At 69.4% G+C, this 57,671-nt stretch carries 47 protein-coding genes and 3 pseudogenes (2 of these 50 running past the window's edge); 22 read left to right on the top strand and 28 right to left on the bottom strand.

Annotation, left to right across the window (positions count from 1 at the left end):
• Positions 1-1,369: the 5' portion of a competence protein CoiA family protein gene (locus ACODT5_RS45415; RefSeq protein WP_422524726.1), read on the bottom strand. It extends 839 nt beyond the left edge of the window; 1,369 of the gene's 2,208 nt are visible here — the first part of the coding sequence; its start codon is at positions 1,367-1,369; the stop codon falls past the left edge of the window.
• 173 nt (positions 1,370-1,542) lie between these two features.
• A complete protein-coding gene (locus ACODT5_RS45410) occupies positions 1,543-2,730 on the bottom strand; it encodes a PD-(D/E)XK nuclease family protein (protein WP_422525253.1) in 1,188 nt (395 codons plus the stop codon).
• 681 nt (positions 2,731-3,411) lie between these two features.
• Here ACODT5_RS45410 and ACODT5_RS45405 point away from each other — a divergent pair.
• The gene (locus tag ACODT5_RS45405; protein WP_422524725.1) at positions 3,412-6,330 is read left to right on the top strand and encodes a DEAD/DEAH box helicase; all 2,919 of its coding nucleotides are present in this window, start codon (positions 3,412-3,414) and stop codon (positions 6,328-6,330) included.
• On the top strand, positions 6,327-7,568 hold the full coding sequence (locus ACODT5_RS45400) for an SWIM zinc finger family protein (protein ID WP_422524724.1): 1,242 nt from the start codon (positions 6,327-6,329) through the stop codon (positions 7,566-7,568). The genes ACODT5_RS45405 and ACODT5_RS45400 overlap by 4 nt, the downstream gene beginning before the upstream one ends.
• A 207-nt stretch (positions 7,569-7,775) precedes the next feature.
• On the opposite strand, the gene ACODT5_RS45395 is transcribed toward ACODT5_RS45400, so the two are convergent.
• Positions 7,776-9,209, bottom strand: coding sequence for an ATP-binding protein (locus tag ACODT5_RS45395; RefSeq protein WP_422524723.1), 1,434 nt, complete (start codon positions 9,207-9,209; stop codon positions 7,776-7,778).
• Between the two features lie 451 nt (positions 9,210-9,660).
• Positions 9,661-11,148 carry a tyrosine-type recombinase/integrase gene (locus ACODT5_RS45390; protein WP_422524722.1) on the bottom strand — a complete coding sequence of 496 codons (1,488 nt, stop codon included), beginning with the start codon at positions 11,146-11,148 and terminating at the stop codon, positions 9,661-9,663.
• Between the two features lie 256 nt (positions 11,149-11,404).
• Here ACODT5_RS45390 and ACODT5_RS45385 point away from each other — a divergent pair, with 256 nt between their 5' ends.
• Entirely contained in the window at positions 11,405-12,229 is an 825-nt protein-coding gene (locus ACODT5_RS45385; protein ID WP_422524721.1) for a hypothetical protein, read from the top strand.
• A 173-nt stretch (positions 12,230-12,402) separates the two neighbouring features.
• Here the strand turns inward: ACODT5_RS45385 and ACODT5_RS45380 are convergent, their stop codons facing one another.
• Both ACODT5_RS45380 and ACODT5_RS45375 read right to left on the bottom strand, forming a co-directional pair.
• Positions 12,403-12,573: a hypothetical protein gene (locus ACODT5_RS45380; RefSeq protein ID WP_422524720.1), complete on the bottom strand. Its 171-nt coding sequence runs from the start codon at positions 12,571-12,573 to the stop codon at positions 12,403-12,405.
• Positions 12,574-12,576: 3 nt separating this feature from the next.
• Positions 12,577-18,669, bottom strand: coding sequence for a DNRLRE domain-containing protein (locus ACODT5_RS45375; RefSeq protein WP_422524719.1), 6,093 nt, complete (start codon positions 18,667-18,669; stop codon positions 12,577-12,579).
• A gap of 400 nt (positions 18,670-19,069) precedes the next feature.
• Between ACODT5_RS45375 and ACODT5_RS45370 the strand changes: the two are divergent.
• From ACODT5_RS45370 to ACODT5_RS45350, 5 genes and pseudogenes are all read left to right on the top strand, one after another.
• A pseudogene (locus ACODT5_RS45370) lies at positions 19,070-20,311 on the top strand (IS110 family RNA-guided transposase).
• 726 nt (positions 20,312-21,037) lie between these two features.
• Positions 21,038-21,160 carry a proprotein convertase P-domain-containing protein gene (locus ACODT5_RS45365; RefSeq protein ID WP_422524718.1) on the top strand — a complete coding sequence of 41 codons (123 nt, stop codon included), beginning with the start codon at positions 21,038-21,040 and terminating at the stop codon, positions 21,158-21,160.
• 84 nt (positions 21,161-21,244) lie between these two features.
• Positions 21,245-21,748: a hypothetical protein gene (locus ACODT5_RS45360; RefSeq protein ID WP_422524717.1), complete on the top strand. Its 504-nt coding sequence runs from the start codon at positions 21,245-21,247 to the stop codon at positions 21,746-21,748.
• 22 nt (positions 21,749-21,770) lie between these two features.
• A complete protein-coding gene (locus ACODT5_RS45355; protein ID WP_422524716.1) occupies positions 21,771-22,766 on the top strand; it encodes a hypothetical protein in 996 nt (331 codons plus the stop codon).
• Positions 22,767-22,768: 2 nt separating this feature from the next.
• Entirely contained in the window at positions 22,769-23,281 is a 513-nt protein-coding gene (locus ACODT5_RS45350) for a hypothetical protein (RefSeq protein WP_422524715.1), read from the top strand.
• A gap of 139 nt (positions 23,282-23,420) precedes the next feature.
• Here ACODT5_RS45350 and ACODT5_RS45345 read toward each other — a convergent pair whose 3' ends face one another.
• Positions 23,421-23,648, bottom strand: coding sequence for a hypothetical protein (locus ACODT5_RS45345; protein ID WP_422524714.1), 228 nt, complete (start codon positions 23,646-23,648; stop codon positions 23,421-23,423).
• Between the two features lie 454 nt (positions 23,649-24,102).
• On the opposite strand from ACODT5_RS45345, the gene ACODT5_RS45340 reads away from it, so the two are divergent.
• The 3 genes from ACODT5_RS45340 to ACODT5_RS45330 all read left to right on the top strand — a co-directional run bounded on the left by ACODT5_RS45340 (position 24,103) and on the right by ACODT5_RS45330 (position 25,941).
• Complete coding sequence (locus ACODT5_RS45340; protein WP_422524713.1) at positions 24,103-24,552, top strand: hypothetical protein; 450 nt, start codon at positions 24,103-24,105, stop codon at positions 24,550-24,552.
• A 429-nt stretch (positions 24,553-24,981) separates the two neighbouring features.
• Complete coding sequence (locus tag ACODT5_RS45335) at positions 24,982-25,131, top strand: hypothetical protein (RefSeq protein WP_422524712.1); 150 nt, start codon at positions 24,982-24,984, stop codon at positions 25,129-25,131.
• Positions 25,132-25,437: 306 nt separating this feature from the next.
• The gene (locus ACODT5_RS45330) at positions 25,438-25,941 is read left to right on the top strand and encodes a hypothetical protein (RefSeq protein ID WP_422524711.1); all 504 of its coding nucleotides are present in this window, start codon (positions 25,438-25,440) and stop codon (positions 25,939-25,941) included.
• 22 nt (positions 25,942-25,963) lie between these two features.
• Here ACODT5_RS45330 and ACODT5_RS45325 read toward each other — a convergent pair whose 3' ends face one another.
• Together ACODT5_RS45325 and ACODT5_RS45320 are read right to left on the bottom strand one after the other, a co-directional pair.
• Positions 25,964-26,557, bottom strand: a complete 594-nt coding sequence (locus ACODT5_RS45325) for a Uma2 family endonuclease (RefSeq protein ID WP_422524710.1) — start codon at positions 26,555-26,557, stop codon at positions 25,964-25,966.
• A gap of 48 nt (positions 26,558-26,605) precedes the next feature.
• Positions 26,606-27,220: an ATP-binding protein gene (locus ACODT5_RS45320; RefSeq protein WP_422524709.1), complete on the bottom strand. Its 615-nt coding sequence runs from the start codon at positions 27,218-27,220 to the stop codon at positions 26,606-26,608.
• 173 nt (positions 27,221-27,393) lie between these two features.
• Between ACODT5_RS45320 and ACODT5_RS45315 the strand changes: the two genes are divergently transcribed.
• Together ACODT5_RS45315 and ACODT5_RS45310 are read left to right on the top strand one after the other, a co-directional pair.
• A complete protein-coding gene (locus tag ACODT5_RS45315) occupies positions 27,394-28,266 on the top strand; it encodes a helix-turn-helix domain-containing protein (protein ID WP_422524708.1) in 873 nt (290 codons plus the stop codon).
• Complete coding sequence (locus ACODT5_RS45310; RefSeq protein WP_422524707.1) at positions 28,263-28,469, top strand: DUF397 domain-containing protein; 207 nt, start codon at positions 28,263-28,265, stop codon at positions 28,467-28,469. Before ACODT5_RS45315 ends, ACODT5_RS45310 begins: the two co-directional genes overlap by 4 nt.
• A 4-nt stretch (positions 28,470-28,473) precedes the next feature.
• Here the strand turns inward: ACODT5_RS45310 and ACODT5_RS45305 are convergent, their stop codons facing one another.
• Complete coding sequence (locus ACODT5_RS45305) at positions 28,474-30,672, bottom strand: hypothetical protein (protein WP_422524706.1); 2,199 nt, start codon at positions 30,670-30,672, stop codon at positions 28,474-28,476.
• Positions 30,673-30,939: 267 nt separating this feature from the next.
• Here ACODT5_RS45305 and ACODT5_RS45300 point away from each other — a divergent pair, with 267 nt between their 5' ends.
• Together ACODT5_RS45300 and ACODT5_RS45295 are read left to right on the top strand one after the other, a co-directional pair.
• Positions 30,940-31,923 carry an XdhC family protein gene (locus tag ACODT5_RS45300; protein ID WP_422524705.1) on the top strand — a complete coding sequence of 328 codons (984 nt, stop codon included), beginning with the start codon at positions 30,940-30,942 and terminating at the stop codon, positions 31,921-31,923.
• Positions 31,924-31,982: 59 nt separating this feature from the next.
• Entirely contained in the window at positions 31,983-32,381 is a 399-nt protein-coding gene (locus tag ACODT5_RS45295) for a DUF6479 family protein (protein ID WP_422524704.1), read from the top strand.
• A 79-nt stretch (positions 32,382-32,460) separates the two neighbouring features.
• On the opposite strand, the gene ACODT5_RS45290 is transcribed toward ACODT5_RS45295, so the two are convergent.
• The 9 genes from ACODT5_RS45290 to ligD form a co-directional block, all read right to left on the bottom strand.
• Complete coding sequence (locus tag ACODT5_RS45290) at positions 32,461-33,321, bottom strand: ATP-dependent DNA ligase (RefSeq protein ID WP_422524703.1); 861 nt, start codon at positions 33,319-33,321, stop codon at positions 32,461-32,463.
• Between the two features lie 44 nt (positions 33,322-33,365).
• Positions 33,366-34,046, bottom strand: a complete 681-nt coding sequence (locus ACODT5_RS45285) for a HEPN domain-containing protein (RefSeq protein ID WP_422524702.1) — start codon at positions 34,044-34,046, stop codon at positions 33,366-33,368.
• A 28-nt stretch (positions 34,047-34,074) separates the two neighbouring features.
• Entirely contained in the window at positions 34,075-34,725 is a 651-nt protein-coding gene (locus ACODT5_RS45280; RefSeq protein WP_422524701.1) for an SMI1/KNR4 family protein, read from the bottom strand.
• A 75-nt stretch (positions 34,726-34,800) separates the two neighbouring features.
• Positions 34,801-35,703 (bottom strand): ATP-dependent DNA ligase, encoded by a 903-nt coding sequence (locus tag ACODT5_RS45275; protein ID WP_422524700.1) that lies wholly within the window; start codon positions 35,701-35,703, stop codon positions 34,801-34,803.
• A 99-nt stretch (positions 35,704-35,802) separates the two neighbouring features.
• On the bottom strand, positions 35,803-36,171 hold the full coding sequence (locus ACODT5_RS45270) for a hypothetical protein (protein WP_422524699.1): 369 nt from the start codon (positions 36,169-36,171) through the stop codon (positions 35,803-35,805).
• A gap of 38 nt (positions 36,172-36,209) precedes the next feature.
• The gene (locus tag ACODT5_RS45265) at positions 36,210-38,291 is read right to left on the bottom strand and encodes a hypothetical protein (RefSeq protein WP_422524698.1); all 2,082 of its coding nucleotides are present in this window, start codon (positions 38,289-38,291) and stop codon (positions 36,210-36,212) included.
• The gene (locus ACODT5_RS45260; RefSeq protein ID WP_422524697.1) at positions 38,288-40,033 is read right to left on the bottom strand and encodes a hypothetical protein; all 1,746 of its coding nucleotides are present in this window, start codon (positions 40,031-40,033) and stop codon (positions 38,288-38,290) included. The genes ACODT5_RS45265 and ACODT5_RS45260 overlap by 4 nt, the downstream gene beginning before the upstream one ends.
• A 136-nt stretch (positions 40,034-40,169) precedes the next feature.
• Complete coding sequence (locus ACODT5_RS45255) at positions 40,170-41,630, bottom strand: tyrosine-type recombinase/integrase (RefSeq protein WP_422524696.1); 1,461 nt, start codon at positions 41,628-41,630, stop codon at positions 40,170-40,172.
• A 204-nt stretch (positions 41,631-41,834) separates the two neighbouring features.
• Positions 41,835-42,719 (bottom strand): non-homologous end-joining DNA ligase, encoded by an 885-nt coding sequence (gene ligD, locus ACODT5_RS45250; protein ID WP_422524695.1) that lies wholly within the window; start codon positions 42,717-42,719, stop codon positions 41,835-41,837.
• A 31-nt stretch (positions 42,720-42,750) separates the two neighbouring features.
• On the opposite strand from ligD, the pseudogene ACODT5_RS45245 reads away from it, so the two are divergent.
• A pseudogene (locus ACODT5_RS45245) lies at positions 42,751-42,876 on the top strand (non-homologous end joining protein Ku); the annotation flags it as partial.
• A gap of 106 nt (positions 42,877-42,982) precedes the next feature.
• Here ACODT5_RS45245 and ku (ACODT5_RS45240) read toward each other — a convergent pair.
• Positions 42,983-44,011, bottom strand: a complete 1,029-nt coding sequence (gene ku, locus ACODT5_RS45240; protein ID WP_422524694.1) for a non-homologous end joining protein Ku — start codon at positions 44,009-44,011, stop codon at positions 42,983-42,985.
• A 129-nt stretch (positions 44,012-44,140) separates the two neighbouring features.
• Between ku (ACODT5_RS45240) and ACODT5_RS45235 the strand changes: the two genes are divergently transcribed.
• A complete protein-coding gene (locus ACODT5_RS45235; protein WP_422525252.1) occupies positions 44,141-44,473 on the top strand; it encodes a hypothetical protein in 333 nt (110 codons plus the stop codon).
• 38 nt (positions 44,474-44,511) lie between these two features.
• Here the strand turns inward: ACODT5_RS45235 and ACODT5_RS45230 are convergent, their stop codons facing one another.
• The 3 genes from ACODT5_RS45230 to ACODT5_RS45220 form a co-directional block, all read right to left on the bottom strand.
• Positions 44,512-45,018, bottom strand: coding sequence for a DUF6262 family protein (locus ACODT5_RS45230; RefSeq protein ID WP_422525251.1), 507 nt, complete (start codon positions 45,016-45,018; stop codon positions 44,512-44,514).
• A 5-nt stretch (positions 45,019-45,023) separates the two neighbouring features.
• Positions 45,024-47,126: a tyrosine-type recombinase/integrase gene (locus ACODT5_RS45225; protein ID WP_422524693.1), complete on the bottom strand. Its 2,103-nt coding sequence runs from the start codon at positions 47,124-47,126 to the stop codon at positions 45,024-45,026.
• 380 nt (positions 47,127-47,506) lie between these two features.
• The gene (locus tag ACODT5_RS45220; protein WP_422524692.1) at positions 47,507-48,673 is read right to left on the bottom strand and encodes a tyrosine-type recombinase/integrase; all 1,167 of its coding nucleotides are present in this window, start codon (positions 48,671-48,673) and stop codon (positions 47,507-47,509) included.
• Between the two features lie 128 nt (positions 48,674-48,801).
• On the opposite strand from ACODT5_RS45220, the pseudogene ku (ACODT5_RS45215) reads away from it, so the two are divergent.
• Positions 48,802-49,782, top strand: a pseudogene (gene ku, locus ACODT5_RS45215) (non-homologous end joining protein Ku); the annotation flags it as partial.
• A gap of 232 nt (positions 49,783-50,014) precedes the next feature.
• On the opposite strand, the gene ACODT5_RS45210 reads toward ku (ACODT5_RS45215), so the two are convergent.
• On the bottom strand, positions 50,015-50,806 hold the full coding sequence (locus tag ACODT5_RS45210) for a nuclease-related domain-containing protein (protein ID WP_422524691.1): 792 nt from the start codon (positions 50,804-50,806) through the stop codon (positions 50,015-50,017).
• A 222-nt stretch (positions 50,807-51,028) separates the two neighbouring features.
• On the opposite strand from ACODT5_RS45210, the gene ACODT5_RS45205 reads away from it, so the two are divergent.
• The 3 genes from ACODT5_RS45205 (at position 51,029) to ACODT5_RS45195 (ending at position 53,797) form a co-directional block, all read left to right on the top strand.
• A complete protein-coding gene (locus tag ACODT5_RS45205; RefSeq protein ID WP_422524690.1) occupies positions 51,029-51,652 on the top strand; it encodes a hypothetical protein in 624 nt (207 codons plus the stop codon).
• Between the two features lie 118 nt (positions 51,653-51,770).
• Positions 51,771-52,547 (top strand): hypothetical protein, encoded by a 777-nt coding sequence (locus ACODT5_RS45200; protein ID WP_422524689.1) that lies wholly within the window; start codon positions 51,771-51,773, stop codon positions 52,545-52,547.
• Positions 52,544-53,797: a histidine kinase dimerization/phospho-acceptor domain-containing protein gene (locus ACODT5_RS45195; RefSeq protein WP_422525250.1), complete on the top strand. Its 1,254-nt coding sequence runs from the start codon at positions 52,544-52,546 to the stop codon at positions 53,795-53,797. Before ACODT5_RS45200 ends, ACODT5_RS45195 begins: the two co-directional genes overlap by 4 nt.
• An 89-nt stretch (positions 53,798-53,886) precedes the next feature.
• Here the strand turns inward: ACODT5_RS45195 and ACODT5_RS45190 are convergent, their stop codons facing one another.
• Genes ACODT5_RS45190 through ACODT5_RS45180 form a run of 3 tightly spaced genes read right to left on the bottom strand, consistent with a single transcriptional unit; the run spans position 53,887 to position 55,908 of the window.
• Positions 53,887-54,162 carry a hypothetical protein gene (locus tag ACODT5_RS45190; protein ID WP_422524688.1) on the bottom strand — a complete coding sequence of 92 codons (276 nt, stop codon included), beginning with the start codon at positions 54,160-54,162 and terminating at the stop codon, positions 53,887-53,889.
• 30 nt (positions 54,163-54,192) lie between these two features.
• Positions 54,193-54,933 (bottom strand): TetR/AcrR family transcriptional regulator, encoded by a 741-nt coding sequence (locus ACODT5_RS45185; RefSeq protein WP_422524687.1) that lies wholly within the window; start codon positions 54,931-54,933, stop codon positions 54,193-54,195.
• Positions 54,934-54,978: 45 nt separating this feature from the next.
• A complete protein-coding gene (locus tag ACODT5_RS45180; protein WP_385369288.1) occupies positions 54,979-55,908 on the bottom strand; it encodes an AurF N-oxygenase family protein in 930 nt (309 codons plus the stop codon).
• A 191-nt stretch (positions 55,909-56,099) separates the two neighbouring features.
• Between ACODT5_RS45180 and ACODT5_RS45175 the strand changes: the two genes are divergently transcribed.
• Entirely contained in the window at positions 56,100-57,212 is a 1,113-nt protein-coding gene (locus tag ACODT5_RS45175; RefSeq protein ID WP_422524686.1) for a ferritin-like domain-containing protein, read from the top strand.
• 190 nt (positions 57,213-57,402) lie between these two features.
• Here the strand turns inward: ACODT5_RS45175 and ACODT5_RS45170 are convergent, their stop codons facing one another.
• Positions 57,403-57,671: the final stretch of a penicillin-binding transpeptidase domain-containing protein gene (locus tag ACODT5_RS45170; protein ID WP_422524685.1), read on the bottom strand. It continues 1,192 nt past the right edge of the window; the window shows 269 of its 1,461 coding nt (coding positions 1,193-1,461); its start codon lies off the right edge, out of view — the gene reads right to left on this strand; it ends in the stop codon at positions 57,403-57,405.

The following is a 57,671-nucleotide window of genomic DNA, read 5'->3' as shown; positions in this document are numbered from 1 at the left end:
TCGCGTCGGTGAGGTTCCTGCCCAAGCCGAGGCCGGCGAGTACATCGGCGAAAAACGGAGCAGGCCCCGGCCTGTCGTGAGCCAACTTGACGCGCGCCGAAAGAACTGGTTTGCCGTCAGCGCGGGGTGAGTCCACTGCGACCAGGATGCGGACCCGGTCGGCCGGGGTGAAGTCGGAGGGCGCCGCCCCCGCGTGACTGATCAGGGTTTCCCAGTTGATGATCCCGTGCGAGCAATGGATCTGCTCCAGCTTTTTCCGGAACAGGCTGACCATCGCCGCTTCATCCGTCAGAGGCTCGCGGCCGGGAGGGGAGGTCACGGGCTGGGCGGGTGGCGACGGGGGGCGGAGGTCCGGCCAGCGCGGGTCCGTCCGCCGGGCAAGCAGGGACGCGCTCTCGGCACGTATGAGCCAAGTGGAGCCGGAATGCGCGGTGGCGGCGGGCGGCGCCAAGCGCGCCGCCCCGTCGACTATGTACAGGAGGTGCGGCAATAGGACGGCGGACTGGCGTGGCAGCAAGATCCGGGCTTGGACCACGGCAGATCCCAGGGGCTGCGCATAAGCCTCGTAAAGACGCGTGGCGTCCCCGGCGGGAATGGGGAGTTCGACCGCGCTGGTGAACGCGATGCTGCCCGGCGCCAACGGGAACGACACCGTCGTCGGCGCGGGAGCCGGCTTCCTCGCGAGAGAGGGGGTGGCGATTCCCCGCTCCGTCAGGCGGCATTCGGAGAGCGTCGCCCACTCGACGGCGTGGTCGGGCAACTGAGTACCGACGTAGACCTCCCGAGTACCGCCCTCGGTACGGCAGGAGAAACGGATGGCATGGCCCTGGGACTCGACCTCGTTGTGGGCCAGGCCGCTGTCCGGCCCGTACGCCCAGTGGGCGCGCCGCGTGTACAGGTCGTCGAGACGCTTGCGGTCCTGTCGCCACGTCTGGAGGGGCAACCGCCCCATCTGCACCCGGATAAGCCGAGCCCCCGAGGCGAATCGAAGCTCAACCGCCCCGCCCGGCCCGGACCCCAGGTCCGGGTAGGCGACGGTCGCCTGCTTGTGCCCCTCCCGGCGGATCCAGCGCTGGAGCGCCTGCCCGATGTAGAGGTGGTCGGCGCTCGACTCACCGTTCGCCGTCCGGCGGCAGTGGACCGGCGGTCGGTGCGCAAAGTGGCACCTCTTTTCCCTGTACTTCTTCGCGGTCAGCTTCTTGCCGCAGCCACCGAGAAGGACGCCGCAGTAGAAGTCCTCACGCGTGCGGCCCCGCATGAACGTGTCGAAGTCGTAATGGTCGTACGGCAGGAACACCGGCCAGCCGGAACCGGACCGCCCCACGACGGCGGTCTGAACCTTGCGGGTGTCTTCCTCATCGAACGGCATGGCAGGGCTCCGGGCATGCGAGGGTGCGGGGTTGTTCTGCGGTGGGGCGCGGAGTGGGTGACTCCCAGTCCGCGCCCGGGGTTGGGTCTGCGCTTGACGATGGTGAAGGTGTCAAGGATGTACTCGACGTCGTCGCGATTGATCCCGTAGAGGTGGAAGAAAAGGGCGCCACCTCAGCCCCCTTCGGCGTCGCGCAGAGCCTTGTCGACGGCACCCGAGTCCTGATCCCACCACTGACGGACCCGGAGGGCCACGCGGGCCGCGTAGGTGTCGATCGGTTCGTCGGGGCGCGCTGGCGGGGTGAGATCAAGGTGTTCCCACCAGACCCACTTGTCCCACGGCTGACTGTCCCAGCGTTCGCGGAGCGCCATGTGCGCAAACGGGTCGGCAACGTAGACACCTATGAAGGGACGCTGGACATCCTTGAAGGGATCCGCCGACCCCAGCGACTGCCCCAGCCCGAATCCGGCAAGGGGACTCCCGTCCGCCGAGATCCATTCCGGCCGCGACAGCAGCACAGCCCGCTCATCGAAGCGGTCGCGCCGCCCTTGCGCGAGGTAGTCGAAGGTCGTGACCACAGTCCGGGAAGGCAGCTCCAGAACCAGGCCCTCCAAGGCGCGCACGGTCGCCTCGGGAAGCTCCGCCAGAAGCGCGCGGGCCGCGGCCTGCGCCTCCGGCATCCGCTTCCCGTGCGCGAGCCAGAACCGCGCCGCTTCGCTGTTCAACGAGGCCACTCCACTCATCCTCTCCACGTCGGCCAGGTAGTTCTCCGCGGTGGCCCTCCCGACGATTCCGTTGTAGTCCACCGGCGACGGCGCGGCGGTGAGCGCGCCGCGGAGAACGTCCGCGAAGCCTGGGAGCCGCAAGGCGCGGAAGTGCTCACTTCCCGGGGCGGCAGCACGGTGCGTGAGGAAGACGAAGACAGGGTCCGGATCGCTCGCGTAGTCCGCCGCGAGACGTCTGGTCTGGTCCGGACCCTCGGACGCGTGGATCTTGAGTTCGATCACCAGCGTCGCCGTGTCCAGGGCGACCACTATGTCGGCGCGGCTCTGGGCCCGGGTCACCTCCTTGGCCACCCGGGCCGAGCCGGACAGCACGCCGGTGGCCAGTTCGCCCCGCCCCAGCCGGTGCAGCAGGCCCACGAGAACACGAGCGCCGAGTTGGTGAGCACCTTTCGGGTCCAGCAGCCAAGCGATCAGCGCCTGATGGTGCCGTTCAAGGTGACGAAGCCCCAGAACCTCCAGCGCGGTCGCGGGTCCGGGAACCCACAGACCCTTCGCCCGGAGGTCCTCCAGCTCGTCGGCGACCGAGGCCCAGAAGGGCTGCCGTGGAACGTCCGCGCCACGGAACTCCGCCGACATCTCCACGTCTCGATCCCCCCTGACCGGCCGGTGCCCCGGCCACGGTACTCGGATCGGCATTCCACTCTCCGGGCTTCGGCGAATCCGCCTGTGCGATCACAACGTCCGGTGCGTCATCGACGGGGTACAGGAAGTCCCGGCGCCGGTCGCTTCGCCAGAGACCCTCACAGGCAGGGCTCCCACAGGGCTTGGGCTTGGCGCGCCGAGGAACCGGATCAGGATGCCGCGAGGTCGCCCAGGAGGAGGTCCAGTACGGCCTCCTTCTCGACCCGTACGCCGAGTTCGGCGAATGCCCGTGACAGGTTCCGGGTCCCAGGAGGCTTCGGACGGCGGGCCCGACAGGGGGTGGGAGCGGATGGCCGTGGTGGCCGCCGCCCGGTAGTCCGCGGCCGTGTAGTGCAGGGGTGCCAGGGGACACGACGCAGCAGTGTGGTCGCGATGCGCAGTCCGCCCTCAGGAACAGACGCCTCCCCTACTGAGGTCCTGGCCGACCGGCTGAGCCGGCACCGGCTCAGTCCCGGTTCTGGGCAGAGTTTGTCCGCCGTCCGCGTGCTGTGCTGCAATCGTTTCGTCGTGTTGGTGATGGTCGGCAACGGTCGTCGGCAGGGGGGACGGGACCTTCGTATGGCCCGCGTCATCGTTCCGGTCGGGCCCTCTCATTCCCCCGCGTCCGAGCCACTGGTGTCCGCGGAATGCGCGGTCTGGGTGCGGGGGCTGCTCAGCGCGGGCTGGGCCGCGGTGTTCGTGCCGGGGGAGCCGGACCGGCTCGGGCGGCTGCATCTGTGGCAGCCCACCGGCACCCCGGAGGCGCCGACGCCGCACCCCGCCGGCGTCGGCGTGGAGCGGGTCGAACTGGTCCTGCCGCACGGCCGCTCCGTGCGCCGCCGCACCGTCAAGTCGTACGCCGTGCCGCCCGCGACGGCCGCGATCGCGCTGCTGCACGCCTGTCCGCCGCCTCACCCCGGGGAACCGTCGAGCGCCGCCGCGTTCCCACACTCGGACACCTGCACGGACGCGCCCCCGCACTCGCAGATACCGCCGCACGTCGCAGCGCTCCACCCCTCCGCTGCCGCCTGGGCGGCGGCCGCCCGTCTCGCCCTGCGCATGCTCGCCGAGGGGCGGCTGTATCCGGCGCTCACGGCGCCGGGGTACGACACCTGGCGGATCGGCCCGTACGACACCGCGGCCCGGCAGGCCGTCGATGACCTGGCGGCCGCCTTCCCGCCGTACGCCCACTGCCTTCCACTGCCGGGTACTTCCCCGGTACGTATCGTGGAACCCGCCCCGCTCGTCCGGGATTTCGCCGACGCCGTCGCCGACGCGCTGGCCCGCACCCCCGCCGCCCCGCTCGCCGTGGGCCGACTCCCCTACGCGTGGCGCGAGGTGCGCGCGGTGCCGGCCCTCCGCGAGTGGGCCGAGCAGACCGACGCGGGACTGTCCGCGAAGGTCACAGTCAGTTTGCGTGTCGAGCCGCCCGCCGGACGGCGGGGGCAGTTCCGCGCGGTCGTACAGCTGCACACCGCCGACGACCCGGCACTGGTGGTCGAGGCCGACCGACTGTGGGCCGATCCCGCCGCCGTGCAGCGGCAGTTGGGGCCGCACGCCGAGACCGAGACGCTGCTCGCGCTGCGCCGCGGCGCCCGCGCCTGGCCGCCTTTGGGCCGGCTTCTCCAGGAGACCGCCCCCGACCAGCTACACCTGAGCGACGACGAGGCCCTCGACCTGCTCGGAGACGCCACGGATGCCCTGCGCGGCGCGGGCATCGACGTGCACTGGCCCCGCGAGCTGGTCAAGGCGCTCACCGCGCAGGCCGCGATCGGGCAGTCCGGAGCTCCCGGCTCCGCCGCGCCCTCGCTGCTGGGCGCCGATGCCCTGCTCGACTTCCGCTGGCAGATCTCACTCGGCAGCCAGGCGCTCACCGAGGCCGAGATGGACGCGCTCGCCGAAGCCCGCCGCCCGCTGATCAGACTGCGTGACCAGTGGGTGATCGCCGATCCCAAGCTGGTCGCCCGCGCCAAGCGCCGCCGCGGGAAACCCCTCTCCCCCATGGAGGCCCTGGCCGTGGCGCTGACCGGCGAGGTGAAGGTGGACGGCGAGGCCGTACCCGTCATCGCGACCGGAGCCTTCGCCGCGCTCATCGACCGTATCCGCGACCCTCAGGCCAGCGAAACCGTCCCGCAGCCCGCCGCACTGAAGGCGTCCCTGCGCGACTACCAGCTGCGCGCTCTGGCCTGGCTCGCCGACATGTGCGAACTCGGTCTGGGCGGCTGCCTCGCCGACGACATGGGCCTGGGCAAGACCATCACCCTGCTCGCCTTGCATCTGCACCGTATGCAGGATCCGGCGACCGCGGGGCCCACCCTGGTGGTCTGCCCGACCTCGCTGCTGGGCAACTGGCAGCGCGAGGCCGAGAAGTTCGCGCCCGGCATCCCCGTGCGCCGCTTCCACGGCGGCGCCAGGCACCTGGACGACCTGGCCCCCGGCGAGATCGTCCTGGTGACATACGGAGTGCTGCGGCGCGACCGCGAGCGGCTCGCCGAAGTGGCATGGGGCCTGGTCGCCGCGGATGAGGCCCAGCACGCCAAGAACCCGTACAGCACCACCGCCCGCGAACTGCGCGCCCTGCCCGGCAAGGCCAGAGTGGCGCTGACCGGCACCCCCGTCGAGAACAACCTCTCCGAGCTGTGGGCCCTGCTGGACTGGACCACCCCCGGGCTGCTCGGCACGCTTCCCGCCTTCCGCGAGCGGTACGCCCGCGCCATCGAAACCGGCGAGGACCCCGAGGCCGCCGAGCGCCTGGGCCGCCTTGTCCGGCCCTTCCTGCTGCGCCGCAAGAAGTCCGATCCCGGGATCGCGCCCGAGCTGCCGCCGAAGACCGAGACCGACCGGATCGTGCCGCTGTCCACGGAGCAGACCAGCCTGTACGAGGCGGTGGTGCGCGAGACCATGGACCGTATCCGCGGGAGCGAGGGCATCGCCCGTCGCGGCCTGGTCCTGGGGCTCCTCACCGCGCTCAAGCAGATCTGCAACCACCCCGCCCAGTACCTGCGCCAGTCCGGGCCGCTGGACGGGCGCTCCGGCAAGCTCGAACTCCTCGACGAGCTGCTGGAGACCATCACCGCGGAGGGCGAGTCGGTGCTGGTATTCACCCAGTACACGGGCATGGCGAAGCTCCTCGAAAAGCACCTGGCCGAACGGGGGACGGCGCCTCTCTTCCTGCACGGCGGCACCCCGGTGGCCCGCCGCGAGGAGATGGTCGCGGAGTTCCAGGCCGGGAAGGCGCGCGTCTTCCTGCTGTCGCTGAAGGCCGCGGGCACCGGGCTCAACCTGACCCGCGCCACCCATGTCGTGCACTACGACCGCTGGTGGAACCCCGCCGTCGAGGACCAGGCCACCGACCGCGCCTACCGCATCGGCCAGGACCGGCCCGTACAGGTGCACCGGATCGTCACCGAAGGGACCGTGGAGGACAAGGTGGCCAGGCTCCTGGATGCCAAACGGGCGCTGGCCGAGTCGGTGATCGGCTCCGGCGAGGGGGCGCTCACCGAGCTCGGTGACGCCGAGCTCGCCGAGCTCGTCGCCCTGAGTGGGCAAGCATGAGCCCGGCGGCACGGCGCGCGCCCGCCCGCGGCAGGCGCGCCTTTGCCGACACCTGGTGGGGCCGGGCCTGGGTCGCCGCCCTGGAGGACTCAACCCTGGACGCGGGGCGCCTCTCGCGCGGCCGTACGTACGCCCGCCAGGGCAAGGTCGGCGAGGTCACCGTCTCCCCTGGTGTGGTCAAGGCACCCGTGCAGGGCAGCGACTTCTACCCGTACCGCACCTCCGTACGCGTCCCCGCCCTGACCGACGCTCAGTGGGACACGCTGTTGAACACGATCGCCACCCGCGCCGGGCACACCGCCGCGCTGCTGGACGGGGAGATGCCCGAGGATCTCGTCGAGGACGCCCGCGCCGCCGGGGTACCGCTGCTTCCGCTTCCCACCGAACTCGACCCCGGGTGTTCCTGCCCCGACTGGGGCTACCCCTGCAAGCATGCCGCCGCCCTGTGCTACGCGATCGCCTCCGGCATCGACGCGGACCCCTTCGTCCTGTTCACGCTGCGCGGCCGGACGAAGGAGAAGGTCTTCGCCGAGCTGCGCCGCCGCCGTATCCCAGCCCCCACCGCCGCACCCGCCGCCCCGGCCGGTGTCCCGGCGGCGGCGGCCTATGCCCGCTGGGCCGCCGAACACCCCGCGCTGCCCGAGCCGCCCGCCCCCGCCTCGTACCGGGCACCCGCCCTGGCCGCGGACCCGCCCCCGGACTCCGGCCTGACCACCGACGGACTGCGGGGCCTCGCCGCGGACACCGCCGCCCGCGCCACCCGCCTCATGGCCGGCGACACCGCTTCCGCGCACCTCACCCGGCGCGCCGACGCCCTGCGGCTGGCCGCTGACCATCGGAGCGTGGAGTGGTTCCACCGTCTCCAGGCCGGTACGGGGCTGCGCCCACTGGAGTTCGCCCGCCTGGTGCGCGCTTGGCGGCACGGCGGCGACACCGGTGTGACGGCCGCCCTGGAGCCCCTGACGCCCGAGCCCGCACTCATGGCGGCGGCCCGGGGCGCGCTCGACCGGGCCTTGGCCGAGATGGACGACACGGCCGCCCCGCCCCGCCTGCGGTCCTGGCGGAACCGCCTCACCCTCGACGATGCCGGGCTCCAGCTCCGCCTCGGCCCGGACGCCCACTGGTACCCGTACGCACGCGAGGACGGAGAGTGGTGGCCGTGCGCGCCCTGCGCCCCTGACCCGGTCGCGGCCCTGACCGCCGTATGGGACAGGCGCCAGTCACCTGGCGTCGCGTAGACCGGGCACCGGCACCCTCGGACAGGCGGCGTCACGCGAACGGCGCTGATCCCGGGTGGTGGAGCCGGCCGCAGCGCTGGGCAGCGCGTACACCGCCGCGTGTATGGGCTTCGATGCCCGGAAAGTTCTCAGAGGACGGTCGATGCCTACTGCCGGGGGGCGCCCGAGGTAGGTACATCACCATGACCACCCTGGCGGTTTCCCTGGCTACCGCCAGGCACGGACAAGGTCCTCCGGACCCCAGTGCGCCGCAAGAGGTAGACCATCCTCGACACCGCAACGGGACACCGCAACCAGCGCCGTGTCCGGCTCGGCACCGGGCACGGCGAGCATGTCCCGTACCAGGGCGTCGTACTCACGACGGCCGAACGGCTGCGACTCCAGCCACTTCACCGAGCCGATGAAGTGAACCTGCCCTGCGACGGGTTCACGGTCGGCTCCGATCAGGTCGATCTCCGGGTTGTTCTGCCGGTTCCACCAGCCGCCGACCGCCTCCGTCTGCGGCCACATCTCGTCGGGCAGCAGCCGCAGCAGCGACTCGCGGACGACCGGCTCGACGGCCCGGCCCCGCCATGTCGTCCACGACCGCTCGATGCGCTCCAGCGCCAGATCACCGCGACCGCGCTCGATGAGCGGGATCCCGCGCTGCAGGAAAGCCAGCCAGAACCGGAGATACGGATCGGCGATGCGATAGCGCTTGTTCTTGCTGTCCGCCTTGACCGAGAGCGGCAGGTCAGCGGCCAGGACTCGCTTGGCCAGCAGCGTGTTCAGCAGCGGAGACAGCGTGCCCGAGGGCAGCGCGCCGGCACCACCGGCTTGTGCGGCAATGGTCGAGAAGGTCCGCTCGCCACTGCCGACCGCTTCCAGGATCGCGCGCGAGTGGGACGCCTCGGGAAACTCCCCCAGCAGCGACAGTTCGCCCGCCACCAACAGCGGGGCAAGCGGGTTGGACACAGCCTCGCGCAGGAAGTCTCTGCGGTCCATCCCCGGGCTCCAGGACTGAACGATCTCCGGGAATCCTCCGGTGATCAGCAGCGCGTCCACCGCTTCCGCCGCCTCAAGACCGGTCATCGCCTGCACATCGGCCAGATGCAGCGGCTGTACGGTCATCTTGGCCGCCCGGCCGAAGAACGGGCGCCCATAGGACTGCAGCGCCTCCATCACCGACATGTCACTGCCGACCAGGATCAACAGGACGGGCTTGGCGGACAGGTGCCGGTCCCAGACCGTCTGCAGCGCCCCCTCGAACTCCCCGTCCTGTTCGACCAGCCACGGCACCTCGTCGACCACCGCGATGCTCGGGGCGTCGTCCGGAACCGCGACCGCCAGGGAACGCAGTGCCTGGTTCCAGTCGGCGGCCTGCAGCCCGGCCACCAGCTCAGCCCCGGGAAGAGGGGAATGCGCCAGCGTCGCGGCGAAGTCCGCCCGCTCGGCCACCGCGTTGCGTCCCCGGGTCGCCTGGAAGACCACGTACGGAAGCCCGGAACGGTCGCAGAACTCCTGGACCAGACGAGACTTGCCCACCCGGCGCCGGCCCGTCACGATCACAGCCTGACCACGCGTGGCCCCCGTACCGCCGACCACCAGGCCCAGCTGTCGAGTCAGCTGATCCAGGTCGGCAGACCTGCCCTTGAACTCCATCAGAGCCCCACCCCTAACCTCCATGAAACATAGATTCGATATTACGTAGATTGAATCTTACTTAGATTCTAGCTCGCTTCCACCGTCCCCGTCGGCAGCCCCGCCGAGACGGCGGGGAAGGAATCCGCTCGCCGGCGTCTCAGTCACCGAAGCCCACACCCTTCAGATTCTGCGACATTCAGCGCATTTCCGAGTCGTGGGACATGCGTGGGACGGCAAGCCTGACAACCCATCAGCTAGGTGCCTGACCTGGGCAAACCTCCGGAGCCGTGTGCGCAGGTTCGAATCCTGCCGGGGGCACTCCGGAACAAGGCTCTGACCAGCGGAAACGCAGGTCAGAGCCTTTCTTGCTCATGCCAAAACGCACACGGTCTCTTGACCGTTGCTCTTTTCAGGGCTCGCGGCGCCGCACATGCCGGGCTCAGCGTCTTCCCTTGTGGATTTACGCAGATCAGACCTTTTGCACGGAGCGCTCACCTGTCACACCCGCCCTCCGAAACCGGCGGTGCGGCCCGCAGTGGTCCGCCGGCGCTCCGCGCCGCAGAAACCGCGTGTGACCTGCTCGGATGCGCGGCTTGATGCGAGGAAACACAAACGGTCTGGTGGGTCGTTGCACCCAGGGCCCGATATACGACATTTGCGAGATACGTCCAGTTCCCAGGCACTTCGCGTAGCGGGTCAGGAGAACCTCGACGCTGTTGCCTGCGCGTTGGGCGACTTCGACCGGGTCAGCGTCCGCGCACAACCACGTGGACAGCGCCGAGTGCCGCAGGTCGTAGGGCCGTTTCGCCAGCTGGGTGGCCGCGCGAGCGGGAGGCAGCGCCAGAGCGCGGGCCTCGCGCCACACATAGTGGTAGGCGGTGTAGCTGAGGATGCCGCCGCGTTCGCTGAAGAACAGCCGGCCGTCGTCGGCCGTGCCGAACGTGGTGACGCTCTCGCGCCACAGTGTCACCAGCTGCGGTGGGAGCGGCACCACGCGAGTCTCGCCGGGCAGGCGGTTCTTCAGTTCGCGTTCGTCGTGATAACGCCCGGTGTCGGTCCACCGCTTGCCTGCCTGCGGCAGAGTGCGGTGCACGATCAGCCGCCCCCAGCCGGTCCTCGGCAGGCGGCAGTCCGGCAGCGCCACCGCGATCGCTTCCTCCGGGCGCAGGCCCGCGTAGTACATGCCCGCGAACAGTCCGACCAGCCGGCGGCCACGGGCTCGCCGGTAGCCGGCGACGTACGAGATCGCGGTCAGCAGCTCCCGGGCCTGGTGCGGGTTGGCCACCACACGCGGATCCACCGAGACGGCCGGCTTGGGCATCCGCCAGCGAACCCGCTCCAGCGGGTTGCTACCCAACTCACCCCGCTCCATGGCGTAGTGCAGGGCGTGCACCAGCACCTTGCGCTTGCGCCGCATCGTCTCCACGGCCGCTTCGCCACCATCGAGCTTGCGGCGCAGCGACTCCAGCACGTCACGCGCCAGGATCGGATCGTGCAGGTCGACCAGCGGCCGGGACGCCTTCGCCACCCACTGCAACACCAGCCGGTCCTCCGCCGGCGGCCCCGTCTGTCCCGGCCTGGGTACGACGAAAGCCCAGTGCCGCAGGGCCCGGCGCAGCAGCCGCTCGTTCGGCCGGCCGGGAAGGTCCCAGAACATCGCCAGAGTGACGGTTGTCAGCCCGTCGCTGACCTCATCACGGGTCTTCGCCGCCCGGCCGGGCCAGTGGGCCCGCGCGTACTCGGTCGCGAAGGCGTACCAGCTCACCTGAGACCGCCCCCTGGGCATGTGGGCAGCCGTGCTGTCCTGGGCCATGCCCACGCGAATGGCCCTCACCAGCTCCGCGCCGAACTCACCCGCCAGATCCGCGACAGCGCTGCCACCGTCCTGCCACCCGACGCCGCGCGGCTGCGCCGCGAAGTCCGTTGCAGCACCGCTGTTTCGCCCGTTCGAGTCCATGCCCGCCTCCTTCTGATCGGCGGGGGCATGACTGCCCAGCGCATCCACTCGAACATCCCCCGGCAAGAGGGCACTCGGGTATCGCCCGGTTGACGAGCGCGGATTATCAGACGTTCGACAGGGCTACACCGCAGTCATATCCGCTTCTGGTGTGGCCGGTTCCGCACCGTGCTTCGCCATGCGCACTTGTCTGCGCCCCAGCGCCCCGCACTACCGTTCCCGGCCGGCCGGGGCACGCGGACACCGTGGGGGATGCATGGCAAGAACAGCGCGGCAGATCTTGAACACCCTCGACCGCCACAGGAGTGTTCGCATCCGGTCGTCAGCGGAACTCGTTGCCCATGTCGACTCCGCGGCGGCAGTCATCGACCGACAGCGCCGGGAGAATGGCCAGGGAGCGGTACGCAGGAAACCCGACCTGCGGCCCGTCGCGCAGGCCGAGTGCGGTCGCTCCGTCGAGTTGACGCCGTGGCAGGTGCTGCACGCCGTGGCGCGCGGCTACGTGCTGGCCGGCCAGGGAATGGGCCGGGGGCTCGCGGAGCACTGGCTGGGCCTGAAGTACTGCGAGGCCCTGCACGGCAACCGGGCCGGAGCCATCGACCTCACCGAGAAGGGCCGCACTCCTGAGCGCTGGTACAAGGCCATGCAGGCCCGGGAGCTGGCTGTCGGTTTCGGCCTCGCGGCGGCAGAGCACATCGTGCAGCAGCGCTACCCGGACCACATCATCTCCGTCGTGGACACGAGCACGATTCTGCGTGCCGGCTGGGCCCTGGGCGGATCACAACGGGACAAGGAATCCCGGCCCCGGCCTGACTACCTCATCGAGGCGTGGAAGCCCGGCGAACCGTCGAAAGTCACGTTCGTGGTCTGCCCGGACACACACGTCGGCGTACGCCGCCCCGTTCGCGACCCCCCGGTCAGCGCCCCGCCGAAGAAAGCCGAAGGACGATGCCCCGCTGGTGGATCACCATGCCTGGCGCAAATAGCGCCGCCGCCAGTCCTCGACGTGGATCCGTGTCGAGGACTGGCGGCGGCGAGTACAAGCTGGCGGCCACTGCAGCGGTTCAGCGGGCGCCCGTGAGACCTATGCCGAGACCCATCTCGCGATTATCGGGCTGGTCTGTGACCGCTCCGTCCGGCGGGCAGTCGCCGCAAGACCAGCACCGAACTGGTACTCGTCCGGCAGACCGCCTGCTGATCAACCAGCAGGCGAACCGCCCGGGCGACGCGCCGATTCAATCGCTCCTTGGGTTGTTACCGCTTGCGTGCTCGGAGGAACGCCATCACGGCGCCCACGAGGGTGAGGCTGATGCCGCCCACGGTCAGTGCGAGGGCCAAGGTCCCGTGGGTGTACGGCAGGGATGCCGCCAGCACTCCCGCGGTGATCAGGAGCAGCACCGCTCCGGCGATCTCACGTTCACGCATGTGTCACCTGCATCCGTCGTTGTAGCTCGAGTATTGCCCGGGGATCAGACCGGGATACCCGATGGGCCACTTGAGCTTGACGCAACGACGGTAGTCGACCGCCTGCTTGGCGTGCCAGGCGATGACTGCGGCATTGAGGAAGACCCACTTCATCAGGACGTTTGCGCCGGAGAACATGGCTATGGCGGCGGCCACGACTGCCGGCATCTCGGACGCCGACTTCATCCGCAGGGTCTCCCGCTTGTTGAAGTAGATCGTTCCGCTGACCCATCCCCAGGAGACCCGCCACATGCCGTTGAGGTCGTACATGTTGATCGGGTCGGCCGGGTAGACGTACGGGTTGTCGTTGCCGCCGAGGACCGGGTCCACAGACAGGAAGCGGCCCGTGTCCGGCTTGTAGAGGCGGACGCCCATGAGCGTGAGCCCGGCCGGGGTCTCCGCCGAGCGCTGCTTGGCGCCGAGCCAGCCGTAACGTGGCGTGTTGCCTCGGGCGTTGCCGTACTCGTCGGCGTCGTACGCGGTCGGTGCGATGCCGGCGTCCAGGGGCAGGACGAGCGAGACGTCGCCGTGCCGGTTGGTGAGCTGCAGGACGGTGCCACCGGTCTTGCCGGTGATCGCCGCCAGGTCGCCGCTGGGGGACGTCACGTTGCGGGTGAGCGCGCCGGTGGCGGTGCTCTCGACGATCCAGCGGGGGCTGTCGCAGGAGCAGTCGTAGTGGTTGACCTTGGTGTCCTTGGTGGTCCAGGTGCCCGAGGCGTTCGACTCGGTGGTCCACCCGCGCGGCCGCAGTTCGGAGTCGAGCTGCCAGGTCTGGCGGTCGGATCCGGTGGTCTGCTGCTGCACGAGGTCGTTGGCGTGGTAGGCGACGGTGCTGCCGGGGACGGCCGTGGTCCGGCCGAAGGCGTCGTAGGCGTAGCCCGTGTCGACCTGGCGGTCCGCACTGTCGTAGGTGTACGTCTTCACCGTTCCGCCGGTGGCGGAGCAGGGCGCGCCGGCGGTCCCGGGGACCGTGGTGAGCGAGGTCCGGTTGGACCGCGCGTCGAAGGCGTACGTGCGGTTGGTGCAGACGCCGTCGACGGTGTCGTCGACCTGGACGAGGCGGCCGGTGCCGTCGTAGCGGTAGTTCTGCTCGGACCAGCCGGAGTGCCAGTTCACCTGGGCGTGGGCCGTCTCTGTGACGGAGTCGGCGTAGACCACGGTGCCGTCGCTGTCGCGCTTGTAGACGCGGCTGGTGACGGAGCCGGCGCTGTTCCGCTTCTGGGCGAGGCTGTAGCCGCCGGGCAGTGTTTCCGCGCTGACGGCGCCGTTGGCGTCGTACTCAGCCGTGAAGGCGCCCGCGACCGAGTCAGTGATCCGCGTGGCCAGGCCGCGGGGCTCGGCCGTGTCGTCGTAGGTGTAGGTCACCGTTGACGGTACGGAGTCGCTCACCTTGACCGGGCGGTTGAGGGTGTCGTACTCGGTGGTGGTGGTGCCGCCGTCGGCGTCACCGTATGAGACTGTGCGGCCGAGCTTGTCGAACTGGGTGGTGATGGTGCCGCCCGTCGTCGACGAGGTCTTGACGACCTGGCCGGTGGCGGGGTCGTAGGTGGTGGTGACCTGCGGGACGGCGGCGCCGGGCCCGGTCACGGTGGTGACGGTGGTGCGGCCGACCGCGTCGTGTTGCTGGACGGTGGTGCGCGTGGCGCCGTTGGCCGTATCGGTCCGCTTGGTGGCCTGGCCGTAGTAGCCGTACTCGATGGTGCTGTCGGTCACCTCGGTGGGCTGGCCTGCACCGCCGGTGATGGCGCCGGCCGGGCCGTTCCAGCATTCCATGCCGGCCCACTCGGGACGGCCCTTGCACCAGCCGGTGCCGGTGGCCTGCCAGTAGGCGATGACGCGGGAGGCCGCGTCCTGGCCGGTGCCGCCAGGGGGCACGACATCGGTGACCCGTCCCTGCGCGTCGTGGAAAATGCTGGTGGTGAGGTTCAGGCCGCCGCTGTCCCTGATCTCCAGGTTGGGCAGACCCTTCGCCCAGTCGTACTGGGTCTCGAAGTGGCGCTTCTCGCCCATGACCGAGTAGTAGTCACGGACGCGGGCGCCGGTGATAACGAGGGTCACCTGGTCCTTGACGGCGGCAGTGCCGTCGGTCGGGCGACCCCCGTCGTACTCCTTGACGGTCCAGGGGCGGGCCGGGACGGACGTGCCGGCGGCGACCAGCGTGGCCGTGCCCTCCTTGAGGGGCTGCGTCAGGTCGACGCGGCGCATCGGACCGAAGGTCTCGGTCTCGCGGACGCCGCGGGCGTCGTAGAGCGACTCCTGCGACAGCAGGCGCGCCCGCTCACCGCTGGACAGCGCGGCGAGGCCGAGGTCGGCGAGCTCGGACTGCTCGGCCGGGGTCGTGCCCAGGGCCAGGGCGCGGTTGGCGGCGGTCAGCTGCCGGACATTGTTGCCGAAGCGGTCGTACTCGGTCGTGGTGATGTGGCCGCCCGGGGTGGAGGTGTTGACCTGCCGGCCCGAGTCGTCGAGGTAATGGACGGTGGCCCGCCGGTAGGAGGCGGCGGAGAGGGATCCGCCCGCGTGGGCCGTCGGGACGGTGTCCGGCGGGAGGATCGCGGTGGCGTCGGCGGGGACGTTCTTCTGGCCCCAGCGGTGCACGTCGGTGCTGCCCATGGCGTTCGGCGCGGAGGCACCGGTGAGCGGCACGCCGTAGACGACGGAGGTCACGGAGTTACCGTCGGTCACGGTGGTGCTGCCCTGCTGGAGGGCCGGGCGGGTGACCTTCAGCAGCATGCCGGCGCCCGGAGCGGTGCCGGCTCCAGCGTTGCCGTAGGTGAAGGTGTACGGCAGCTGCCCGGCGGGATCGAGCCAGGTCACCCGGCCGCCCCAGTAGGCGTACTGCGTCTCGGTCTGACGGCCCAGGCGCGGGTCCCAGAACTGGCGCAGACTGCCGTTCTTGTCGTAGCGGTAGGCGACCACGGCAGTCGCGGTGGCGGCCGCCGCCCCGGGCTGGGTGGACCAGAGGCGAATCTCCTTCACCTGGCCGGCGAAGTCCCCGAAGTCCGCGTCTACTGCGGTGCCGGTAGCCGTGGTGGTTGTCGCGTACACGAACTCCAGGGCGCGGCAGCCCTTGGTGGAGGGCGTGGTGCGGCAGGTGGCGACCGGGACGGCCTCGGTCGGAGCGATCAGTAGCTTCGGCCTGGCGAGCTGCTCGGTGCCGGCGGTGACCGTCTCGGAGACGATCGTGGACGTGGAGTCCGCGAGTCCGTCCTTGCCTGCGGTCTGGGCCTGCCAGGTGGTAGCTGCTGGGTCGGGTTTGGCGAAGGTGGTGCGACCGCCCTCGTTGTTCGTCAGGGTGAACGTACCGGTGAAGGCGCCGGTCAGGGTGAGGGCCTCGGCGCCGGGCTCGGCGACCCAGCCGGTGCGGTCGGCGTTGGCGGTGAAGCCGATACCGGTGCCGTCGCCCTGGACCACGTCGAGGGCGGTGTCGGACACCTTGCGGATGTGGGCGTAGTCGGAGGCGGGCGCCTCGGCGACCGTTCCCGACACCCACTCCTTGCCGAAGATGGCCACCTGGCCCTGCTGCCGGGCACCGGAGTCGGGGGTGCGCGAGGAGGCGGTGCGGGACACTGACAGGCCGAAGTACGACGTGTCGGTGGTGCCGAGGGTGTAGTCACCGGTCAGCAGGTTGACCGAACCGGGGCCGACGGTCTCGGTGGCCGCGCCGTCAGCGTTGCGGTCGACGACGATCGTCAGCGGCTGGGTGGAGCCGGTGACGCCGCCGGGGCCGGTGAAGTCGGACTTGATCTGGACCGTGCCGTCGGGGTCGACGGTGTCCGTGGCGTTCCAGGTGAGCTGCGGGGTCTGGCCGCCGGTCATCGCGACGGGCCAGGCGCTGAGTGCGGTGCCGCCGGAGGTGACGTCGGCGGTCGGGATGTGCACCCAGGGGTCGGCCGCGGAGCGGCGCCAGGAGAACGACGCGGAGTCGTACTTTCCGGCCTCGGCCTCGGCCTGCAGCGGGACGCGGCGGGCCGTGCGCACGCCGTCGGCGGGCTGCAGGAAGCCGCCCGGGCCGGCGTGGAAGGTGTAGTCGAGAGGCTCGGACGTGTTGTCGGCCTTGTCCGCCGAGCGCACCCGCAGCGTGTGGGTGCCGTCCTTCGGCGGCGTCACCGAGATCGCCTTGGCGGCGGCGGCGCCGTCGGTCGCGACCCGGTTCCAGGTCACGCCGTCGAGCGACCACTCGATCCAGTGGTGGTCGGCAGCGGGTGGGGTGACGGTGAAGGTACCGGCCTGGCCGGCGCCCTTGACCCACGCGTTCGAGGGGTAGTCCGTCGAGGTGATCGCGGTCGGGGCGGAAGGCGCGGTGGTGTCGACGGTGAACGTCTTCCACTCCGACCAGGCGAGGTTGTAGTGCGTGCCGTCGTACGGCGAAGTGCGGAACTTGTACGTCTTGCCGTTCGTCAGCGCCCCGGCCGGAACGGTCACCGAGGCGACCTGGCCGGAGGGCACGAACGGGGAGGCGAGAACGTTGCCGACCTGGGTGTCGGTGGCGGAGTCGAAGATCTGGAAAGTGCCGTTGACCTTGTCGCCGTTGCCGTCGACAAAAGTGTCACGCAGCGTCGGCGTCACCGTGTTGACGGTGTAGGCGCCACCGTAGGAGAAGAACGGCGGGCCGGCCTCCTGCTTGGTGCCTGTACGCGGACGGTAGTTGTAGGTAACCGTGAGCTTGGGGACGTTGGCGGACGCGTTGGCGGAGTTGACCCGCTTCCACTGCTTGGTGTTGTTCTCGTCCGTGGCCCGCAGGCCCATGCTGGAGGACGTCCACTTGTTGTTGGACCAGTGCTGGACCAGGTTGGTGACGTCCGCATTGATCCAGCCGTCGGGCTGGGAGGCGCAGCCGAAGTTGCCCGTGGTCTCGGTCGAGGTGGCCATCTTGGTCACCATCGCCGGCTGATTGGTCCAGCGGGACGCGGTGGTGGCCGCGTTGGCGGTCCACACCTCCCAGGGCTGGACGATGCAGTCGGTGTTGGCGGAGTGGAAGTTCCACAGGCTCAGCTGAGCGCTGGAGACCAGCGCGTCGGCGACCGGCGCCGTGTTCCACGTGATGAACGACCGCGCGGTACGGAAAGTACCGTCACCGTTCGTCGTACCCGGGTTGCCGAGGTCCAGCTCGGTGTCGTTGGACCAGTCGACCGTCTCGCCCTGCTGGACGTAGGTGTCGAACAGGTTGCCCAGCGAGGACGTCGAGGGGTCGACGGTCACGGGGTACTTCGTCGCCGGATCGGCGAGGAAGGCGGCGTCGGGGGTGATGACGAGGTCGACACCGCCCTTGGTCTTGACGACCTTCATACCGACCTTCGCCCGCCGGGTGTGCTCACCGGAGGCGGCATCCACGGTCGAGTCCCACATGACCGGGGCCGGCATCGTCGCGGTCTTCTTCGACTTCTTGTCGGTGAAGAGGACGCTGCCGTCCGGCTGCTGCTCGACCTTCAGACCCTTGGTCTTCAGCGGCAGGGTGTAGCCGAAGCCCGCCTCGGGCTTGGCCTTGACCTCGACGAACTGCTCGAAGCCGGTACGCGTCGCCTCGACGATCACGTCCGCGCCGGGCACGGCGCTCTCGTACGTGGCGCGGGTGCCGTCCAGCTTCGGCGCCGGCAGACCGCCGCGCCACTGCAGTGTGATCGCCTCGTCGCCGGTGCCCAGCGTCACCAGGTCGGTGGTCTCGGCCGGCTTGGCCCCCTTCAGGAAGGACACCTTCGTGCCCGTCTTCCCGGACAGGCGCAGGCCCTGCGGGTGCGCCTTGGAAGCTACCGAACCGTCCGGCGCCGCCGCGAGGTTCACATCGACGTCCCGCCACTCGCCGGTGGCCGCGTCCTTGAACCGTACGGGGCCGGCGGAGAGGTCGGTGGTGAGCGAACCGTCCTTGTTGACCCAGGTGGTGGAGGACTCGGTGCGTTCCGAGAGCGCCTCCACGCGTATCCCGGAGAGACGCGCGGCGACCCGGGCGGAGGGTATGTCGGCGGCCGAGGTCGCGGGTTGCGGCTTCGGCGCCTGGGCGGCGGCCGTCGCGGTGCCGGACGCGACGGCGGCCTCGGCTCCGAAGAGCGTGGACACCGCCATGACCAATGCCAGACCGCCGGCGGTGTTGCGCAGACCGCCTGGTCCGGTGCGTGGTGAACGAGCGCGCCTGAACGGCGCGCCCGTGTTACGGGTAGTCAAGGTTCCCCCAGAGTAGGAATGTTGGTGCGGGTGGGACGCATGTCCGGAAGCACCCACGGGGGAACCTAAGGCGCAGTAAAAGACAATTAAGGGGATGTACCCCTAATAGCGGGACGGTTCGCGTCACCACCGTTATCCAAGTTTTACCTACTTGCGAGTCACGTTTTCGCAGGTCAGCTGCCCAGCGCACCTTCGGTGCGCGCCGAGGGCGTGGTAAACGTCCCCGGTGCGCGGGGGAGCTTCGTGTGCGGGGCCGCCCGCTCGTAGGTGCGCTTGTCGGCCGGGAGAGAGGAACGGGATCATGGACGTGCTGCATGAGCGGTGCGCGGGCATGGACATCAGCAAGCGGCACGCGAAGGTGTGCGTCCGGGGGCCGAGCGCGAAGCGCCGCGGGTCGTTCACGAGCTCGACGACCACGTGGGGTGCCACCACCAACAGCTTCCTGGACCTGCGGGATCACCTGATCGAGGCCCAGGTCACGCTGGTGGTGATGGAGGCGACCAGCGATTACTGGAAGCCCTGCTACTTCCTGCTCGCCGAGGGCTTGAACGTGGTCCTGGTCAACGCCGCGCAGGTCAAGAACCTCCCCGGCCGCAAGACGGATGTCTCGGACGCGGCCTGGCTGTCCCAGCTCGGGGCGCACGGGCTGGTGCGGGCCTCGTTCGTCCCGCCGCAGCCGGTGCGTGAACTGCGGGATCTGATCCGTACCCGGACCCAGATGACCCGCACCCGGGGGCAGATCGTGCAGCGGGTGGAGAAGATGCTGGAGGACTCCGGCATCAAGCTCGCCGCGGTGGCCGCCGACATCATGGGCGCCTCCGGACGGGCGATGCTGGAGGCGCTGATCGCCGGCGAGCGGGACCCGCAGGGTGCTGGCCGACCTGGCCCGGTGCAAGCTCCGCATCAAGATCCCGGAGCTGACCGAGGCACTGACCGGCCACTTCCGTGAGCATCACGGGTTCCTCGCCCGCCTGCACCTGGACCAGTACGACCAGCTCACCGAGGCCATCGGGCAGTTGAACGAGCGGATTGAGGCGGCGATGTCGCCCTTTCGTCCCGTCCTGGAACCTCCTCGACACCATCCCAGGAATCAACCGGGTGGTCGCCGAAGTGATCGTCGCGGAGACCTGTGGCGACACGAGCCGCTTGCGACAAACACCTCGCCTCCAGGGCCGGAGTCTGCCCCGGCCATCACTCCTCGGTCGGCCGGACCAAGAGCACCAAGGTCCGCCCCGGGAACCCGTATCTCGAAGGTGCCCTGGGCATCGCCGCCCTCGGCGCCGTGCGCACCAAGGACACCCACCTCCAGGCGCGCTACAAACGGTTCACCTTGTGGCGCGGGATGATGAAGGCCCTGGTCGCTGTCGAACACTCGATCAACACCGCGATCTGGCACATGCTCACCGACCGCAAGCCCTATCACGAGCCCGGCGGGAGCTACTTCGCCCAGCGCGACCCCGAACGGTCCACCCGCCCCGCGATCACGCAGCTCAACCAGCTCGGCTACCGGGTGACCCTCGATCCACTCGACACCGCAGCCTGAACCGGACACCCCGCACCCGACGGCCGACACACGACCGCCGGGCATACGGGGCTGCCCGAAACCACCTGGCGTGTATGTATTTACTCGTCAGCAGCCCGGATGATGCGTCCGGTGAGACCCTGTGGTGCCGCTGATCGTTCTCATGTTCTACTGTTCGCGCCATACCGGAGCTGGGTCCTCCGGGCAGCCGGTTTCGGCCGGAGTGACACCGAAGGACATGCAGAACAGTGCGAATGAGATCAAGTCACCGGCGAATGCGCGGGCGGCCCGACTCAAGTGTGGGTAAACCTGGCCTACACCAAGATCGGCAGCCTGCGTCTGGCGCTGGAGTCCGCCGACGGTAGGGCGTACAGGCTCAAGCCCTACGGAGCCGAGCCCGGCTCCGCTCTGACCACCTACGGTGTGGACGCCACGGAAGCGGTCGCGAAACGGCGCCGGCAGTTGAAGATCACCGACGGTGCCACCGGCGGCGCCGGCGACCTCAAGTCCTGGGCGCTGGGCTTCCTGGCCTACGAGAACAGACGCAGATGGCCATCACGGACGTCACAGTCGCGTTTGTGGAGTTGTGGACGAAGGCTGAAGGCCTGGTCGCCGCTGCCTCGAACAACCTCGAGCTCTACGTGGACGCCAGCTACCAGCACCTGGCAACCTCAAGATCGACTTGGTCGCCCTTGGTGGCTCGGTGCACATGCTCCAGCCGTCCGGGAGTTCAAGAGGGCCGGGGACTTGAAGAAGATCTACACCGTGGACGCCTCCGCCCTCCCCGCCAACGGCTGGTGGAAGCTGCGCGTCGATGACGTACTGGCCGGCAACACCGGCACAGTCAACAACTTCGTGGTCCGCTTCTGATCCTCCGAGGCACGGACAACGGCAACGGCGGGCCGCACCCTCCCCGAGGCACGCCCGCTGCCCTCTGCAACGAAAGGCACGTACATGCACAATCTGGCACGCCGCGCCGGCACGGCCCTGGCCGTGACCGCCGCAGCCCTGGCCCTGACGATCCCCGGAGCCGCTGCGCACACCGCACCGGGAACCGTCTCCGACAACTGTGACGTCCCGTGGATCGACTGCGCCTATGGCGACCTGTATCTGTACTACAACAGCAAGGAACTCGCCGTTCAGGACGGAAAGCAGGTGTCGTCCTTTGCCCGGTTCTGGGGCAGCGTCAACAACTACGAGGGCTCCAGCGGTTACCAGGGCTCCACCCTGGTCACCTACCGCTACGTCTTCGACGGCGCCACCAACGGCCACGGCCAGTACGTCAAGAACAACGCCGCGTCCGTCGCGAACTGCGCCCCCGCGGACAACTACCGCGTCTACTACAACTCCGGCTACGGCGGCACCTCCCAGTACATCGGCTTCGTCAACTGGGGCTGCAACTGGGTCAACCTGATCTCCGCCCTGAAGAACAACAACGCCTCCCAGCACATCGTCTGACCTGAGAAGGAACCTGCTCGCCGTGAACACCCGCACCCCCGCGGTCCTGGCACTCACCGCCGTCACCGCAGCCGTGCTGCTGACCGCATGCGCCACCCCCGCAAGCCAGACCCCTGCCGCCGCCCCCGCCGCCCCCAGTCCGGTCGCCGACAGCAAGGCCTTCCCTCCCTCCGCACCCGAGCGGGGCCTGGCAAAAGGGCTGAACCTGCCGCTGGAAACCTACATGCAGGACTACGGCGACACCGTCACCATCGGCAACGGAAAGCGCCTGCTCGCCCAGGACTGCATGAAGACCTACGGCCTCGACGTCCAGCTCCCGGCACATGGGCTCAACCCCTCACCGACCGAGAACGACGCCAACATGGAACGCCGCTACGGGCTCACCGACCGCGAGACCGCCGCCACGAACGGCTACGGCCTGCCCGGGGACGAGAAGCCCCGCACCAAGCAGCAGCTCCCCAAGCTCGATGCGGTCCAGACCGAAGTCCTCACCGGCCGCAAGGCCCCAACCGGGCAGAACGGGAAGACAGCGCCGAACACGCCCATGGAAGCGCGCGAGAAGGCCCGAGAGAGCCACAATGGCAAGAAGATCCACGAACGCGGCTGCGGCGGATGGGCCGATCAGGAGATCAACGCCCCCACCCCCGACGAGCTGACCCGTGTCTCCGAGCTGAACGGCAACAGCTTCACCGAGTCGATGAAGACCCCCGCCGTCGCCGCCGCGTTCAAGGACTGGTCGGCCTGCATGACCGGCAAGGGCCACCCCGGCTTCAAGGACCCCTTCGAAGCCGCCCGCTCCGTCACCCGCCCCGAAGGCGCCACCGCCGGACCGGAGGAGATTGATCTGGCCCTCGCAGAGATCGACTGCAAGGCCGAGACCGGCCTCGTCGCAACCTGGTTCTCCGAGGAATCGAAGATCCAAACGGCGGTCATCGCCAAGCAGCGGCCCGTCCTCGAGTCCATCAAGAACAAGAACCACGCTGCCGTAGGGTTGGCCGGCAAGAGAGTGGAAGGCTGATCGTGGCCCGTTACAAAGGCGTGGGAGCGGTTCTGCTCATCGGCGGCCTGATCGCCGGCGGCACGGTGTGGGGCGGGATGACGTTCGCCAAAAGCATGGAAGCCGAACTCGGCGACCCCGCCACGGTTGCCACCTCGGCCCCCGCCGAGCAGCCCGTCGGCGACACCCTCACCGATGCGCAGCGCCGCGACCTGGGACCCGACGTCGCCACCGGCCGCGAAGACGGGAAGACGGTCGCCACCGCACACCAGGCGGTATGGGAGGACAAGGACATGCACCTGGCGAAGATCCCCGTCGTGCTCACCAACCCCGGCGATGCGCAGCGGCGAGTCGAGATGCGCCTGAGCGTGCACTCCGCACGCGGCGAGGGAGCGCGCTCACTCTGGGAGGGAACGGTGGACTCCGACGGTGAGATAGCCCCCGGTAAGTCGGTGCTGACGTACGTGAACGTGCGGTCCGTAAGCGACCCGGCGACACTGAGGATCGAGCTGCGAGGGACGTCCGGCGAAGGCTGAACCCGCTATGTTTCCGTAGCCCCGCAAAGGGGCCGCAGGCCTCCGGGCCGGGCATGACTCTGTCCCCTGTCGAACGGATCGCCTGGGGGTGGTGTCACTGGCTCCGGAGGCATCGACAGACCGCTGATCAGGGGCATGATCACCGCCTTCTTTGAAGGTCGGGAGGCTCTTCGTGCAGGTTTCTGGAACAGCGCCCGTTGATCCACCGGGCCCAGTCCACGCCGAGCTCCCGGAGGGCGGTGAGCTGGTCGGCGTCAAGGCGTTGTTTCTGGTTGGCGATCCACACCCCGGTCCGGCGCTCGATGCCGTCCGGAAGCCGCTCGACGTGGGTGCGAATCTGCGGTTCTCTGTCACAGGTGGGAGTCATCCGTTGTCACTGACCGCGGAGTGTCGTTCGTGCTGGTGACGAGCTCGGTGGCGGCGGGATCGTGACAGGCTGCTGCGGTCTTGGTGGCGACAAGTAGTGAACCGTTCTGACTTCTCTGCCGCTCCGTTGTGAGCCATCAGAGAGGAGGCTCTCGTGCCCAAGAAGGTTGACACAGCCCTTCGTAGCCAGGCCTTGAGACTGGTGACAGAGCATCGTGCGGAGTACTCCTCCGAGCGCGCATTGCACATCCAGGTCGCCGAGTCCCTCGGCGTGTCCCGGGAGTCCGTGCGGCGGTGGGCAATCGCCCGGCGAAGCTCTGCTCCCCCTCCGCATACCCGGTGCCCCCGGGAACGCGGATGAGGAAATCAAGGACAAGGCCGGTATCCCCAACCCCAACGCCATCCGCATACCCGCCCGCGACGGAGACCGGGCACGGAATGCCGACGGCTTCCAGGTGGGCGAGGACAACCTCGGCTGGTTCGGCCAGCTCCTGGCCCGCACCGGGACCGCCGGCCTGGCCGCATTCGCCGGCGGAGGACAGAGCACAGCCCATTACCTCACCACACGCCAAGGCCGAGAGCACTACGACGTCCCCACCTTCGCCGCCACATCCAGCTACCACGACGCGGAAATCACGGTCGGCGGCACGAAATTCGTCGGCACGGACCACGTCTTCCGCATGGAGACGGTACGCATCGAGGCGTTCTCCGACATGGTCTCGGGCCTGTACGACCTCCTCAAAGACGGCCGCGTGGAGGAGTACCGGCAAGCAGCCTACGAACTGCGCTCCACACAGCCCGGCACCCATGACACCGAGAAATGGAACGGCCCGATCTCATTCCACCCCGACGGCACCGTCATGGCCCTGAACATCCTGCCCGTCCGCAGAAGGCGCCCGCTCTGATACGAACCCCCGGGACCACCCCCGTATAGCGCGTGATGTCCGGTTAGCCTAACTGGGGATCACGCGCATCATTGAAGGTCCACCGCCACTCCCTGACCACGACGTCGAAGGGCCGCCCCAAACCGAACCCGCAATTACCACGACAGCCGTCCCCATTCGCGACGCGGCACGGACCTCGTCGCTCAGGCCGGCGACGGGCCTTCTGCCCTCCGCCGTAAGCCGGCGACTCCGCACCGACACTCGGACGCCTCCCGGCCATCCACGGGGGGCCATGACGCATGCCCTCCACCCGCCGCACCCCGGGGGCATCGCGGGAGATCCACTAGCCCTAGGCGCACGCCCGGCGCACCCGGCTACCCGCGCGCTCCCGACCGCCTGCTCGTTCGATGGAAGCCGGGGATGTACGCCCCCTACCCTTACAGAAGCCTCGTGACCTCCGTCATGTCACGCGAGCCAATCAGCCCGACCCGGCAATTACAGCAAGGCGACCAGATCGGACATTTCATTGTCGCGGGACATGCGTGGGACGGCGATCCCGATAACCCGTCAGATAACTCGCTGACCTGCGGAAACGTGTGATAATCCGACGGCCTCCGGAGCCGTGTGCGCAGGTTCGAATCCTGCCGGGGGCACTTCGCAGGAAGTGCCCAAAGACCCCGCCATCAGCGAGTTCGCTGAGAACGGGGTCTTCGCGTATGCGCAGCCAACTGCCGCGCTGCGCAGCCGTATGACAGCCTCTGCGGCCTATTCGCGGCCCAGTCCGCACCAGAACCTCGCAGGTCACCCCCGGCAACGCGAAGACCCCCGGGATGCACCCAGGGGCCTCGGACCGCAGCGGCGCCGATCTCACTTTCACTCGTACTCGCGGAGCAGCTCCTCGGCCAGGTGAGCAGGACGGCAACGGAGGTCGTCACCCTCTCGGCGCTGCGCGCCCTCGTCGTCGCCGCGCTCTACGGCCGCCCCGGCCTGGGTCGCTCCTCTGACACGGTGCAGGAGGCGGATCTCCCCTCCGGTACCGACGCAGAACTCGTCGAGCGGTCCCTCATCCCGTTGCTGGCCGGCCTGATCACCGAGAACCTCCCCCATTTCACCGCCCGCGGCGCGATCACGGCGCCCGCCGTCATCGCGGGGATCGGCGTCGCCGCGCACCACACCACCCCGTGGGCCGATCCCATGCACGCCATGACCGCCGACGAACTGCGCCGGCTGCCCGCCGACATCCGGTGGGAGCGCGAGCCCATGTACTGGGACGGAGTGGCCGCCAAGACCGGCACCACCGGGCGGCTCAACTTCAGCGGGGGCGTCAAGGACTCGGGTGGCCGGGTCGCCGACGCGATCCTCTACCCGGCGACGGAGGCCGGCCGCCGGATCCGGGGGCTACAGGCGTAGCCGGCGCCCGTGCCGGGCTTGGTCACGGGGAGGGCCGGACCCCGTACACGGGAAGGCCGGAGGTGGGCAGGTCGCCGCCGAGTTCCTCGGGGAGCGGTACGGATTCCCCGTACTTGCCGTGAACCACGCCGTTGTACTCGCCCTCCCCGGGGCGGGTGAACAGCGACCAGGTTCCGGTGCGCGGGTCGATCTGGAGGAGGCGCGGGACTCGGGCGGCGGCGTACCACGCGGTCTTCTCGTTGATCCCCTTCAGGCGCTCGCTCGGCGAGATCACTTCGACGGCGAGCATGACCGCGTCAGCGTCCAGCAGCCAGTCGTCCTCGTCTTTGAACGCGCGCGGCCCGATGGTCAGGTCTGGGGTGGCGTAGTCGTCGGGGTCGCCGGGCATGGGGACCGACACATTCTCGTACGCCTCGTGCGCGGCGGCGAGGCCCGGACGGATGGCGTCCCGCAAGTCGATCACGATCCCGGCGTGCTTGCCGCTGGGGCTCGGAGACATCAAGAGGGTTCCTCCGATGATTTGCACGCGCATGCCGGTGGCCTGCTCGATCCGCTCGGCGGCTTCACGCAGGTGCCCGCGTCGTACGGGAATGGGGTGCTGGGCGGAGCTGGTCAAGGCGTCTCCTCCATGCCTGCGGGGACTGAGCGCGTGGCTCGTCTCACTCTACGGCCGGGCCCGTACCGCCAGCGGTTCTCCGGCCGGTACCCGCAGCGGCGGGCCTTCGTCCAGTACGAGTACGACTGCGAGGCCGCCGGTCGCCTGCCGTTCCGCGCGTACGCCGTGGACCGTGTGCCAGGTGCCCCATGCCCGTACGGACTGCCCCGCCTGAACGGCGATGGCCGCGATCTCCCGCGTCGCGGGGGCGGGCGTGAGAGCGGGGGCCTTGAGCTCGGACCACACGGTCTTGCCGATGCCGCCCGCGCGGGGGCTCACGCCCCACCGGAGGCTCAGCGCCTCCACGATCCAGAGGCCGCGCCCCTCGGTCTCGTCCGCGTCGGCTCGTCGCACCTCGGGCCGGCCCGACCCGGCGTCGCTCACCTCCAGGCGGAGCAGGCCTTCAGTCGAGGAGTGTGCGATCCGTACGCCGACCTGGCGGTCGCTGGGCACCGGTACGCGCAGGGCGTTGATCACGAGCTCGGAGAGCACGAGCTCGGCGGTCTGCAGGAGTTCGTCCCCCGCGCCCCAGTCCCCGAGTACGGCGTGCAGTGTCGCGCGGGCCCTTGGCGCGCTGCGGGGTCGGCGTGAGAGCCGGAAGGAGACGTCGATCAGTGCAGCCATGGCAGCTCCCAGAGGGTCGGAACCCCCGGATAGAGCGGGGGCTCAGGTACCGACACCAGGAGGGTGCCCGCAGAACAGGTAGTGGCGCAACGTTGAATGAATAGCTGACTCTTAATTCACTCATACGGGGATTCACGCGTTCGCAAGCACCCTGCTCTGATAGGGAGTTACCTATGCCAAATGTGATGCCCTCCACCGTCCTGGGTCGCCAACTCGGCGACGAACTCCGGCGCCTGCGCGAGGCGGCGGGTCTCACCACCGCCGCTGCGGCGAAGGCCCTTGACTGCACTGGCGGCAAGATCAGCCGGATCGAGAACGGCCACGTACCGGTCCGGACACCTGACCTCGTTGCGCTCATGAACGCCTACAGCGTGACCGATCCCGAGACCCAGGAACGGCTGGGCGCTCTGGCTCAGAGGGCCAATCGTCGGCGCCGTGAAGGGTGGTGGCATGAGTACGCCTCCGTTCTCAGCGACGCGTACCGCGACCAGATCGAGATGGAGTCGATCTGCGACAGCATCCGGACCTACCAGGTGCAGATGGTGCCTGGACTCCTCCAGACTCCGGAGTACGGGCGGGCCGTGACGGTGGCGTCGCGCGCCTGGCAGACGGCCGAGGAGATCGACCGGTTCGTCCAAGTGCGACTTGCCAGGCAGGAACGGCTGGCGGGTGCGGAACCCATGGAGTTCTGGGCAGTGCTTGCTGAGGGAGCGCTGCGCCAACAGGTCGGCGGTCCGGACATCATGCACGCACAGTTGGAGCACCTACTGGCCATGGCGGACCGTCCCAACATCACAGTCCAGGTGCTGCCGTTCACACGCGGCGCCCATTCGGGCATGTTCGGCCCCTACGTGCTGCTCAGCTTCCCGCAATTGGCGTCGCTCGACCTCGTACTCACCGAGGCCCCAACCGGCAACATCTGGATGGAGCGAGAGCAGGAAGTCGCCTGCTACCGAGGGCTCTTCGACGACGCCCGCATGGCAGCATTGCCGCCAACGGAGTCACTCGCGCTGATCCAGCGTGTTGCCAAGGAGCACAGAGCATGAGCAATGAGGTCCGCTCTACGACCGGGGTCCACAAGACGGCGATATGGCGCACGAGCAGCTACAGCGGGGGCCAAGGCGACTGCGTCGAGGTCGCCGACAACGTTCCCGGCATCGTCCCTGTGCGCGACAGCAAGCGGCCTGCCGGGCCTGTGATCGGGTTCGGGGGCGGTGCCTGGCAGGCGTTCGTTACTCAGGTGCGCTGACCGGTCAGCGCCGCTTGCGTTTGCCGCCGGCACGCTTCGCGGGCTTCTTCGTGCCGCTGGTGTGGAAGGTCCGCCAGGCTCGGCGGGCCTGGTCGGCGGTGGCTCGGTCGGGGTGGTGTGAGAGCTGCTGCGCCAGGAAGGCGGCCGTGTACGGGTCCGCCCCGATGAGGGCGGTGAGGAGGGCCGGGGTGCCGCCGGGCCAGGTTGATGCCGCCTTGTCGAAGGCGGCGTGGAGCACCGCGAACAGCTCGGGCTCCTCCTGATCCGGGGCCGCCGTCAAGCGGTGGTCGAGGGACGCTGTGCGCCGTACGGCTTCGAGCTCGTCGACCACGTGCACCGCGCGGGCCGACAGCGGCGCGGTGGAGGTGTCGGGCGCCTGGCCTCGTACGTGCAGGGTGTGTTCGGCCCAGCCGCCCAGGACGGGGTCGGGCAGCAGTCCGTACAGGGCATCGTCGGGCACGGCCGGCGCGTCCAGGGTGGCGAGCAACGCTCGCCGCCTGGCGGGCTCCTCCTCGGGGCGGTCGGCGGAGAGCGCCTCGAACAGGGGGGTCCATCCGTGGGCGCCGTGGGCGGTCAGCCAGTCGGCGACAGCCTGCCGGGCGGCCCCCTTCGGCCACCACTGGGCTCCCGCGACGAGCCGTTCCGCGTCCCAGGCGAGCACCTGGTCCCGAGTGGGGAAGACATCGGCGGCTTCGCCTCCGATGCCCAGGAGGAGGGCGTCGCGCAGCAAGGAGGTGCCGAGTGGGGTGAGGGTGAGGGCATCGCCGGAGCGCTGGATGACGCCCGAAGCCTCCAGGCGGTCCATCAGGCGCGCGAGGCGGGCTGCGCCCGGGATCAGGTCCGTGCGGTCGGACTCGGTGAGTGCCGGAAGCCCGAGGACGGCGGACAGGGCCTGGGGGTCGGGCAGTTCGTAGGCTCCGGTGGCCGGTACGGACGGGTCGGGGTCGCTCTCGTGATCCGGCGGGATGAACCACATGTCGTTCAGGGCGGCCAGTCGGGCCACGGACTGCGCCGCCCCCGCCCGCTCGGAGAGGAAGTAGAGGGTCAGCAGGTGCTCGCCGTCGAACTGTTCGGCGGTCTCGTCCTCCTCTGCCAGCTGCGCCAGCAGGGCGCCGAACAGGTTCAAGGCCAGTCCGGTCAGCTCGGCGGGGCCGCCGTCGCGCCACGCTTCGGCCGATGGTCCCGCGCTCGGCGTGCCGCCCGGCTCCCGGCGCACCAGGAACCCGCTCGCCAGCGCCAGTTCGCGTGTCCTTTCGTCCACACCCTCCGGATCGGCGGCGGCTCGCGCCAACAGCTGGGGCAGGGGGGCGGCGCGCAGCAGCGCGGCCTGCTCCTGGGGGGAGGCCGGCAGTGGGGCCGGGGGCATCGGCGCGAGTGCCTCGCCGTACATCTCCAAGTGCTGCACGGTCATTGCCTCGACGAGGGCAAGGAGGGGGTCGGGAGCATTGTCGCCGCTCGGCGCCAAGTACGCGAAGGGGCCGCGCAGCAGGGTGTCGAGCCCGGCTGCCGTCCAGCGGTCCGCGAGCACGCCCGCCTGCTCGTCGTACGAGTCCTCCCGTGTGTCGTCCGGGGCCCCGGCGGTCGTCACGGCCTCCACCCGCGCGGTGAGCAGCGGACGGGCCTGCCTTGAGCGTTCCGCGCACAGCGCCTGCGCGTAAGCCGCCTCGGCGAGCGGTCCGTTCGGGGACGAGGAGGCGACGAATCCCAGCGCGGTGTTCCGCTCGGCGTAGGGGAGCGCGGCGAACGTCTCCAGCCAGTCGCGCACCGCCTGCGGGTCGTTGGCGTCAACTCCCGCGGCGCGCACCAGGTTCCCGTAGAGGCGCGGCCAGGTGAGACGGTCGTGGCTCGTCATCGCCTGCCCGAAGCCTTCTGCCAGCTCGTGCACCCGGGCCACGAGCTTCGCGTGCCGCTTGGCATTGAGGCGGCCGGCCTCGTGCGTGTGGTCGGCCAGCGAGACCAGCGCGGTCACGAAGCCCGGCAGCTCTTCCGCGGCGGCGCTGACGTATAGCGGGAGCAGGAGGTGCAGCAGTTCCTCGGCGAGCTCCTCGGTGGGCTCGGGCAGGCCCGTCCGGCGGCGGGCCCCGCCCAGGACGAGCAGGCCGAGGACGGCCTCCACCGCCCGCGCGTCCAGCGGGGCGCCCCGCTCTTCGGCTCGGGCAAGGAAGGAGTCCACATCAAGGAGAAGCGGCGTGGCGGTGGTCATCCCGGCAGCCTAGAGGCGCGGCACGGCAGCCACCCGTGGTCCGCCTTCTTTTACGTCGACCGGGTTCAGCCGGGTTCAGCGGCCGTCCGAGGCCGGGCTCGGGCCCGCGCGTTCCGGTGGTCCGTACGAAGGATGTGGGGGTGGGTCTGTGGGTTTTGGGGGGTGGGGGGCGGGGGGTGGCGTGCGTAGGTTGGAGGTGAGGCCACTTGGGGTTGCTGATCTGGTGCTTTGTGGCGTGCTCTGACGGTGAGGATGGGGCGGCGCGAAATGCGTGACTTGGTGGAGACGGCGCGGCAGTGGGTGGCCGAGGGGCGGGTCGGGTTTCTGGCGCGGCCCGTGACCGAGCAGGGGTTCGGGCCGCGGGATCCGGCCGGGGCCGTGCTCGTGGATGCGCGCGGGGAGTGTGTCGGGGCCCTGTACCGGGGGGTGTTCGATGCCGAGTTGGTGGCGGAGGCCGCCGCCATGGGGGGCGGGGAGACCGCGCGGGTGTGTGAGGTTTCCGTGGGGGCTGGGGAGGCTGTCGAGGCCAAGCTGACGTGTGGTGGGCAGGCCGAGGTGCTGTTGCAGCCGCTGAGCTCGATTCCCGGTGAGTGGTGGGAGCTGCTCGGGCAGGGGGTCGGGGTCGCGCTCGTGACCCAGTTGAACGAGCGGGCGGATCAGGCCGTCAGTGTCGTGGTGCGGGGGGCCGATCAGCCGTCCGGTGACGCCGAGCGGCGGGCCGGGGAGCTGCTGAGGACGCGGCGGCCGGGGCGGGACGCCTTGTACGCGGGGTCCGGGCTGGTACTCGTGGAGGCGTACCCGTCGGCTCCGTACGTGGTGATCGGCGGGGGCGGGGAGCTGGCCGAGGTCATCGAGGCGCAGGCCCGGCTGCTCGGGTGGGAAGTGAGTGTCGTCGCCTCCGTGGGCGAGGCCGGGAAGCTGCTCGAGGCGCGGAGGGACGCCGCCTGTCTGGCGATGCTGAGCCATGACCCGGACTTCGACGTGCCGACGCTGCGCACCGCGCTCGCGCTCGGGATTCCGTACGTCGGCGCGCTCGGCTCCCGCAAGACCACCGCGCGGCGCCGCGAGGGGCTGCTCGCGGCCGGGGTGAGCGAGGAGCGGCTGCGGACGGTCCACGGGCCGATCGGCCTGGACCTGGGTGGGCAGACCCCGGCGGAGACGGCGCTGGCCATCTGTGCGGAGATCCTGGCGGTCCTCGGGGGTCGCGAGGTGCGTGGGGTGCGGGACGCGGACGGACCGCTCAAGGGGTGAGCGGGCAGCTCGGGGGCGCGATCGGGTGAAATGGTCGCCGATGCGGGAAAATGGGTTGTATGGACACGACTCTGATCTTCCTCGCGGTGGACAGAACTCTGACCAACATCGCGTGGTTCCTGGTCGTCGGGCTCATCGTGGTCGGCTTCCTGCTCGGCGGTTTCGCGCTGGGCAAGCGGGTCCGGGCACACGAACCCGCACCCCCCACTCCCGAGAGCCAGCCGCACCTGCCCGACGGCGGTGCCGTGTACGAGGTCTCCGAGGAGCGGGAGTACGTCGAAATCCCCGAGCCCGGACTGCGCCCGCACGAGATGCAGGGGTACGGGAACTTCGGCTCCCGGACCTCCAGCCATCAGGAGGAGACGCGGGCCGAGCGGGAATCCGGGTACGAGCACCCCAATCCTCAACCCGGGAAGCCCCCGACCGTGCCGCCGCTGGACGGCATGAAGCCCGCCTGACCTGACCTGACCTGACCGACCGACCACCCCCGACCCGACCGGCCATGCCTGTGACCCGCCGCGCGGCACGCGTGGCGGGTCACAGGTCTGTGCGCAGGCGCAGGACCTCCGGGGGCGGGTGGCGGGTCGAGGTGTGGCGGACTTCGGCCGTCAGGAGCGGGTCCAGGGGGTGGAAGGGGACCTCCCCAAGGCCGATGGCCGTGACCGTCGCCCCCTGGGTCGTGCCCCCGGCCGCCGCCGGGGCCCGGGTGGCCAGTGCCGCCGCCACCTCGGTGCGCAGCGTCGCCGTCAGCGGGCTCGACACCAGCGGGGTCTCGTCCCCGACCGGCAGGACCAGGACGAGGGCGAGCGGGCGGCGGGCGGTGCCCGTGTAGCCGACCACCGCCGCGTCGCGGACGTTGGTGTGGCGGAGCTTTTGCCAGCCGCGCCGGCCGGTGGGGTAGGGCTGGTCCATCCGTTTGACGACCAGGCCCTCGATGCCGCTGGCGGGCAGGGTCTCGTACCAGGTCTCCGCCAGCTCCGGGTCCGTGGTCATCGGGACCGGCTGGAGCGGCGGGCCCAGGGGCAGGAGGAGGTCGACGAGGAGCGCGCGCCTGCGTTCGTACGGGCGGGCGCGCAGGTCCAGCCCGGCGAGTTCCAGTACGTCGAAGGCCGCGTACGAGGCCGGCAGCGTCTGGGCCAGCACGGCGGCCCGCGCGGCCGAGGCGGCGGCCGCCCGGCGCTGTACGAGCGCGAAGTCGGTGCGGCCCGCGTGCCAGACCACCACCTCCCCGTCGAGCACGGTCCCGGCGGGCAACAGGCGTGCGGCCGCCGCGAGGTCGGGGAAGGCCGCGGTGACGATGCGGCCGGAGCGGGCCTGGAGGGTCACCCCGTCGACGGTGCGGATGACGACGAGGCGGTGACCGTCGTTCTCCAGACTTCGATGTGTCTCATGAGACACATCGAAGCCCGGGTGTCGCCCCACCGATCGGCCGATGGAAGCCCTTACTGAGCCTCTCCGTCGACCCAGAGTGGCCGTCCGGTTACTGCAAGCAGTTCGGCCGCGATGTGGGTCTCCGTGGAAGCCACGAGGCGCTTGATGTGGGCGTAGTACTGCTCGACCTGCCCCTTGGTGACGCCAGAGGCAGACGAGCCACGATGAGCGATGTCGCCGCGAAGGGTGACGAGGGCGTCCAGCTTGGCTGCCGCGCCTTCGACGCTCATGCCCTTCCAGTACCAGTGCTTGTCCACGTCTTCGATGCCGATGGCATCCGCGAAGAGCTTGCTGATGTTCCAGGTCTTCGGTGTGTTGAGAGTGGTGTTGCGCTCGGTCTGGAGTGCCTGGAAGCGGGACTGCAGTTCGGTGCGCCATCCGTTGTCCGCTAGTGACCAGGCTGCGTGCGGATTCTTGGCGAGCTCGAGATCCTTCGCGACGCGCCTTCGCAGTGGCTCAGGCAACGACCCCGCGCCCTCCGCGTGGGCAACCAGGTGCTCCAACGCTTCGGCGGCGAGGTCCTCGCAGAACGCCTCCCAGAAGGCTGACAGAAGCACGATGGACGCCTTGTGGAGGGACTCGACCTTGCACTTGCGCCCTGGCCCTCCCGGCGTGACGTCCGCGTGTATCTGCAGAAGCCGTTCGATGTCCTCGCGGTTCCGGTCGAAGTTCTGGCGTGACTGACTGGTCAAGCGATCCCCCAAAGACTGCAACAGGCTTCTATGTGGCAGCCTCATTCTCGTGCCCGGAGGGCCCGGGCGTATCTCCGGTGCCGGGGGCCCTTCTTGGCGCGCGGACGCGGCTGCCCCACGGGGCTGACGCGGCGAGTTGCGGGGACGTCAGCTCCAGGGCTCGGTTGTCTCGGCCGGCTGCCATGTGGTCGAGCCAACGTTCGTACCAGTCGAGGAAGTCCTTGGCGGACGACACGTTCGGACCCCAGAAACCATCCGAGTTGCCGGTCAGGACGCGTCCGGCAAGTGGCCCTGTCACGGCGATGAGGCAGAGGTCTGTGCAGCCCATCTCGATGATGTGCAGGAACAAGTCACGCTCCTGCTCGCCGCGATGCGCCGGAGTGAAGCCTCGGGGAGCCTCTGATGCCTCTCGAGGGTCCATCGTGAACAACCGGCAGTTCTCCAGCGAGATGAGGCCGTAGAACGGTGATGCTCCGGTCGCGCCAAGACCTGTGACGAACTGCCGGTAGGGATCCGGAAGGTCGATGCGGTGCTCAGCCTCGAATGCGCTGACCTGCGCTTCGCTCAGGCGTGGGCCGAGTCGAAACTCGTGGTGCTCTTCACCGAAGGAGTGGCTGCGGCGCGGCTGGAACGGGATCTGGGCCAGTTTGCGGCCCAACCGGGTTATGCGCGAGTCCATGGGAACTCTTCTCTCGTCGCCCACAACCTATCGCGCTCGCTTCGGGCACGAGGATCGGGCTCGGCATCCGGCGCCTCACCCATCGAACCGGACACGCACGAACTTGGCTGTCTCGTGGCGACCGACCGTCTCGCGGACTTCAACCAGGACGGGCTCGATGACCACCGTCACGGTCCCGTGATCGGGATGTTCTGTCCGGGCGCCCAGGAGACCGCGTACCGATTCCCCGACTTGTCGTGCTTGCATCCCTGTCAGGCGTGGAGAGGTCTTCACCGTTCGCCCGTCGGACAACTCCACGAGAACGCCGTGTGGTCGCTCCACCGGGCCGAATACGCCGATGATTCTGCCGTCTCGGGTATCGGAGTGCCTGACCTTCCTCCAAGCCCATGTCTCTCCGGCCTGATAGGTCGAACTGAGTGACTTCGCCACGATTCCTTCAACGCCCACAGCTCTCATCTCGCGAAACCAGAGGCGCGCGGTCTCTTCGTCCCGTGTGGCCAGCACACGCTGAAGGGGCGGCTCGGCGTCGACCAGAGCTCCGCCGAGAAGCTCCCACCTCTTTGCCAAGGACAGGCCCCGGACGTCCTTCCCGGGGACAGCGAGGATGTCGAAGGCGATGTAGTAGACCGGAATTCCTGACTTCTCTCGATCGGCGCGGGACCGAAGGAGGTCAGTGAAGGTCAGTCGCCCGTCGCGGTAGGCGCAAAGCTCCCCGTCCAGGACGATTCCGGGCGTTAGATTCTCTTGCAGGTAGGTAGAAACCTGCGGGAATTCTCTGGTGAGGTCCCTCCCGGATCGCGACTGCAAGAACACTCTTCCGCTCGCCAGGATGAAGGCGAGCGCGCGGAAGCCATCCAGCTTGAGGGAGTACTGAAGCCCCCCAGGCATGCTGTCCTGCTCAGGGATCTCATCGGCTGGCCGGGGCCGCATGACATCGAGGGGTGGTTGAAGGACCACCGTCTGCGAGCTCTCATCCATTCCTCCAGGGTCTGTCTGCCCGGTCTTCGGAACGGAGTGGGGCTCGCTGGTCCGGCCGGTCTGTCACCGGAACAGCCTCACCCCGCGAGGGCGCGAAGGTCATTCGCGGATGGCGTGAGCGCGATCCAGTGGGATAACGACGGCTGATCGCTTGGCGAGCTGATCGCGGAACGCCGCGTTCTCGGCCAGCAGGGCCGTGATGACGGTGGCAGCGGCATCGACCTGGTCCTGAAGCTGCCGGCATTCCTGTCGGCTTTTACGGAGCTTGCCGCGAACTTCGCTGAGCTCCTCGCGGTGCTGGTGATCCAGGGCGGTAGCCGGACTCGCATCGACTCGGCTGTCCCATTCGGCGAGGACTGAGGTTGCGCGGTTCATGGTGGCTCGGCTGACGCCGGCCTCGCGCCAGAGGTTGTTCTTGGTGAGTGCGCCGTCGGTTCGGTTCGGCTTGCCCGACAGGAGCCGTTCCATGGCTTCCCGGAGCGCTTGCTCGGCCCTGGGTGACACGGTCACTGGTCCGCCCTCTTGATCATGAGCTCGACATCGTGCAGTTGCGCGTCGAGTAGGGCCCGCCTGTTCTTGGGGATCTTGGGCGTGTCGAGCAACCTGATCAAGGAGGACCGTTCGGCCTGCCAGATGGGCAGGTGCTCTGGGCCGAGGACGCTGTTGGCGCATCGGGACGGCTGGCAGCGGTCGAGGAGCGGGCCCCGGTGGCCTTGGGGGACGACAGCGTCTTCCAGGCATTTCGCGCCGACGGGGTCGGCGTCGTTCATCGTGCAGTGATTCAGCTTTCCGAAACGGATGGAGATCCGGGTGCGTCGCAGGAGGTCGAATTCGACCCGGATGTCGCCGCGCTGGGCCTTGCCGGTGCTGCGGAGAGTTTCGGCCTGCTGCCGGACGGCGGCGAATGCCTCTCGCATTCGCTCGGCTCCAGGTCCGAAACCGATGCTCTCGCCACGGCTGTCGGCGGTGTAGAGATCCTTGAGCCGCTGGAACCGGCGCTCTTCGACGGCGGTGTCGAGGTGGCGGGCCCAGGACGGGGCGTGATCCATGTAGCCCTGCGTGGTGCGGTTGGCCAGGGCTCGGGTGGCGGCGTGCTTGAGCTGCATGCCGACAGCGATCTCAGAGCCGGGGAAGTCCTTGGTGAGCATGGCCATCGTCCGGCGGAACATGTGGGGCGTGACGTTCTGCTGCGGGATCTCGTCGAGGCCGGTGCTGTGACGGGAACGATTGACGTGGGCGATGAAGTCGGCGACCGCGTGCCCGCTGACGAACCCCTCCCCGGTGGATCGAGGACTCGCGGACGCGAAGGCCAATTCGTTGTGCTGAGAGAGCTGGGAGGCGACGTCGATGGCGTCGGCGACCGGAGCGATGATCCACCAGTGCTTCGTGGGCAGGTCCGGGTCCAGTTTGCGTTTGGTCGATTTCACCGCCGGGGTGCCGTAGTGCTCCACGACGGCACCCTTGACGATCTCCCGGATCTCGCAGTCCCGCATCATCGACAGCGCGGCGACGAAGACGTAGCAGGCATTGCGCAGGGCGACGCACTCCAGCCACAGATCGCGGGGCTGCAGCGAGTCATGCCACGGGCCGCGGCTTCCATCGGGCCGTGACACCTGGATGAGGTCGGCCACCAGGCCGACCTGCGTACGGCCCGCCTCGACGAGCTGTTCGACGACCGCCCGGCGTTCGCGGCCGGGCTGGGACGAGGTTTCGAAGAGGCGGGCATGCCTTGGCTCGGCTCCGATCATCCAGCACAGCAGGGACCAGTTGACCGGCCCCTCCGCCGCGCCGGCCGCGCGCAAGGGAACCAGGTGATCCGGGTCAGCGACCCAGGCCCTGAAGAGCCGCTCTCCCTCGGCTGTGCTGATCTTTTGGGCCCGTGCCTGGATGTCCTGCCAGTGGGATTGGGCGCGCAGGATGTCCGGGGCGAACACGCTGATGTACGTCCACGCGGCGCGGACGAGGGGGAACCACGTCTCCGGAGCGATCACTGGGGTCTTGAGATCCGGCACGACGGGCTGGTTCAGGACCGCGTTGGTGGAAACTCCGGGCCAGGGGTCTCGCTGCAGGCCTCCGGATGCGAGAGCGCGACGGAACCGGTAGAGGGCCTTGATCAGATGGACGTGCCCGAGGGCGCTGGTTGCCTCGCCGGTCTCGCATCGCCGCGTGACGTAGTCCTGGAAGTCGTCATCGCTCCAGTCGTCGAGCCTTGCGGGCAGCCCTCGGGCGGCGCCGAACGCGGCCATGGCCCGCATATGTCCGATCCGCTGGGCGACTGTGACTGGCGACAAAGGCGCGGCTGGCAGGTGAAGGCCGCGCGCGAGAACGGCCGGATGCCGCGGGTTGAACCAGACCATGGCCAGTTCGCGGGTCATGAGATTCCACTCTGGTCCGAGGTCGCGAAACCAGACGCGCATGCCTGCGGCCTGCATGTTCGGTGCCCGCCGGACCACGCCGTTGAGGTCCCAGCACTCCGCGTTGTCGAACCGTGGGGGCTTCGCTCCGTCCAGCAAGGGATGGGACTGGATGACGGGTTCATCGTCGCGGAAGATCGATCGGCTATGGGGCAGGGCGAGGTGCTTGGTCATGCGTCGAACTCCACGTGTGCAGCAAGGGGAAGCGGCAGCGTCAGCCCCTGGTCGGCGATCTGCTGATGAGCGAACGTGATCTCCGCGTCGGTGCGGGCTTTGATCGCCTCGGTGACGTTCACGCGGCTCTGTCCCCAGAGCGCATGGAAGTGCTGGGGCGCCAGCCGCAGCTGCAGTTGGTCCAGATGCGTCGAGAACAGCAGCAGTTGGGGCAGGTTGGACGGCAGCACGAACGCATTGCGACACTCCAGACAGCGTGTGGGTGCGACCGGGCAGAGCTGGCCGGGCCGTCCGTATGGCGAGTCGAGAGGGTCTCTGCAGCTGGAGACGCCCATGTCCAGCTGGCCGGCCCGCAACTGCTCCACGTCGTCGAGGCTGAGGCCCAGGGCGGCGGCTGATCCCGGCTCATGGAGCGACGCTTCCGCTCCCTCGGTGAGTACAAGGGGCCCGTCCAGCGCCTGGCTGAACCAGCGTTGCTGAGCTGCTGTGATGACGTTCCCGGCGATGACCCGCAGCGTGGTGCCGTGGGCGTAGTGACTGTGGAAAGTCTCCACCGAGTGGTCGTCCGCGATGTCGCTGACCCGACCCTTGAAGGCAATTGCCTTCTCGACTTTGCCGGACTTGCGGAGCCGCCGGATGTCCACGACACCGTCGACGGAGAGCTCGTGGAGCTTCGTCCAGTCACGGAACGTGCCGCCGGCGACTCTGTCCAGCCGCGAGATCGACAGTGAGGAGGCGGGTAGTGCGGCTCGGAGGAACAGCGGAACAGGTGAGATGCCGGCTCGCTCGGCCAGCGGTCGGTTCATCTCCAGCAGCCGCCGGATGATCTCTGCCGCGTCCAGCTTCGGCTTGCTTGGATGAAGAACGGCGGCGGTGTCGGCGGCTGCCGTACTGAACGCCTGACGTGTGTGCGCGTGAGCCCTCCATTTACTGAAGTTGATCAGGACGCTGTGCGGCCCGAACTCGATGTCGTCCTCGTCCAGGAGCGTGACCTCCTCCGGCGCCCGGCCGGTGGCCGCCATCAACAGGACTCGGTAGGCCTGGAGATCAAGATTGCTCAGGAACAGCTGGCGGACGAGGAATCTCAGGAGAGCCCTCTTGCCGAGCGCGGGGGTGATGTCGTGCGGCAGCAGGCGGCGCAGGGAATCCGGCATGGCGGACCAGACAGGAAGGTGCTGACTGATCTCGCCGCAGGTCCACGCGTCGTTGGCGATTGACCAGAGCAGATTGGCCGGCTCACTCCAACCTCCCTCGGCCGGGTCTGTGCCGCTGGCCGCGAGCTCCCAGCCCTGTCGGATCCTCGCCTCGATGGCCAGACGGTCGGCCCAGGCCGCCTGCACGATTCTCTTCTTGTCGCTGCGGGTGAACTCGTCCAGTTCCTGCGACTGCCCCCGGCGCAGGCCGAGAGAGCCGTCCACCCAGCCGTGCAGGTGACCTGCGACGGGACGCTCGTGATGCTCGATCCGGCGGCCGATCAGAATGCGCAGCTTTCCCGCGAGCCAGGCCGGCGTCCTCGATCCGGCCTTGTGCTCGGTGGGCAGCACGCGGATCCACTCGGTGACCGCGTGGTGCAGATCCGGCTCGGCGTGGGCCAGCGACGCCTGGCGAGGGCGGGGAACTGTGGCGTCAACGTGCTCGCAGAACGCCCTGATGGCCCGCCGGTACTGCCGGTTCGTGCCAGCGTGCAGACCAGCTGCTGCGGCCAGCTCCACCCACTCGTCGGCGAGCTCCGCGGCCAGCATCTCGCACTCGAAGGCGGTCGGATCGAGTGCGACGGGGGCCATCGACCCGTTCCCGTCGGTGGCAACGACCTCTCGGATGCCGACCCGACGTTGTGCGGGAAGCCGGGAGCTGGAAGTGGGGAAGTCGCCCTTGTGTTCACCTCTGCGTGGCATGAACGTGCTCCTCAAGACTCAGCAGATGACGGGCAACCGTGACGTACGAAGCGCCGCCAGACGCAGTCCACTCGCGGAAGGCATCGTCGACCTCCCGCATGGGGTCCTTCAGATAGCGGATGTAGCGATAGGTCGTGGATGGCTGGGCATGTCCGAGTCGGCGCTGAACCACCAGCAGAGGGTTGCCCGTCATGTGGTCCAGCAGTGTCGACATCGGCAGCCCCTGGTCCTGGGCGTCGTTCAACCCCTCGCGCGTAAGGAAGATCAGAAGGCGCAGAGCGAACGTGTGCCGTAGGTCGTGGTAGACCCAGCAGCGGCGCGGCAACTGAGGAACCTCGACCTGAGCTGCCCACTGCTTCATCCGTTCCCAGGCCCGCCAGCGGATCCGGTCCCAGCCCGAGAAGGTGAGCATCCGCCCGCCCTGACCGATGAACAGGGCCAGCGGATCCAGGCCGTCGCCGGTCTCCATGACCGTGATGCGGCGCAGATCGGGTTTCATGTCCTTGATCACCCGCGTCACCGTTCGGCCGTCGAGAACCCCGCGGACCTTCGAGGCGTCTGCTTCGAACCGCTGGACCACTAAGAGATCCCGGTGCTGCCGACGCAGAGTGGACTGGGCTTTCGCGACGATTTCTGGGCGCTCGATGTGCAGGTAGGGGTCCAGCAGCTCCATAGCATCCATGGGGATGTAGACAGAGCGTGGCCGTCCGTACTTCGCACAGGCTGCAAGGGCGACGTCGGTGGTCCGCGGCCGCAGGCCGGTTTCCAGCCCGAGTTCCGGCAGCAGAAGAGTGGCCCACTCCTGGATGCGCATGCCGGTCATGAGCGCGAGCTCGCATGCCGCCCGGTTGCGGTGCGGTCGCCATCCGCGGAATGTCTCGTCCAGTTGCGCGTCCGGTGCCAGCCCGCCGAAACCCACGTCCCGGCAGTAGAGGTACTGCTCCAGCTCCATGTGCCGAACCCGCAGGTCACGGCTGGTCCCGCTGCGCAGTGATGCCCTCCGCCCCGTCGCCCGCCAGGGGCGGACCTCGACAAAGCCGTCCTGGAGTAGGAAGTCGTAGAGCCCGCTGATGGCTGCCGAATCACGGTCCCAGGTCGCCTCCCCGACGGTCTCCTCCGCGTCCTCGCGGCGCCACTGCCGGAACTCCTGGATGTCCGACTCGGTAGCCGAGCTCAGATCCAGCCCCCGCGCCGCCAGGAAGTTCAGCAGCATCAGGACGGTGTACGCGTACGACCGCATCGTCTTTGCGTCCAGGCCACTCAAGGAGATCTTCCGGAACCACGTCGAGACCGGTTCCACTGGGCGCATCGCCTCGTCGAGCAGGATTGGTGTACCTCCGGGTATGCGACGTCGCTCGAAGAGATCCGTGAGCTGGACGTGACCCAGGCCGGCGACATCACCGACCTTCCAGACCTTCCGCTTGTTGGTGAAGAACAGCTGCACAGAACCCTCCGAGGGACGCTTCCGTCGTTCCGAAGAACCGGACAGTCACCCCAACGGACGATCACGCGAACGGCTACGGGAAGGCTTGGAGAGTCACCCGGATGAGACATTTCAAAGTGTCTGGAGAACCGTCGAACTTGGGCTCGTACGCGAGACCGGGCGCGCGCGGCAGGGACCGTACGGCCACGGCGAGCGCGACGGTGATCACGGGAGCCGTCCGGCCAGGTCGGGGTCGAGGAGCGGGGCGAAGAGGTCGCCGTCGCGGGCCAGCCGGGGGGCGATGCCGTCGGCGAGGAAGACCAGGGCGGAGGGGGTGCGGCAGGACTCGACCTCCGCCCAGGAGACGGGGGCGGAGACGGTGGGCAGGGTGCGGGCGCGCAGGGTGTAGGGGGCCGCCGTGGTCTTGGCGGCGGCGTTCTGGCTGTGGTCGACGAAGACCTTCCCGGGGCGCAGCGCCTTGGTCATCCGGTGCACGACCAGCTCGGGGAGCGCGCGCTCGGCCTCCTGGGCGAGGGCCTTCGCGTACGCCGACACGTGCTCGGAGGGCGTCGGTTCGAGGGGGACCGCCAGGTGGAGGCCCTTGGAGCCGGAGGTCTTGGGGTGGGCGTGCAGGCCGTCGGCGGCCAGCCGGTCCCGGAGCCACAGGGCGGCGGCGGAGCATTCGACGACGGTGGCGGGGGGACCCGGGTCGAGGTCGAGGATCAGGCGGTCGGCGAGGGCGGGGGCGCCGGCCGGCCACTGCGGGGTGTGGAACTCGACGACGAGGTTGGCGGCCCACATGAGGGTGGGCAGGTCGGCGACGACCACCTGTTCGGCCCGGATGTCCTCCGAGCGTGGCACCGGGGTGGTCTTCACCCAGCCGGGGGTACCGGGCGGCGGGTTCTTCGTGAAGAAGAGCTGTCCGTCCGGGCCGTCGGGATAGCGCAGGAAGGACACCGGGCGGTCGTGGATGTGGGCGAGCAGGGGACCCGCGACCGTGGCGTAGTAGTGGAGGACCTCGCCCTTGGTGAAGCCGGTCTCCGGGTAGAGGACCTTGTCGAGGTTGCTGAGCGAAATGCGACGGCCCTCCACCAGGGTGATCGGCGTCATACGATGAGACTGCCACGAAACAGGAGGAACCGTGCGATCCATATGGAACGGGGCAATCTCCTTCGGCTTGGTCAGCATTCCGATCAAGCTCGTGAACGCCACCGAGAGCCACTCGATCTCCTTCCGCCAGATCCATGTCAGCGACGGCGGTTCTCTGGGGGTCACGGCTGTCGCGCGCTGATCTGCGGAGAATCCGGGCAGGTCAGAGCCAATCAGGTGGTCGCGTAGGTATGCCACAGGTGTAGTGCGAGGATGCGGCCGGTTCAGGCGGAGGCCCGCTTGGTGGTCTTCTTGGCCGTGGTCTTCTTCGCAGCGGCCTTGGCCGTGCTCTTCGTGGCGGCGGTGGTCTTCTTCCCGCCGGCTTCCTTCGGTGATGCGGCGGCCTTCTTCGCCGCGGAGCCCGTCACCTTCCTGGCCGGAGCTGCCGTCTTCGCCGGAGCCTTCTTCGCGGTCTTGCGGACGGGCAAGGTCCGGACCTCGGCCTCCGTCTCCTCCGCAGCACCGCGTTCCCCACGCGACTCCTTGGCCGCGCGGACGCTCTTCTCCAGGGCTGCCATGAGGTCGATGACCTTGCCGCCCGCCGGGGCGGCTACCTCTTCGTGCGGTAGCTCGACGCCCTGGAGCCTGGCTTCGATCACCTGCTGGAGGGCTTCCTGGTACTCGTCGTGAAGCGTGGACAGGTCGAAGTCCTCGGACAGCATGTCCATGAGAGACCTGGCCATCTGCAGTTCCTGGGGCCGGATCGCGACTTCTCCCTCCGGCGCGACGCCGACGGCAGGCCGGACCTCGTCGGGCCAGAGACAGGTCTGCAGCACGAGTGTGTCCTCGTGCACTCGGAGCACGGCAAGAGACTCTCTCGACCGGATGGCGATCTTCGTGACGGCGATCTGCCCGGCCTCGGTCAGAGCCTGCTTGAGCAGGGCATAGGGCTTGGCGGCCGCGCGGTCGGAGGTGCCGACGTAGTAGGCCTTGGAGAACATCAGCGGATCAATGGTCTCGGCGTCGACGAAGGCCAGTACGTCGATGAGCTTTTTGCTGGGGAGCGGGAGCTCGGCGAGGTCTTCGTCGGACAGCATGATCATGCTGCCGTCGGGAGCCTCGTAGCCCTTGGTGATCTCTGCGTACGGAATCTCGACGTCCTCGGCCTCACATACGCGCCGCAGCCGCACCCTGGAGCCGTCCTTCTCGTGCACCTGGCGAAGCGGGATGTCGTGCTCCTCGGTGGCCGTGAAGAGCTGGACCGGGATCGTGACCAGCCCAAACGATATGGCCCCCTTCCAGGTCGCTCTCATGCCGTGCTCCTTCCCTGGGACCCTCAGGCTATGTCGGGGCCAGGCACTGCGACAGTCGGCGGCGTCCGAGGGTGCGGCTGCGGCGCTGCCCCCGTTCGCTCGGCCTCGCAGCCCGTTGGGTTGAATGACGTGGTGGCTAGACGACGTAGGACGAAGAAGAAGCCTCCCTTCGGCATACCCAGGGAGATCATCCTGCTGACGGGCCGGGACGAGTGGCCCTACACGTTCATCGCTGACGACGCGGGTGGCGGATGTGGCAAGATCCCGATGCCCGCCGACGCGGCCCTTGAGGACGTCCAGGCCGCGGTCGTCACGTCACTGGCAGACCTCACCCGCACCTTTCATAGTGTCGAGATCGACATTGCGTGGTCCCCCCTGACACCGAATTCGTGGGTCGGCCGGATCAGTTCCATAGCCGCGGCGGAATCCCCTCCGGCCGGCGGGGCACCTGGTCACGGCTGACTGCGGGTTCGCTGGATGTTGTCTGACGACAGCACCGATCACCCCGGCCGGTTCAGTGCACGGGTGAGTTCGCGATTGGCTGCTCGAGCTGCTTGCAGGTCTTCCGTTCGTTCGTCGAGCTGCCCCTGTAGATCGACTACTTGCTGTTGGAGAGTGGTGATCTGTCGTTGCAACTGGTCGATGTCGACGGAGGCCCCCAGGCCCGAGTCTCGCCAGACCTGTTCGCCCAGGGACTCGGAGAGCCTGCGCTCCAACTGCCGGACCCGGAGGGTCAGCCGGGAGTTGCGCTCCAGCGCGTTCGCCAGGTCTGCCTTCAGGGACGCCCGGGTGACCGCCGCGGCCTCTGAGGCTGGCGAGGGGGCTGCGTCCGCGGCATGAATGCGCTCCAGTAGGTCGCGATGGCGATAGAGGAAGGACCGGTCGACCCTGGCCGCTCGCGCGATCGCTGAGACGGATACGTCCTCGCCCAAGCCGACGGCTGCGGCAATCGCTTTGAGGACCCGCTCTCGACGCCGGGCGGTCTCGTCGGAGCGGCCCTCGCTCATGCTGGTCACGCGGGCCTCGCAGTACGCAGGTCGGGCAGGGGCTGACGGACGCGAGGCATGCCCAGCATGACGCCTTGCCGGCCGCGGCGGGCAACCGTGATTGCTTCTTCGATCTCGGCTCGCTGGCTGGCATCGAGATCGTCCAAGCCGTCCTTGACGCGCTTGATCAGTCGCCGTACTCGGCTGATCTCCTCGTCCGAGGGCATGGCTTCGGTCTTGGCCCAGTCGTCGGCGTCCATGGCTCCCGCCAGGCGCTCGCGGTTCCTGAGCAGGTCGGCGAGGTATGCCTCCAGGTCAGGCAAGTAGGAGACATCGGTACGGAAATGCCCGCAGCCCACGCAGCGGAATCTGACCGGGCAGTCGTTTCCGCCCGCCGCAACATTGGAGGGCTCGGTGCAGACGCCGTAGGGGACGGCGACCTCACCAACGGCCCGGCGAGCATGTTCGGAGTCCAGAAGGGTCTTGGCCTGGCGCCAGACGCGCTTCCCATGGCGGTCGAACTGCATGGTGGAGACACGGTCCACGGCCTCGCGCCGCCGTTTCTCCGTCACTCGGTAATACCCCTGTGTCGTATTCAGGGTCCGGTGGTCCATGAGGACACGCAGGACATCGACGGGTACACCGGCATCCGCGTGTCGTTGGCAATAGGTGTGCCGGTAGGCGTAGAGGAAGATCTTCGACTTGTCGAAGGACTGCGTCCTGGTGACCAGGACGCCATCCGCCTCGGCCTGGGCAGGAGCAGAGAAGTCGGGGAGGGTGTGCACCCACTCTTTGTGGCGACTGGAGAGCCAGCTGGATGTGATCGGCTTACGCCCGTGGGGATTGGCGCGTTGCGTCGGCAGGAGCGCGAGTTCGCTGGTGGGAGTAGAGGGGAACTCGGATCTCGTGCGCTGCTGTTGCTCGATGATGACTTGCGCGGTTGCCTGCGAGATCGGCAGTCGACGGCCGTTCCGACGGGACTTGTAGTTGTCGTAGATCAGCACGTACTGGCCGTCGGAGTCCTGCTTCAGGCAGTCCCAGCGGAGGTGGCAGATTTCGTGAGGTCGGCGACCGGTGTCGATCAACAGCTCAAGCGCGACGCGGTTCTCGGTCCCATGGCGCCCGAATTCGCCAAAAGTGGGCAGCAGATCGCAGATCCGCTGCATCACCTGTAAAGGTAGATCCCGTCCGGCTTCAGAGTCTTCCGGATCATCCGGAATGTCCTCGGGTAGCAGGACAAAGTCGTCGGGCAGCCCATGGAGCGGCCTCCCTGGGCGGACCATTCCGAGCGATTTCATTCTGCCGAGATGGTTGACCAGATAGCGGCAGATCCTCACACGCTGCTTCGCAGAGATCGCCTCGATCTGTTGCAGGTAGGCGAGGCGGTTCAGGAAGGCCGCCACGTCAAGGCGCCCTACAGCCTCGATGTCGTCGCCTCCGTCGGTGCGCTGCATAGCGAGGCTCTCGGAGAGAGCGGCGAACGCATTGACGACATCCTGAACCGTGGCGATGGCGCTGCCGCGACGTTGGGGCAGCGTGAAGAACGCCCATTCCTTCGCAGCGTTTCGCAGCCAGGACTGACGGATCGACGTGAAGTTCAGACGGCCGGCGTGACCAAACACGGCGCCCTCCCATACGTCCTTGGGCCGCTCACTCTCGGGTTTTCGTCCAGCACGACGAACCAGCGTGGCCAGGCTGCTGCAGAGCCCACGAACACCTCGCGCGAGCTGAGCAACGTCTGCGGCAGCGAGCGACGACGCCTTCATCTCTCGCAACCTGTTTGTGAGAGTGCGCAATGTGAAGTGGAGGGTGTGAAGGCCAGCCGTCGTGCGCGCCTGCATTCCGTAGAGAATCTCCGTGACCAAACGGTCAGGCAGCCCCCGCAGGCTGATCTCGTTCGTCGCGGTAACAGGAGCCGCAGTGAGTCGCCAGCTGTCCTCCTCGTCTGCTCCAACGAGGCCCCGCAATAGGACGTTGTGCCAGCGCACTCGGTGAGCATGGCAGTAGGAGGAGGACTTGCTGTCACGCTTCCGGTGGCACGAGTGGACCTCGCACGGACCAAATACCGGCAGGCCAACGACGTCATCGAGGGCGAGGAATTCCTCCAGTGAGGCGTTGCGGCGCTGCATGTAGCCCGCATGGCTCGTACAGAGAGGCGTCTTCCGTGAGCGGAACGGACGCTCACAGCCGGATACCAGACAGTCCTCGACACCCACGATTCGCCGGATTCCCTGTTCTGCTGCCGCGAACTCATCCAGCGACGGCTTGCCCGCTGCCCGCCAGCGCGTTCGACACCCAGAGCACAACCCTCGCGCAATGCTGGTCTGAAGGCATCCCTTCACCCGGCATGGCGGAGAACCCAACTGCGGGTGGTCTGTCGGGAAGACCAGCACTCTCTTCTCCCACGTCCATCCGAGAAGGGCCAAGAACTCCGGCTCCAGCTCAGCCCCCAGCGCTGAGACGTCCACGGGGTTCTCGTCGGTGCTGGGGAACACGCTGGGGACAGCTGTCAGCGGCACGATGGTTCCTCGGTGGAGAGGTCTCGGGGAGACGGGACTCGGTCGATCGCGGCACGCAGCCGGGCTGAAGCCGGATGTAGATACGGCCGGGCGGACTCCGCGTGCTTCTGTCCGAGGAGCATCTGGATCTCGTCGAGGCTGCCACCGGCGTCGGCCACGTTGCTGGCCATCGCATGCCGCATCATGTGCGGCGCGATCCTCCGTTCAAGACCCGCCCTACGGGCCAGGCTCTCGATCGTCTCGCCGACCGCGTCAGGGGTGACAGGGCCCCCCAGCGGCTCGCGGAATAGATTGACCAGTACGAAGTCGCTGCCCGCGGAGCCCAACCGCTCATGACGCTCCAGCGTGTACTGATCGAAGGCCTGAACCACCAGGAAGTCCACCGGCAGGACCACCGTACGTTTGGACTTCGACCAGGCCCCGTTGGGGTTCTGCCGACGGATCACGTGCAGATGAGCACCTTCGGCCCGGCAGCCCAGCATGTTGGAGTCCATCAGCAGGTGTACGTCGCTGCGACGCAAGCCGGCTGCCTGCCCTCGCCGAAGACCCACCCGGGACAGCAGCAGCACGAGCAGCCTGTCCCTGGCCGAGCGGCTTGCCCGGAACATGGCGACGATCTCCTCGTCGCTTGCCCTGTCGACCTCGCTCTCGGTCTCAGGAAGCCTGTGCTGAGCCCGCAGCCGAGTACGCATCCGACCGTCCTCGCTCTGGGCCTGAGCGGGAAGATCTCGGGTGTCACCAACCTGGTAGAGCTGTTCGAGAACCCATCCAGGGATCGAGCGCTCCGTGACCGCATGCGCCAGGAACCCCCGCACCGCGACCAGCACACCGTTGATGCGCCGGGCCCCTCGCGCCGGCTCCGTTCCGGATCCGGGAGAGGCCGTTCGGCCCTCTGACCTCGACGTCTGCCACTTCAGCCAGAGGATGAAGGAGCTGAGATCACGTGCCGCCGTCCGCCAGTCCCGGCCCGTGGTGTGCGACCAGCGAAGGAACAGGACGATGGCGCCCGCGTACGCCTTGGTGGTCGACTCTGCCCGGTCTTGGTTCAGCCGCAGCCCTCTCAGAAACCGGTCGGCTTCCCGGAACACCTGGAGATCGTCATCAACGACGGTCCAATACGCGTCACCGGACGGCATCCGTACCAGGAATGCCTGCATGTACACCCCTCCGCCCCATAGCTGAACGCCACAGCTCGCCACAGAGCAACACCCCCGGAGAACCGTGCTGACCTCTTCAACGAGAGAGGGCTGCGGTACGTCACGCAACACTTCGGGAACCCCCAGAGAACGGCGGCCGCGTCCGCTACCACAAGGTCTGCGAGCTGGACGGGGAGGAGGTGTCGAGCGCCGAGATCGGCAAGGGGTACGAGGAGGCCGACGGGTCCATCATTGCGATCACGGACGAGGATCTGGCGCAGCTGCCGATCGCCACCGCGAAGACGATCGAGATCGTTTCGTTCGTGCCGGCCGATCAGATCGATCCGTTGCAGATGGACGCCGCCTATTACCTGGCGGCGAGCGGGGCTACGGCGGCCAAGCCGTACACGCTGCTGCGGGAGGCGCTGAAGCGGAGCCGGAAGGTCGCGATCGCGAAGTACGCGCTGCGGGGGCGGGAGCGGCTGGGCATGTTGCGGGTCGTCGACGACGTGATCGCGATGCACGGGCTGCTGTGGCCGGACGAGATCCGGGTTCCGGAGGGGGTTGCGCCCGAGGGCGAGGTGTCGGTGCGGGAAGCCGAGCTGGACCTCGCGGACGCGCTGATGGCGACGTTGGGCGAGGTGGAGATGGACTCGCTGCGCGACGACTACCGCGAGGCGGTGGAGGCGATGGTCGCGGCGAAGGCGGGTGGGGAGACGGTTGTGGCGCCGGGGCCTCCGGCGGAGGGTGCGGGTGGGCAGGTCATCGACCTGATGGCGGCGTTGGAGAACAGCGTGCGGGTGGCGAAGGCCTCGCGGGCGGGTCCCGGTCCGGCTGCGGCGGAGGCTGAGGGGGCGGGGGCGGGGGCGGGGGCGGAGGTTACGCCGATTCGGCGGAAAGGGGCCGCGGCCCCGAAGGCGGTGGGCGGGAAGAAGTCGACGGCGTCGGCGGCGGCGTCTGGTGGCGGTGCCACGAAGAAGTCGACTGTTGCGGCCGCTGCGAAGAAGAAGGCCGCTGCCGGGGCCACGAAGAAGTCGACGGCTGCGGCATCGGCCAAGGCCGCCGAGGCGAAGCCGGCGCGGGCTGCCGCGAAGAAGGCGGTGACGCCGCGCAAGCGGAGCTCCGCTTGAGGGGCCGTGGGCCGTGCGGGGCGAAGTCCCCTACCCGCCCTTCCACCGTTCCCCGGGCGCTGCCCGGACCCGCGCCTCAAACGCCGGCGGGGCTGGGTGTGTCCCCGGGCGCTGCCCGGACCCCGGTCCTCAAGCGCCGGACAGGCTGGGAAGGGGTGCCGGGCTGCGCCCGGACCCCCCTGGGGCTCCGCCCCAGACCCCGGTCCTCAAACGCCGGACGGCTGGAAGGCGGCTAGTTCCAGGTTCGGCGGTCTCTGGATGTGGTGAAGAGGGCTTCTACGTCCGGGGGTTTGAGGGTGGTGGGGGTGTTCGTCAGGAAGGTCGTTGTGGTGGCCGGGGTGAGGATGCGGACGTCTCGGAGGGTGGGGGCGACCTCCAGGCGGGTCGCGTCGACCACCGCCAGGACCGGGGTCACCGGGGTCGAGAGGGCGCGGGTCGCGTGCGCCGCCGCGCGGCGGGCTTCGCGGGGGTCCGGGGTGGGTTCGGCCCGGCCCACCGTGAGGAGGAGGTCGCCGATCACCGCGCGCTGGCGGCGGCCCTGGACCGTGCGGATGCAGAAGACGCCGGGCGGGCCGATGAGCAGGTGGTCCGCGACGTTGTGGATGGAGTGCAGGACCTGCCAGTCCTCCGTCTCCGCCAGGGCGTCCAGTACCTCGCCCATCCGCTGCCTCACCGTGAGCTCCTGACGGAGCCGGTGCCGGGCGCGGGTGCCCGCGGTGCCGTACGTGAGGGCGCCCAGCTGCGCCTCCCCCGGGCGGTTCGGGGCCAGGTCCTCGTCGGGCGGGAGGGACAGGCGGAGCAGGTCCTCGGCCGTGGGGACGGGTGGCGGGCCGATGGCGACGGTTCCGCTGAGGTAGGGGCGTAACGCCGTCAGGATCTCCTCCCGGCGCTCGTCCGCCAGCACGCTGATCCGGTTGGCCCGCCGGTCGTACCAGGCCACCGCCCGGCCGTCGGGCAGGTTCACGTACAGCCGCCCCCGGCCCGGCCGGCCGCTCGGCAGTACCTTCAGTCCCCTCGGAGCCATCGCCCTCACCCCCGCCGTCCATGGGAGCAGCCCGGGCGCCCCGCGGCAATCCCCCGGTGGGGTCCGTCCTTCGCCGGGCGGCGTGCGGCCCGTGGCGTGTAACGACTCCGTCGGGTCGCTGAGGCGTGGCTGTTACAGAAGCAACGGGTTACCGCAACGGCCGGTGCATACGTTTATCCCACCTGGACAGCCCAGCGCCTGACCTGCACCGAAGGACGTCCCGTGAACACCGTGAGCCGCAGCCGCCGCACGCTCGTACGCGCCGCCGCCGTGGCCGTGGGCGCCGGCTCCCTGCTGGCGTTCCCCGCGGCGGCCGCGCTCGCCGACGGGGTGCCGTCGGCTTCCTCCGCGCAGGGCGTGACCGCCCCGCGGACCCTGGTCAAGACCCTGTCCCTCGCGGACGGCGTCTCCACCGCGAAGGTGTACCGCGTGACCAAGGGCGCCTACCAGGCCGAGGTGCTGAACCCCGACGGCTCCACGGCCGCCACCCTGACCAGCCGTGACGGCAGCACCGGCTTCGGCGAAGCCGGGGAGATGCACCTCGCGCTGCGGTCCGACGGCCGGCTCAGTTCCTGGGCCGGGAGCGGGAACGACAGCGGGAGCGATGCTCAGGGCTCCAAGAGCTCCTCCGCCGGGTACAAGACCGCGAGTCGGGACGGCCGGGTCGTCCCCGCCGTCGCTTCCTCGCGCTCGGGTACGGGGACCGTCGAGGCGCTCGGCCTGAACACGCTGGCCGACGGCCCGGGCGACGGCATGCTGCTGCTCGCCGCGGGCGGCGGGATCGCGGCCGTCGGCGCCGCCGGGCTGGGCTTCGCGATGCTGCGCCGCGGGCGCACGGACGCCTAGGCCGTCTCGGCCCAGGCCGCCCTGGTCCTCCTGCCCGGGCGCCCGGGCGCACGGGCAGAAACGATGCGGCTCTGCCTACTGTGGACAGGCACGTGCTCATGGAGAGGAGGGCCGGCGGGTGATCGGATCCGGATCCCTTCCCGACCGGGCGGGTCTGCGGGCCGGTCTGCCGGCCGCCCTGCTGACCGCCCTGCTGCTGCCGCTCGCCAGTGCCTGCGGTGACACCGGCGGGCTGGCCGGTGCCGGGGCGACCCCGACCGCGAGCGGGCCCGTACATCTGTGGCCGGGGCGCGCGGGGGCCGTCGTACCGCCCGCCGATCCGGGGGGCGCGCCGCCCGAGTACGTACCCGGGATCGCACCCGTCCGGGACCAGAACGTGCACGCGATCGACCCGGCGACGCTGGTGCAGGCCGAGCTGCGGGCCCACCCGAACGTGCAGACCGGTCCCGACGGGATGCCTCCGCAGACCATCGCCGCGATCAACGAGTGCGGGGCGGACGGGGCCGATCCGAAGAAGTGCCCGGTGCTGACGCCGTACTACCGGGACCTCACCGGCAACGGCAAGGACGAGCTGATCGTCGGCATCGAGTACCCCGAACAGCAGATGTCCGTACGCGTGTACACGGCGGACGCCCAGGGCCGGCTCAACCGGATCATGGCCACCACCGACACCGTCATCAGCGTCGAGCTCGCCGGACGCGACGTGATCCTGCGCGTCCCGAGCGGCAACGCGGGCTACGAGGTGAACACCACCTGGTCCTGGGACCAGACGCAGCGCTCGATGCTGCCGGCGTGGGAGCAGATCGTCCGCGTGCCCGGCACCGGCCCGAGCCGGGCGCCGGCGCCGGCGCCGTCCCCGAGCCCGAGCCCCGGCTCGCCGGGAGCGTCGCGGTGAGGCTTCGGCTGCCCTCGTGGACGGCGACGCTGACCTGGAAGTCGGCGTGCTTCATCGTGCTGATGTGCTGCTCCCTCGCGGCGGTGCTGGGTGTGCTCGTGCACGTGGAGGTGACCGGGCAGACCGTCGCGACGGCCCGCGAGAAGGCGCTGGGCAAACTGACCGACGCCTCGCGCGCCTACGAGGCCGGCGAGGTGCTGCCGCCGGAGTCCGGGCTGGATCCGGCCGGGCTGCCGGACCGGCTGCGCGCGCTGGCCCTGACCGGGGAGCGCGGGACGCTGGTGGCGGAGTACGAGGGCCGGCAGCTGATGTGGGCGGCGGCCCCGGCCGACGGGAAGGCGCTGGCCACGGCCGTCGACTACGGGCAGAGTGCGCGGACGATCAGCGGGCTGGACAACGCGATCATCGGCTCCTCGGTCCTGGCCATCGGCGGGACGCTGCTGGTGGGAGCCTTCGCCGTGACCCGGGTTACGCGGCGGCTGCACCAGACGGCGACGGTGGCCCGCCGGATCACCCAGGGCGACCTGGACGCACGGGTCGGGGATCCGCGGACGAAGGACCCCTCGCGGCACCAGGACGAGGTGGCGACGGTGGCGGCGGCCCTGGACACGATGGCGGGCAGCCTGCAGACGAAGCTCCAGCGGGAGCAGCGGTTCACGGCGGACGTCGCGCACGAGCTGCGCACCCCGCTGACCGGTCTGCAGGCGGCGTCGGAGCTGCTGCCGGAGGGGCGGGCGACGGACATGGTGCAGGAGCGGGTGCGCACGATGCGGCAGCTGACCGAGGACCTGCTGGAGATCTCCCGGCTCGACTCGGGCAGCGAGGTGGTGGAGACGGACCTGCACCAGCTCGGGCGTCTCGCGCGGCGGGTGGTGCGGGCGTCGGGGACGGACACGAAGGTGGTCGTGGCGCGGGACGCGCACGTGGAGACGGACCGGCGGCGCCTGGAGCGGGTGCTGGGGAACCTGGTCGCCAATGCCCACAAGCACGGGCGGGCGCCGGTGGTGGTGACGGTGGACGGGCCGGTGGTGACGGTACGGGACCACGGCGACGGCTATCCCGAGTACCTCGTGTCCCACGGGCCCCAGCGGTTCCGCACCGGGGGCGGGAGCAAGGGGCACGGGCTGGGGCTGACGATCGCGGTGGGACAGGCCGAGGTCATCGGCGCCGGGCTGGTGTTCCGGGACGCGGCGGACGGCGGGGGCGGGGCGGAAGCCGTACTGACCCTGGTCGAGGCCCGGCTGCCGTGACGTGCCGGCCGGCCCGCACCGTGACGGTCGGCCCCCACTGACGTGACGGCCGGCCCCCACCGTGCCGTGACGGCCAGCCCTTACCGGCCTCACTCCCCCGGCGGGGTCGGCTTCGTCCAGGGCCAGCGGAGCTTCGGCTTCTGGCCGCCCGGGGCGTAGACGTACTTCCAGCCCTGCTGGAGGCCCAGCCGCTTGGAGTACCCCGCGGGGACCCGCTCGTAGAGCAGCACCGTGGGGGCGCCGCCGTCCGGGGCGGGGACCGGGATCTCGTACCACTTGGACGGGTGACCGGTCGGGCCGAGGAGGATCGGGAGGGTCCGGCCGTCCATCGGGCCGCCCTCGAAGGGGGTGGGTTGGCTTCTCACCCGTCCAGTCTCACAGCTTTCCGGGAAGGGTCACAGCAGGTGGGCCGCCTCGGAGACCACGGGGATGACCCGGCGGGCCAGTACCCCCACCGGGCCGTCCGCCGATTCGAGCGCGAGGGCGGCGCGGGCCGCCGCGGCCGTTTCCGGGTCGGTGGCGGCCGTGGCCGTGAGCAGGGCGATGAACTGGTCCACCAGCCAGTCCCGGAGCGAGTCGACCTCCGGCTGTTTGCCCTCGTCGATCCAGATCAGCGAGGCGGCCTCGACCGCCGTGATCCACGTGCGCACCATCATGCGCAGCCGCGGGCCGGGGTCCGGCACGCCGAGGTGGAAGAGGATCGCCTCGGCGGCCGCCCGGCGGATGCCGTCGACGGTGGCGGTGGTGCGGGAGGTTTCGACCACGCTGCCGCCCTGGAGGAGGGCGGAGAAGCCCGCGTCGTGTTCGTCGACGAAGGCCAGGTACCGGTCCAGGGCCCGGGAGAGCCGCTGGGTCAGGGGTCCGGCCTGGGGTTCGGCGAAGCAGAGCCGCAGCACGTCGGCCGCCGAGCGCAGGGCGGCTTCGTAGAGCTGCTGCTTCCCGCCGGGGAAGTAGCGGTAGACGAGGGGGCGCGAGACGCCGGCGGCCTCGGCCACGTCGTCCAGCGAGACCTCCTCCGGCGCCCGGTGCGCGAACAACGTCAGGGCCGCGTCGAGGAGCTGGGCCCGGCGCTCCTCGACGCTCAACCTGCGGTACGCCCGTACGGCTGTCATGTCCGCAGGGTAGCCGCACCCCATGACCTTGGGGCGGGGAGTGTCCGGGCGGGTGCAGGCGGGGGGTTGTCAGGCGAGGAGTCCCGAGCTCTTCCAGAGCTTGCGGCCGACTCCGCGCATCACGCCTATGTCGTCCAGGAAGTCGGTGAGCCGCTTGGCTCCGGTCTGCATGACCTCCCGGCGGTGGCCGCTCGCCTTGACCTGGGCGAGCGCCTCGCGGCGGTCGAGCCCGATGTTGTCGTAGACCTGGGGGTTCACGAAGGCCTGCGAGAAGACGCGGGCGGCCTGGCCGCAGCTCACGCGGGTGAGCTCCTGCTCCCAGCGCGGGGCGGTGAGCATCTGCCGGCGCAGTTCCTCGCGGGCGTAGCGGACGTGGCGGGCCTCCTCGATGACGTGGATGCGGGTGACTCCGCGGACGAGGGGCTGGACGCGCTCGTCGGGGAAGGTCAGGCGCTGCATCCAGTCGAGGACCTCCTCGCCGAGGAGGGTGCAGGCGAAGGAGCCGGGGGTGGTGGAGACGGTCTTCAGGACGCGGGCGAGGTTGTGGTTGGTCCGGGAGACCTGGTACTCGGGGGCGCCGCCCGTCTTGATCATGCGGGCGAACATCATCGAGTGGCGGCACTCGTCGGCGATCTCGGTGAGCGCGTACCGGACGTGATTGCTGGTCAGGGACTTGTCGTAGATGTGCCGGGTGAGCAGCTGCATCAGGATGATCTCGAACCAGATGCCGAGCGAGCCGAGGGCGGCCGCCTCGTGGCGGGAGAGTTCGATGCGCTGCTCCTCGCCCATCTTCTTCCAGAGCGGGGTGTCGAAGAGGGAGAGCAGCTCGGGCGGCCAGTAGTACTTGCCGTCGATGGGCGGGGCGTCCCAGTCGAGTTCCTGGTCCGGGTCGAAGGAGTGCTTCGCCGAGGATTCGAGCAGCCGCTCGGCGATCTGCTCGCGGTCCTTGAGCAGGCCGAGGGCGTCGCGGAGCTCGGCTCGTTCGGTCACGGTGGTCATGGCTTCGGACACCTCGTCGTCGAGTTACCGGCGGTCACCTCTTATGAGACTGCCTGTCAGCAAGACCGTCAATCCCCCGCACACGACTTGTTGACCGCGCGTCTACCAACGTGTGACGCTGCCAACTGTCCGGTCCCGTACGGAAGTACGCGGCCGCGCCATGCGCGGTCACGTGAGACGAGGGGGCGTCAGTGTCGACGCACGAGCTCTACACCAACGATCCGGGCGAGACCGTCTGGCCGGTCCCCGCCTCCGGCAACGCCCGCTTCAGCTGGGAGTACGACGGCGGCCGCGAACGGCTGCTGGCCCTGTACCAGAAGGGCAAGGACAAGCAGTGGGACGGCGCCAAGCGCATCGACTGGGACATCGAGGTGGATCCGTACGATCCCCTGGGCACTCCGGACGAGGCGCTTCCGCTGTACGGCACGCGGCACTGGGCCAAGCTCACGGAGCGGGACCGCGGCGAGCTGCGCCGGCACTACAGCGCATGGAACTTCAGCCAGTTCCTGCACGGCGAGCAGGGCGCGATGGTGTGCGCGGCGCGCATCGTCGAGTCGGTGCCGGACCTGGACGCGAAGTTCTACTCCGCCACGCAGACCATGGACGAGGCCCGGCACGCGGAGATCTTCGGGCGGTTCCTGCACGAGAAGATCGGGATGCTCTACCCGATCAACGACAGCCTTCAGGGGCTGCTCGGCGACACCCTGCGCGACTCCCGCTGGGACATGCCGTACCTGGGCATGCAGGTGCTCATCGAGGGGCTGGCGCTGGCCGCCTTCGGGATGATCCGCGACACCACGAACAAGCCGCTGCCCAAGCAGATCCTGGCCTACGTGATGCAGGACGAGGCACGGCACGTGGCGTTCGGGCGGATGGCCCTGCGCGACTACTACAAGCAGTTGACGGACGCGGAGCTGCGCGAGCGCGAGGAGTTCGTGATCGAGGGCTGCTACCTGATGCGGGACCGGCTGCGCGGGGTGGAGGTGCTGGAGAACTTCGGCATCTCGCGCGCCGAGGCGGAGGAGTTCAGCGAGCGCTCCGAGTTCCTGGCGCTCTTCCGCAAGCTGCTGTTCAGCCGGATCGTGCCCTGCGTGAAGGACATCGGGCTGTGGGGCGAGCGGCTGCAGAAGGCGTACCTGGACATGGGCGTCTTCGAGATGGGCAACTCCAACCTGGACCTGCTGATGAGCCAGGACGAGGAGATCGCCGAGGCCCTCGACCGGGAGCGGTTCGCGGCCGAGGAGGAACAGCGGGTGGCGGAGGTGACGCAGGCCATCGCGGAGGGCGCGGGCGCGGACGCCTAGGCCGTCTCTTTCGGATCTTGTCGGTCAGGTCCGCGTCGTCCGGTGCCGTGCCTCGGCGCGCTGCCGGGGCTCCCGCGTACTGGACGTACTCGGGTGCCCCGGCAGCGCGCCGAGGTGCGGTGCCGGGCGGCGCGGACCCGGCAAGATCCGAAAGAGACGGCCTAGAGCGGCGGGCGGCCCGTCGAGCGTTTCAGGGGGCGGACAGTGCCGCCTCCATCACCGCGCGGGCGATGGGAGCTGCCGCGCCGTTGCCGCTGATGTCCCCGCGGACGGCCGAGGCGTCCTCGACGACCACCGCGACCGCCACGGCCGGCGGCCGGCCGCCCCGGGGGCCCGCCCAGGAGATGAACCAGGCGTACGGGGTGCCCGCGTTGCCGACGCCGTGCTGGGCCGTGCCGGTCTTGCCGCCGACCACGGCGCCGGGGATCGCCGCGTTGCGGCCGGTGCCGCCCTCCACCA

Source organism: Streptomyces tatrensis (assembly GCF_049310065.1).
In the GTDB taxonomy this organism is placed as follows: Bacteria; Actinomycetota; Actinomycetes; order Streptomycetales; family Streptomycetaceae; genus Streptomyces.
Note: the sequence above shows the minus strand (reverse complement) of the source record. Positions and strands in the feature narration are given on the sequence as shown.

Excerpts from the sequence above, each read along its gene's own strand:
- ACODT5_RS45410 (WP_422525253.1), bottom strand. The coding sequence starts at position 2,730 with ATGTCGGCGGAGTTCCGTGGCGCGGACGTTCCACGGCAGCCCTTCTGG.
- ACODT5_RS45400 (WP_422524724.1), top strand. The coding sequence starts at position 6,327 with ATGAGCCCGGCGGCACGGCGCGCGCCCGCCCGCGGCAGGCGCGCCTTT.
- ACODT5_RS45395 (WP_422524723.1), bottom strand. The coding sequence starts at position 9,209 with ATGGAGTTCAAGGGCAGGTCTGCCGACCTGGATCAGCTGACTCGACAG.
- ACODT5_RS45390 (WP_422524722.1), bottom strand. The coding sequence starts at position 11,148 with ATGGACTCGAACGGGCGAAACAGCGGTGCTGCAACGGACTTCGCGGCG.
- ACODT5_RS45385 (WP_422524721.1), top strand. The coding sequence starts at position 11,405 with ATGGCAAGAACAGCGCGGCAGATCTTGAACACCCTCGACCGCCACAGG.
- ACODT5_RS45380 (WP_422524720.1), bottom strand. The coding sequence starts at position 12,573 with ATGCGTGAACGTGAGATCGCCGGAGCGGTGCTGCTCCTGATCACCGCG.
- ACODT5_RS45375 (WP_422524719.1), bottom strand. The coding sequence starts at position 18,669 with ATGGCGGTGTCCACGCTCTTCGGAGCCGAGGCCGCCGTCGCGTCCGGC.
- ACODT5_RS45360 (WP_422524717.1), top strand. The coding sequence starts at position 21,245 with ATGCACAATCTGGCACGCCGCGCCGGCACGGCCCTGGCCGTGACCGCC.
- ACODT5_RS45345 (WP_422524714.1), bottom strand. The coding sequence starts at position 23,648 with ATGACTCCCACCTGTGACAGAGAACCGCAGATTCGCACCCACGTCGAG.
- ACODT5_RS45320 (WP_422524709.1), bottom strand. The coding sequence starts at position 27,220 with ATGGCTGCACTGATCGACGTCTCCTTCCGGCTCTCACGCCGACCCCGC.
- ACODT5_RS45315 (WP_422524708.1), top strand. The coding sequence starts at position 27,394 with ATGCCAAATGTGATGCCCTCCACCGTCCTGGGTCGCCAACTCGGCGAC.
- ACODT5_RS45310 (WP_422524707.1), top strand. The coding sequence starts at position 28,263 with ATGAGCAATGAGGTCCGCTCTACGACCGGGGTCCACAAGACGGCGATA.
- ACODT5_RS45305 (WP_422524706.1), bottom strand. The coding sequence starts at position 30,672 with ATGACCACCGCCACGCCGCTTCTCCTTGATGTGGACTCCTTCCTTGCC.
- ACODT5_RS45300 (WP_422524705.1), top strand. The coding sequence starts at position 30,940 with ATGCGTGACTTGGTGGAGACGGCGCGGCAGTGGGTGGCCGAGGGGCGG.
- ACODT5_RS45295 (WP_422524704.1), top strand. The coding sequence starts at position 31,983 with ATGGACACGACTCTGATCTTCCTCGCGGTGGACAGAACTCTGACCAAC.
- ACODT5_RS45280 (WP_422524701.1), bottom strand. The coding sequence starts at position 34,725 with ATGGACTCGCGCATAACCCGGTTGGGCCGCAAACTGGCCCAGATCCCG.
- ACODT5_RS45275 (WP_422524700.1), bottom strand. The coding sequence starts at position 35,703 with ATGGATGAGAGCTCGCAGACGGTGGTCCTTCAACCACCCCTCGATGTC.
- ACODT5_RS45270 (WP_422524699.1), bottom strand. The coding sequence starts at position 36,171 with ATGGAACGGCTCCTGTCGGGCAAGCCGAACCGAACCGACGGCGCACTC.
- ACODT5_RS45265 (WP_422524698.1), bottom strand. The coding sequence starts at position 38,291 with ATGACCAAGCACCTCGCCCTGCCCCATAGCCGATCGATCTTCCGCGAC.
- ACODT5_RS45260 (WP_422524697.1), bottom strand. The coding sequence starts at position 40,033 with ATGCTGGCCGCGGAGCTCGCCGACGAGTGGGTGGAGCTGGCCGCAGCA.
- ligD (WP_422524695.1), bottom strand. The coding sequence starts at position 42,719 with ATGACGCCGATCACCCTGGTGGAGGGCCGTCGCATTTCGCTCAGCAAC.
- ku (WP_422524694.1), bottom strand. The coding sequence starts at position 44,011 with ATGAGAGCGACCTGGAAGGGGGCCATATCGTTTGGGCTGGTCACGATC.
- ACODT5_RS45230 (WP_422525251.1), bottom strand. The coding sequence starts at position 45,018 with ATGAGCGAGGGCCGCTCCGACGAGACCGCCCGGCGTCGAGAGCGGGTC.
- ACODT5_RS45225 (WP_422524693.1), bottom strand. The coding sequence starts at position 47,126 with ATGCAGCGCCGCAACGCCTCACTGGAGGAATTCCTCGCCCTCGATGAC.
- ACODT5_RS45220 (WP_422524692.1), bottom strand. The coding sequence starts at position 48,673 with ATGCAGGCATTCCTGGTACGGATGCCGTCCGGTGACGCGTATTGGACC.
- ACODT5_RS45210 (WP_422524691.1), bottom strand. The coding sequence starts at position 50,806 with ATGGCTCCGAGGGGACTGAAGGTACTGCCGAGCGGCCGGCCGGGCCGG.
- ACODT5_RS45185 (WP_422524687.1), bottom strand. The coding sequence starts at position 54,933 with ATGGGGTGCGGCTACCCTGCGGACATGACAGCCGTACGGGCGTACCGC.
- ACODT5_RS45180 (WP_385369288.1), bottom strand. The coding sequence starts at position 55,908 with ATGACCACCGTGACCGAACGAGCCGAGCTCCGCGACGCCCTCGGCCTG.